The sequence below is a fragment of the Aliidiomarina sp. genome (genome assembly GCF_047920995.1).
Taxonomy (GTDB): domain Bacteria; phylum Pseudomonadota; class Gammaproteobacteria; order Enterobacterales; family Alteromonadaceae; genus Aliidiomarina.
In genome coordinates, this window is record NZ_JBLRWZ010000002.1 from 1 (window position 1) to 57,671 (window position 57,671).

The 57,671-nt window shown below is 45.3% G+C and carries 48 protein-coding genes, 4 tRNA genes and 1 pseudogene (1 of these 53 running past the window's edge); 18 read left to right on the plus strand and 35 right to left on the minus strand.

Annotated elements, in window-relative coordinates:
• On the minus strand, positions 1–358 hold a 358-nt coding region (locus ACNA7P_RS00725), incomplete at its 3' end, for a cbb3-type cytochrome c oxidase subunit II (RefSeq protein WP_416256688.1).
• 14 nt (positions 359–372) lie between these two features.
• A complete protein-coding gene (gene ccoN, locus ACNA7P_RS00730) occupies positions 373–1,809 on the minus strand; it encodes a cytochrome-c oxidase, cbb3-type subunit I (RefSeq protein ID WP_416256689.1) in 1,437 nt (478 codons plus the stop codon).
• 175 nt (positions 1,810–1,984) lie between these two features.
• Here ccoN and ACNA7P_RS00735 point away from each other — a divergent pair, with 175 nt between their 5' ends.
• The 5 genes from ACNA7P_RS00735 (at position 1,985) to ACNA7P_RS00755 (ending at position 5,925) form a co-directional block, all read left to right on the plus strand.
• Positions 1,985–2,497, plus strand: a complete 513-nt coding sequence (locus ACNA7P_RS00735; RefSeq protein WP_416256690.1) for a hypothetical protein — start codon at positions 1,985–1,987, stop codon at positions 2,495–2,497.
• Between the two features lie 5 nt (positions 2,498–2,502).
• A complete protein-coding gene (locus tag ACNA7P_RS00740) occupies positions 2,503–3,414 on the plus strand; it encodes a substrate-binding periplasmic protein (protein ID WP_416256691.1) in 912 nt (303 codons plus the stop codon).
• Positions 3,415–3,517: 103 nt separating this feature from the next.
• Positions 3,518–4,426 (plus strand): MaoC/PaaZ C-terminal domain-containing protein, encoded by a 909-nt coding sequence (locus ACNA7P_RS00745; RefSeq protein WP_416256692.1) that lies wholly within the window; start codon positions 3,518–3,520, stop codon positions 4,424–4,426.
• Positions 4,427–4,494: 68 nt separating this feature from the next.
• Positions 4,495–4,944 (plus strand): NfeD family protein, encoded by a 450-nt coding sequence (locus ACNA7P_RS00750; RefSeq protein WP_416256693.1) that lies wholly within the window; start codon positions 4,495–4,497, stop codon positions 4,942–4,944.
• Positions 4,945–4,986: 42 nt separating this feature from the next.
• Positions 4,987–5,925 carry an SPFH domain-containing protein gene (locus ACNA7P_RS00755; RefSeq protein ID WP_416256694.1) on the plus strand — a complete coding sequence of 313 codons (939 nt, stop codon included), beginning with the start codon at positions 4,987–4,989 and terminating at the stop codon, positions 5,923–5,925.
• A 97-nt stretch (positions 5,926–6,022) separates the two neighbouring features.
• On the opposite strand, the gene ACNA7P_RS00760 is transcribed toward ACNA7P_RS00755, so the two are convergent.
• On the minus strand, positions 6,023–6,589 hold the full coding sequence (locus ACNA7P_RS00760; protein ID WP_416256695.1) for a hypothetical protein: 567 nt from the start codon (positions 6,587–6,589) through the stop codon (positions 6,023–6,025).
• A 263-nt stretch (positions 6,590–6,852) separates the two neighbouring features.
• Between ACNA7P_RS00760 and ACNA7P_RS00765 the strand changes: the two genes are divergently transcribed.
• The gene (locus ACNA7P_RS00765; protein WP_416256696.1) at positions 6,853–7,371 is read left to right on the plus strand and encodes a hypothetical protein; all 519 of its coding nucleotides are present in this window, start codon (positions 6,853–6,855) and stop codon (positions 7,369–7,371) included.
• Positions 7,372–7,440: 69 nt separating this feature from the next.
• On the opposite strand, the gene ACNA7P_RS00770 is transcribed toward ACNA7P_RS00765, so the two are convergent.
• Positions 7,441–8,292 (minus strand): MipA/OmpV family protein, encoded by an 852-nt coding sequence (locus ACNA7P_RS00770; RefSeq protein ID WP_416256697.1) that lies wholly within the window; start codon positions 8,290–8,292, stop codon positions 7,441–7,443.
• 137 nt (positions 8,293–8,429) lie between these two features.
• Between ACNA7P_RS00770 and ACNA7P_RS00775 the strand changes: the two genes are divergently transcribed.
• From ACNA7P_RS00775 to merA, 4 genes and pseudogenes are all read left to right on the plus strand, one after another.
• Positions 8,430–10,442, plus strand: coding sequence for an AAA family ATPase (locus ACNA7P_RS00775; RefSeq protein ID WP_416256698.1), 2,013 nt, complete (start codon positions 8,430–8,432; stop codon positions 10,440–10,442).
• A 118-nt stretch (positions 10,443–10,560) separates the two neighbouring features.
• Positions 10,561–11,070, plus strand: coding sequence for a 3-hydroxyacyl-[acyl-carrier-protein] dehydratase FabA (gene fabA / locus ACNA7P_RS00780; RefSeq protein ID WP_416256699.1), 510 nt, complete (start codon positions 10,561–10,563; stop codon positions 11,068–11,070).
• Between the two features lie 32 nt (positions 11,071–11,102).
• Positions 11,103–11,204, plus strand: a pseudogene (locus ACNA7P_RS00785) (MerR family DNA-binding transcriptional regulator); the annotation flags it as partial.
• Positions 11,205–11,423: 219 nt separating this feature from the next.
• Entirely contained in the window at positions 11,424–13,097 is a 1,674-nt protein-coding gene (gene merA, locus ACNA7P_RS00790; protein WP_416256700.1) for a mercury(II) reductase, read from the plus strand.
• 142 nt (positions 13,098–13,239) lie between these two features.
• On the opposite strand, the gene rmf is transcribed toward merA, so the two are convergent.
• From rmf to rlmKL, 5 genes are all read right to left on the minus strand, one after another.
• Positions 13,240–13,416 carry a ribosome modulation factor gene (gene rmf / locus ACNA7P_RS00795; protein WP_416256701.1) on the minus strand — a complete coding sequence of 59 codons (177 nt, stop codon included), beginning with the start codon at positions 13,414–13,416 and terminating at the stop codon, positions 13,240–13,242.
• Positions 13,417–13,653: 237 nt separating this feature from the next.
• Positions 13,654–15,354, minus strand: a complete 1,701-nt coding sequence (locus tag ACNA7P_RS00800) for a DUF3466 family protein (protein ID WP_416256702.1) — start codon at positions 15,352–15,354, stop codon at positions 13,654–13,656.
• On the minus strand, positions 15,355–17,286 hold the full coding sequence (locus tag ACNA7P_RS00805) for an ATP-binding cassette domain-containing protein (protein ID WP_416256703.1): 1,932 nt from the start codon (positions 17,284–17,286) through the stop codon (positions 15,355–15,357).
• Positions 17,283–17,522, minus strand: a complete 240-nt coding sequence (locus tag ACNA7P_RS00810; RefSeq protein ID WP_416256704.1) for a glutaredoxin family protein — start codon at positions 17,520–17,522, stop codon at positions 17,283–17,285. The genes ACNA7P_RS00805 and ACNA7P_RS00810 overlap by 4 nt, the downstream gene beginning before the upstream one ends.
• The gene (gene rlmKL, locus ACNA7P_RS00815) at positions 17,515–19,671 is read right to left on the minus strand and encodes a bifunctional 23S rRNA (guanine(2069)-N(7))-methyltransferase RlmK/23S rRNA (guanine(2445)-N(2))-methyltransferase RlmL (protein ID WP_416256705.1); all 2,157 of its coding nucleotides are present in this window, start codon (positions 19,669–19,671) and stop codon (positions 17,515–17,517) included. The genes ACNA7P_RS00810 and rlmKL overlap by 8 nt, the downstream gene beginning before the upstream one ends.
• Positions 19,672–19,904: 233 nt before the next feature.
• On the opposite strand from rlmKL, the gene ACNA7P_RS00820 reads away from it, so the two are divergent.
• Positions 19,905–19,981 (plus strand) — tRNA-Met (locus ACNA7P_RS00820).
• Between the two features lie 216 nt (positions 19,982–20,197).
• The gene (gene cls / locus ACNA7P_RS00825) at positions 20,198–21,628 is read left to right on the plus strand and encodes a cardiolipin synthase (RefSeq protein WP_416256706.1); all 1,431 of its coding nucleotides are present in this window, start codon (positions 20,198–20,200) and stop codon (positions 21,626–21,628) included.
• 59 nt (positions 21,629–21,687) lie between these two features.
• Here the strand turns inward: cls and ACNA7P_RS00830 are convergent, their stop codons facing one another.
• The 12 genes from ACNA7P_RS00830 to ACNA7P_RS00885 all read right to left on the minus strand — a co-directional run bounded on the left by ACNA7P_RS00830 (position 21,688) and on the right by ACNA7P_RS00885 (position 38,380).
• Entirely contained in the window at positions 21,688–22,236 is a 549-nt protein-coding gene (locus ACNA7P_RS00830) for a cell division protein ZapC domain-containing protein (RefSeq protein ID WP_416256707.1), read from the minus strand.
• A gap of 58 nt (positions 22,237–22,294) precedes the next feature.
• Positions 22,295–23,308 carry a quinone-dependent dihydroorotate dehydrogenase gene (locus ACNA7P_RS00835; protein ID WP_416256708.1) on the minus strand — a complete coding sequence of 338 codons (1,014 nt, stop codon included), beginning with the start codon at positions 23,306–23,308 and terminating at the stop codon, positions 22,295–22,297.
• Positions 23,308–28,152 (minus strand): NAD-glutamate dehydrogenase, encoded by a 4,845-nt coding sequence (locus tag ACNA7P_RS00840; protein WP_416256709.1) that lies wholly within the window; start codon positions 28,150–28,152, stop codon positions 23,308–23,310. Before ACNA7P_RS00840 ends, ACNA7P_RS00835 begins: the two co-directional genes overlap by 1 nt.
• Before the next feature lie 129 nt (positions 28,153–28,281).
• Complete coding sequence (gene pepN / locus ACNA7P_RS00845) at positions 28,282–30,933, minus strand: aminopeptidase N (protein ID WP_416256710.1); 2,652 nt, start codon at positions 30,931–30,933, stop codon at positions 28,282–28,284.
• A gap of 8 nt (positions 30,934–30,941) precedes the next feature.
• Positions 30,942–32,414, minus strand: coding sequence for a Na+/H+ antiporter NhaC (gene nhaC, locus ACNA7P_RS00850; RefSeq protein WP_416256711.1), 1,473 nt, complete (start codon positions 32,412–32,414; stop codon positions 30,942–30,944).
• 48 nt (positions 32,415–32,462) lie between these two features.
• Entirely contained in the window at positions 32,463–33,845 is a 1,383-nt protein-coding gene (locus tag ACNA7P_RS00855; RefSeq protein WP_416256712.1) for a sodium-dependent transporter, read from the minus strand.
• 228 nt (positions 33,846–34,073) lie between these two features.
• Positions 34,074–36,146: a carboxy terminal-processing peptidase gene (gene prc, locus ACNA7P_RS00860; RefSeq protein WP_416256713.1), complete on the minus strand. Its 2,073-nt coding sequence runs from the start codon at positions 36,144–36,146 to the stop codon at positions 34,074–34,076.
• A gap of 11 nt (positions 36,147–36,157) precedes the next feature.
• Entirely contained in the window at positions 36,158–36,868 is a 711-nt protein-coding gene (gene proQ / locus ACNA7P_RS00865) for an RNA chaperone ProQ (RefSeq protein WP_416256714.1), read from the minus strand.
• Between the two features lie 10 nt (positions 36,869–36,878).
• Positions 36,879–37,178 (minus strand): hypothetical protein, encoded by a 300-nt coding sequence (locus ACNA7P_RS00870; protein ID WP_416256715.1) that lies wholly within the window; start codon positions 37,176–37,178, stop codon positions 36,879–36,881.
• A 32-nt stretch (positions 37,179–37,210) separates the two neighbouring features.
• On the minus strand, positions 37,211–37,645 hold the full coding sequence (locus ACNA7P_RS00875) for a GAF domain-containing protein (protein ID WP_416256782.1): 435 nt from the start codon (positions 37,643–37,645) through the stop codon (positions 37,211–37,213).
• 53 nt (positions 37,646–37,698) lie between these two features.
• Positions 37,699–38,046, minus strand: a complete 348-nt coding sequence (locus ACNA7P_RS00880) for a YeaC family protein (RefSeq protein WP_416256716.1) — start codon at positions 38,044–38,046, stop codon at positions 37,699–37,701.
• Position 38,047: 1 nt separating this feature from the next.
• Positions 38,048–38,380 carry a hypothetical protein gene (locus ACNA7P_RS00885; protein ID WP_416256717.1) on the minus strand — a complete coding sequence of 111 codons (333 nt, stop codon included), beginning with the start codon at positions 38,378–38,380 and terminating at the stop codon, positions 38,048–38,050.
• 224 nt (positions 38,381–38,604) lie between these two features.
• Here ACNA7P_RS00885 and ACNA7P_RS00890 point away from each other — a divergent pair, with 224 nt between their 5' ends.
• On the plus strand, positions 38,605–40,158 hold the full coding sequence (locus tag ACNA7P_RS00890; RefSeq protein ID WP_416256718.1) for an alanine/glycine:cation symporter family protein: 1,554 nt from the start codon (positions 38,605–38,607) through the stop codon (positions 40,156–40,158).
• 75 nt (positions 40,159–40,233) lie between these two features.
• On the opposite strand, the gene ACNA7P_RS00895 is transcribed toward ACNA7P_RS00890, so the two are convergent.
• The 3 genes from ACNA7P_RS00895 to msrB all read right to left on the minus strand — a co-directional run bounded on the left by ACNA7P_RS00895 (position 40,234) and on the right by msrB (position 43,441).
• Complete coding sequence (locus tag ACNA7P_RS00895) at positions 40,234–41,361, minus strand: M14-type cytosolic carboxypeptidase (RefSeq protein WP_416256719.1); 1,128 nt, start codon at positions 41,359–41,361, stop codon at positions 40,234–40,236.
• A gap of 98 nt (positions 41,362–41,459) precedes the next feature.
• Positions 41,460–42,908, minus strand: a complete 1,449-nt coding sequence (locus ACNA7P_RS00900) for a glyceraldehyde-3-phosphate dehydrogenase (protein WP_416256720.1) — start codon at positions 42,906–42,908, stop codon at positions 41,460–41,462.
• A gap of 113 nt (positions 42,909–43,021) precedes the next feature.
• Positions 43,022–43,441: a peptide-methionine (R)-S-oxide reductase MsrB gene (gene msrB, locus ACNA7P_RS00905; protein WP_416256721.1), complete on the minus strand. Its 420-nt coding sequence runs from the start codon at positions 43,439–43,441 to the stop codon at positions 43,022–43,024.
• A 158-nt stretch (positions 43,442–43,599) separates the two neighbouring features.
• Here msrB and pyk point away from each other — a divergent pair, with 158 nt between their 5' ends.
• On the plus strand, positions 43,600–45,033 hold the full coding sequence (pyk, locus tag ACNA7P_RS00910) for a pyruvate kinase (protein WP_416256722.1): 1,434 nt from the start codon (positions 43,600–43,602) through the stop codon (positions 45,031–45,033).
• A 25-nt stretch (positions 45,034–45,058) separates the two neighbouring features.
• Here pyk and ACNA7P_RS00915 read toward each other — a convergent pair whose 3' ends face one another.
• The 3 genes from ACNA7P_RS00915 to ACNA7P_RS00925 form a co-directional block, all read right to left on the minus strand.
• Positions 45,059–45,913, minus strand: coding sequence for a DUF6279 family lipoprotein (locus ACNA7P_RS00915; protein WP_416256723.1), 855 nt, complete (start codon positions 45,911–45,913; stop codon positions 45,059–45,061).
• A gap of 98 nt (positions 45,914–46,011) precedes the next feature.
• The gene (locus tag ACNA7P_RS00920) at positions 46,012–46,839 is read right to left on the minus strand and encodes a LytR/AlgR family response regulator transcription factor (protein ID WP_416256724.1); all 828 of its coding nucleotides are present in this window, start codon (positions 46,837–46,839) and stop codon (positions 46,012–46,014) included.
• Between the two features lie 21 nt (positions 46,840–46,860).
• Positions 46,861–47,940: a sensor histidine kinase gene (locus ACNA7P_RS00925; protein ID WP_416256725.1), complete on the minus strand. Its 1,080-nt coding sequence runs from the start codon at positions 47,938–47,940 to the stop codon at positions 46,861–46,863.
• Between the two features lie 202 nt (positions 47,941–48,142).
• Between ACNA7P_RS00925 and ACNA7P_RS00930 the strand changes: the two genes are divergently transcribed.
• Positions 48,143–49,948, plus strand: coding sequence for a M61 family metallopeptidase (locus ACNA7P_RS00930; protein ID WP_416256726.1), 1,806 nt, complete (start codon positions 48,143–48,145; stop codon positions 49,946–49,948).
• Between the two features lie 40 nt (positions 49,949–49,988).
• Here the strand turns inward: ACNA7P_RS00930 and ACNA7P_RS00935 are convergent, their stop codons facing one another.
• The 3 genes from ACNA7P_RS00935 to ACNA7P_RS00945 are packed head-to-tail and all read right to left on the minus strand — an operon-like array spanning position 49,989 to position 52,488.
• A complete protein-coding gene (locus ACNA7P_RS00935; RefSeq protein ID WP_416256727.1) occupies positions 49,989–50,834 on the minus strand; it encodes a M23 family metallopeptidase in 846 nt (281 codons plus the stop codon).
• Positions 50,827–51,735: a 6-carboxytetrahydropterin synthase gene (locus ACNA7P_RS00940; protein WP_416256728.1), complete on the minus strand. Its 909-nt coding sequence runs from the start codon at positions 51,733–51,735 to the stop codon at positions 50,827–50,829. The genes ACNA7P_RS00935 and ACNA7P_RS00940 overlap by 8 nt, the downstream gene beginning before the upstream one ends.
• 54 nt (positions 51,736–51,789) lie before the next feature.
• Positions 51,790–52,488, minus strand: coding sequence for a LysE family translocator (locus ACNA7P_RS00945; RefSeq protein WP_416256729.1), 699 nt, complete (start codon positions 52,486–52,488; stop codon positions 51,790–51,792).
• Positions 52,489–52,650: 162 nt separating this feature from the next.
• Here ACNA7P_RS00945 and ACNA7P_RS00950 point away from each other — a divergent pair, with 162 nt between their 5' ends.
• The 3 genes from ACNA7P_RS00950 (at position 52,651) to ACNA7P_RS00960 (ending at position 55,440) form a co-directional block, all read left to right on the plus strand.
• Positions 52,651–53,559 (plus strand): LysR family transcriptional regulator, encoded by a 909-nt coding sequence (locus tag ACNA7P_RS00950; RefSeq protein ID WP_416256730.1) that lies wholly within the window; start codon positions 52,651–52,653, stop codon positions 53,557–53,559.
• Positions 53,560–53,611: 52 nt separating this feature from the next.
• On the plus strand, positions 53,612–54,769 hold the full coding sequence (locus tag ACNA7P_RS00955) for a methyltransferase (RefSeq protein WP_416256731.1): 1,158 nt from the start codon (positions 53,612–53,614) through the stop codon (positions 54,767–54,769).
• A gap of 80 nt (positions 54,770–54,849) precedes the next feature.
• The gene (locus ACNA7P_RS00960; protein ID WP_416256732.1) at positions 54,850–55,440 is read left to right on the plus strand and encodes an outer membrane beta-barrel protein; all 591 of its coding nucleotides are present in this window, start codon (positions 54,850–54,852) and stop codon (positions 55,438–55,440) included.
• Between the two features lie 63 nt (positions 55,441–55,503).
• Here ACNA7P_RS00960 and ACNA7P_RS00965 read toward each other — a convergent pair.
• From ACNA7P_RS00965 to uvrC, 5 genes are all read right to left on the minus strand, one after another.
• Positions 55,504–55,590, minus strand: a tRNA-Leu gene (locus ACNA7P_RS00965).
• A 93-nt stretch (positions 55,591–55,683) separates the two neighbouring features.
• A tRNA-Cys gene (locus ACNA7P_RS00970) sits at positions 55,684–55,757 on the minus strand.
• A 17-nt stretch (positions 55,758–55,774) separates the two neighbouring features.
• A tRNA-Gly gene (locus ACNA7P_RS00975) sits at positions 55,775–55,849 on the minus strand.
• Between the two features lie 134 nt (positions 55,850–55,983).
• The gene (gene pgsA / locus ACNA7P_RS00980) at positions 55,984–56,532 is read right to left on the minus strand and encodes a CDP-diacylglycerol--glycerol-3-phosphate 3-phosphatidyltransferase (RefSeq protein WP_416256733.1); all 549 of its coding nucleotides are present in this window, start codon (positions 56,530–56,532) and stop codon (positions 55,984–55,986) included.
• Between the two features lie 34 nt (positions 56,533–56,566).
• On the minus strand, positions 56,567–57,671 hold the 3' portion of the coding sequence (gene uvrC / locus ACNA7P_RS00985; protein ID WP_416256734.1) for an excinuclease ABC subunit UvrC. The gene runs 722 nt beyond the window's last position; only the last 1,105 of its 1,827 coding nucleotides appear in the window; its start codon lies beyond the right edge, outside the window; its stop codon occupies positions 56,567–56,569.

Consider the following 57,671-nt stretch of genomic DNA (forward strand, 5'->3'; position numbering starts at 1 on the left):
CGCTATACCGGCCACCAACGCGAGCAAGATCTGGGCCGGTGCGCTTAGAACCCCATAGGAACGGATGCTCCCATACAGATTCACCCGCTACCGAATAGTGGCCATAACGCTCTGTTTCCGCTCGGAACGGACGAATCATTTGACTATGACAGCCCACACAACCTTCGCGGATGTAGATGTCACGCCCTTCCAATTCTAATGCTGTATAAGGCCGTAAATTTTTCACCGGTTCCTGAACCTGCTTTTGGAACAGTAGAGGGGTGATTTCTACTAAGCCACCAATGGAAATCGCGATAATCGCGAATACTGCGAACCAGCCGACGTGCTTCTCGACTTTCTCATGTTTATTTTTACTCATGATTTAGCCTCCTTTTACGCCGGTTGTGCGACAGCCAATGGCTCGTCTTTGCGTAGTTTATTTGAACGAATAGTTTTCCAAACGTTGTAGCACATGATGAGCATACCAGCGACAACGAATACCCCACCAACGAAGCGAACAAAGTAGAACGGATATGATGCTTCTAAGCTTTCAACGAAGCTGTAGGTAAGGGTGCCATCTGAGTTTACTGCACGCCACATCAAACCTTGCATTACGCCAGATATCCACATGGCTACGATATATAATACAACACCAATAGTATGTAACCAGAAGTGTGTGTTAATCAGTTTCACACTGTACATACGATCGCGGTCGAACAGTATTGGAATCAAGTGGTATATAGCGCCAATAGAGATCATCGCTACCCAACCTAGCGCACCTGAATGTACGTGGCCAATGGTCCAATCAGTGTAATGTGATAGTGCATTTACTGATTTAATCGCCATCATCGGGCCTTCAAAGGTAGACATACCATAGAAGGAGAGCGACACAATTAAGAAGCGTAAGATTGGGTCCGTACGCAGCTTATGCCAAGCCCCGGAAAGGGTCATAATACCGTTTATCATTCCGCCCCAAGAAGGTACGAATAGAATTACCGACATCACCATCCCTACCGATTGCGCCCAATCAGGCAGCGCAGTGTAGTGAAGATGGTGGGGGCCTGCCCAGATATAAATGGTGATCAGTGCCCAAAAATGTACGATCGATAACCGATACGAATATACCGGACGTTCCGCTTGTTTTGGCACGAAGTAGTACATCATTCCCAAGAAGCCAGCGGTAAGCAAGAAGCCTACGGCATTATGCCCATACCACCACTGCATCATTGCATCCACTGCACCTGAATAAATTGAGTAGGATTTAGTGAATGAAACTGGAATGGCAAGGTTATTACCAATATGCAGCATGGCAATTGCAATAATAAATGCACCGTAGAACCAGTTTGCCACATAAATATGTGAAGTACGGCGAATTGCCAAGGTACCGAAGAATACAATAATAAAGGCTACCCAAACGATAGCGATAAGTATTGAAATCGGCCATTCTAATTCGGCGTATTCTTTACTAGTAGTGATGCCCAGTGGCAGTGTAATCACCGCACTTACAATAATGGCTTGCCAGCCCCAGAATGTGAATGCGGCCAAACGGTCGGAAAATAACCGTGTTTGACAGGTTTTTTGCACTACATAATATGCGGTGGCAAATAGGGCACTGGTACCAAACGCAAATACAACTGCATTAGTATGCAGCGGCCGCAATCGCGAGTAGGTGAGCCAAGGCGTATCAAAGTTGAGCGCAGGCCACACCAGTTGAGCTGCGATCAATACGCCTACGAGCATCCCGATGGTACCCCAAATAATGGTCATAACAGCGAACTGTTTTACCACTTTTAGGTTATAGTCGATAGGTTGATTCGAGGTTGTGTTCATTATTATTAAATCCGCTGTAGTTTGCAGAACAGAGATTGATTTGTAAGCGCCGCGGCGAAACGACACTTACAATCCGAAACCGTGTTGATTGTAGTGCTTTTAACTATGAAAATACAGAGTAAAGGCCATTACGAAACATGATGAAGATCAAACTAATCACTAATAGGTAGCGCTTTTGTTGCAACATTTTCTAGTACTCTTAACAGATGTTAAGCTAATCGTTTACTATTTCACCAAGCGCTTATTGCGCGCAGTGTGTTTATTGCCGGTGCTGTATTTGTTAGGTTGTGGTGAACGTGATATTCCAGAGCATTTACAAGAATTTTGTACGCTTGATGTTGCGCAGGTGAATTGTAGTTATGATACGAGTTTTGGCCCCCTAAAGATCTACAGTAATCACCCAGAAATGCCAGTAGAAACACCGCTCCAATTAACCGCCTTGTTGCCGCCAAGCGATGAGCTAAACTCTTTGCGCATTGTAGCAAGCGAAATTACTGGCATTAGTATGTACATGGGCCGGATCCCCATACAATGGCAAGAAGTAACAGTGAACACTTGGCAAGCAGACATTTTACTTGGTGCGTGCACCAACCCCAACATGGTTTGGGAGTTAACTATCATCATTGAGGCCACGGGTGGCGACAGTAACCGCAACAGAATTCAAATTCCATTTCAATCAACTTGGTAATAATAATGTATAAGAACTCAATTCGATTTCTCGCCCTTACAAGTATTTTCTGGCTCTTTGGTATTAGCGGTTGCAGCCCAAACGTAGAGAATACCACTCAAGGCTATGCAGATACTGGGAGTACGCGTGCAGAAGCACGTGCTACAGGCAAAGCTACACTAACCGTACTGTATGTAGCAGCAGATGGTTTCGCATATCGTAATGAAGATCATGAGTTAGATGGCTTAACGATTGATATTATGCGCGATTTTGTAAGTTGGTTTGAGCGTTATCATGCTACCCAAGTAGAGCTTAATTTCGTTGCCGAAGAAAACTGGCAAACCTTTTACCAACGCATTGTGAATGCCCAAGGTGGTGTGTTTGGCTTAGGTAATGTAACTATTACCGAAGCGCGCAAAGCCGAGCTGCAGTTTTCTCCGCCGTATCTTGATAATGTTGCGGTGCTGATTACTAACGCGGATACCGCTGAACTGGCAAGCTGGGAAGAATTCCCGGAAACTTTTGCGGGTTTACGGCCTTTAGCCTTTGCTGGAACATTGCACGAGCAACGCATACAACGATTACGGGATGAATATCAGCCAAGTGCTGATATTGAATTAGTAACGAGTAACCCAGATATTTTAAGCTTAGTGGCCAATGATGGCTACTTCAGCTACATTGATGCCTACAATTATTGGCGTGCGGTAGAACAGGGTGTTGCATTGCAGCATCACCCGATCGCCAACGAGATTGGTGAAACCTTTGGCATTATTATGCCGCACAATAATGATTGGTCGGTGTTACTTACCGCGTTTTTTGCTGCTGAAAGTGGTTACCGCAATACGGAACGCTATCAAGCTTTATTAAAGCATCATTTAGGTGCTGAGCTCGCAGCAACCTTAGAGGAAGCCCGGCGCCAGAATAGCGCGGCGGAATAGCCTCTAAGGTGTTCCTGTAACAACTGTTAACGAAATAGTTACACGGGAAATAGCAAAAGTTGGTATTATTAGACCCTGATGTTAAGAAGAATGGAGTTGCGTTATGACATCGTTAAAGCAGGATGTTCGTTGCGATGGCATGGATTTGCCGGCGCTGCCTACAATGTTATTGCGCTCAGTTCCTACCATGCTATTTCGGAAAGGGCCAGAACAAGAGCCGGTTGATATCGAGCTGAATTTTCAAGCTCCCGCTATTGATCGTGTTCACCTGGCTAAATATTGCCAAGCATTTGCTCATTTCAAAAGCCCAGTACCCCTTACTTATTTCTATTTGTTAGCACAAAGAGCTCACTTGGCCGCGATGTTAAGCCCTGAGTTTCCGTGGCCGATTCTTGGCATGGTTCATGTTGCCAACACCATGGAGTATCACCAAGCGCCAGAGTTTGGCAAACCGTTGGAACTGCGGGTGCAAATTGAAATGCCGGAACGAGCGGCTACACGTAAGCGTGTACGCCCAGTATATCGCGTTAGTTTCTATCAGGCTCAGCAGCTGTTAGTAGAATGCATAAGTACCTACCAAGTAGGAGCAGGGGAGCCGCCGGTAAGAGGGCGCCGCCGTGAAGTTCCTGCACCTGAGTTAGCAGGTTTCTCGCGCACTGACCTATGGCAACTTGATAGCCAGCTTGGGCGCAGTTATGCGCATCTTTCTGGTGATTATAATCCAATTCATTTGCATCCTTGGTTATCTCGTTGGTTTGGCTTTAGTAGGCCTATCATTCATGGCATGTATTCGGTAGCACGGGCACAAGCTGATATAGAGATGGTTTTGCAAGCACCGGTGACCGCGATCGACATTGCTTTCCGTAGGCCTCTTATACTGCCTGCGGATGCGAGTTGTTATTATCGCCTTGATGCCAATAGCGAAGGAAAACTCGTGGTTACAGACCCGAAAGCCACCAAAGCTTACTTAGACGGCAGCTTTAAAGTTGCAAGTGATTTTGATTTTAAGTAATTATAATATTACTTTTTATTGCACATGCATTACGCAAGTGCATGAATTATAAATAAAAGGAGAAACCGATGAGTGCTGCCTTAGTGTGGATTATCATTGGAGTGGTATTAATTATTACTGAACTAATGGCCACCAGCATTATTGCCGTATTTTTGGGCATTGGTGCCATCGTAACTGGCTTGGCATTGCAAGCAGGTATTATTGAATCAACTTCTGCACAGTATTTAGTGTTTGGTATTGTGAGTTTAACTATGTTGCTCACCGCCCGTGGGAAAATGAAACGCTGGTTTCATGGTTTTACGGCAGATAGAGGCGAGCATGGTACCGTGTTTACCAAGGATCTTGGCGAACGGGTTACCGTACATTCAGATTTCCAGCAAGGCGCGGGCAGGGTGATTTTAAACGGCGTGCAATGGGATGCTCGCTCTGACGAAAATTTAAAAAAAGGTGATGTGGCGTATGTGGTGAAGAATGAAGGTATTCACCTTACCGTTGCAAGCCGAAAACCAATTGTATAAAGCTAATAAAATCATATAAATACGATTATAAGGAAGAGAATAATGGAAGAGTTAAACGTTGGCACAGTACTTTCAATAGGCTTTGCCATTGCCGTAATTATAACCATCATCAAAACAGCACGCATTGTTCCACAGCGTTCAAATTTCGTAATTGAGCGGCTAGGTAAGTATAGCCGTACGTTAGATTCAGGTTTTCACCTATTAATACCGTTTGTGGATAAAGTGGCGTATATACAATCTTTGAAAGAAGAAGTGATTGATGTTGAGCGCCAAGCCTGTGTTACCAAAGACAACATTCAGGTGGGTATCAATGGCGTGTTATACATTCAAGTAATTGATGCTTATAAAGCAAGTTACGGTATCAATGATTATCGTTATGCAGCTTCTCAGTTGGCACAAACAACAATGCGTTCAGTTATCGGCCAAACCGATTTGGATAAAACCTTTGAAGAACGTGCTGCAATTAATGAAGAAGTAGTAAAAGCTTTAGATGAAGCGGCTTCTCCTTGGGGTATTAAAGTACTACGTTACGAGATTTCTGATATTGAACTGCCTGTGTCGATTAAAGATGCGCTTGAGCAGCAAATGCGAGCTGAACGTGAGCGTAGAGCTGCGATCGCCAAATCTGAGGGTGAACGGCAGGCGATGATCAATGTTTCTGAAGGTCAGAAACAAGAAGTAATTAACCTTTCTGAAGGTGAAAAAATGAAGCAGATTAACGAAGCAGAAGGTAGAGCACGAGAAATCGAGCTTATTGCTATCGCTACTGCGGAAGGTTTAAGTAAAATCGCCATTGCTATCAGCGAGCCAGGCGGTAGAGATGCGGTTAACTTGCGGGTTGCAGAACAGTATGTGAAAGAGTTCGGGAAACTAGCGAAAACCAATAACACCATGATTATTCCAGCTGAACTTGCCAACATTGGCGGCGCAGTTGCAGGCATTACGGAAGTGTTAAAGCAAACTACCGGCCGCACGAGTTAAAAGCCTTCGTTAGCATGAGCTAACGGCATGTTGCATGGTAATAAAAAACCGCGAATAGTATGCTATTCGCGGTTTTTCTTTGCGCTCAGGGTACTAATTAATCTTCGTAACCCCAAGGCGTTGGCGGTGTTTCAACGGGCGTGCTTAAATCAAAATCCACACGTAACTCACGGCCTTCGCGGGTTAAACGATAGCTAAAGAACTCGCCTGGATAAATGTACATATGCCACGTATTCCAAATAGATTGCGGGATTTGGCGGCGAATGAAATCTTCTTTTGAGTACTGGTCTGCGGGAAATGATTGTGCGTTCGCCCAGCCAGCATCTACTGTTTGGCCGCCATACATGGTGCCATCATCATCACTACCATCTGGATTACGATGATCGTGCTTCAATGTAATACCAGAGCCGGTTTTTGTTAGAATCCAAGTACGGCTGTGGTTATCACCAATATGGAAAGGGATGCGTAGTTCGTTTTCGCTGCATTCCCGAACATGCATTACGAGGCGGTTCTCTGTGAAGGTTTCAACACCTTTAAAGTTATCTTCAACCACTTGGCCCTCAAAAGATTGGCCACAGTATTGGCGAATGTTATCGAAGAATGCATCATGAGTAGGGATTGATACAGTACTCACCAGTAATAAGGCAGCAGTTACGCTCATCATAGTTGTCCTTGTTATATGGGTTTACTTATAATTTAACATAATATACATTATGCGAAGTTAAATTAATATGCTATATTAGTATCGCTTAGCGGTTGCTTTTAAGGCATATTTTCCGCATTTACGTGCTCTTTACGCGATTTACAATTGTAAAGATGGTGCTCGAGCACTATGATCTTTCTCGGAATATGCTTTTAGCGAAACCAATTAGCCTGTAATACTTTAAGCAATATGTATTACTCGCTCAACAACGAAGGGACTATATTATGAAAATGAAATCAATCAAGCGTATATTAGCAGTTGCTGCCTTAGGCAGTTCATTAACAGTAGCTGCAAATGCCTCAGCTGCAGATTGGAACTATGTTGGCGGTGGATTTTATGATTTCAGCGACACTGGTTTTTATCTTGAAGGTTCAACCTTTATTGCGGATCGTCTCGTATTAAATGCAGAAATTGGTGATACATACGACACAGTATTTCGCGGTGGCCTTAGTTTCTTAACAGATTTGTCGCTTGGCCAAGCCCCTGTATTCGTAAGCGGTGGTTACTCTGATTATTCTTTCGATGATGGCATCTATTTTGGTGCTGGCGTTACCTTGGCAATAGATGAAGGCGTGAATACGAAGTTTGAATTACTGCATGATACAGCTGGCGATGGTTTTATGCGTTTCCGTAGTGGCATCACCTTCGCTATTAGCGACAAACTGAATCTAGCTGGTAGCTACAGCTTGAACAATCGTCGTTTCAGCAATGAACTACGTTTAGGTGTTCAGTACAAATTCTAAGTTGAACTGATAGCTACAGAGAGCCCACTTTACTAGTGGGCTTTTTTCTTTTGCAGTTGCTTACCTATTTTAGAACTGATAGCTGATCGCAACAAATAAGCTGCGCGCGCTGCGGCCTTTAATCATCGGGCTATCGGTAATCGCACTAGCACTGCGAGTTAACCGCAAATTCCCAACTGCACTCAACTTATCGGTGAATGCATAGTATCCGCCAAGGCCAATTGCTGGGCTAAATGCATGCCCACCTGAATAGCTTGGCAAGCCACTACGCAATGATTCTTCTGCCGACACACCAAAATAATAACGAATATAATCTTTACTGGTGTAATTTAAGCGGATTTCTGGTGCCAACTGCCAGCGTTGGCCGGGACGATTTAAGGGTAAGCTATAACTGATATTCGCCCGTTGGCCGTTGTGGCGTTTGGTGATTTCCGTATTTATATCTGCCGAAATACTGCCAAAGCGAGTATTGTATTGGTAATTAACCCCTACACTAGCGCCAAACTCACGTTTATCTAGCTGTTGCATAGCAGGATTGCTAGATTCTTTGGGACGAAAACGAAACGGCTCTATGTTAACCGATAAAGATAATTGCTCTGCTCGTGTTTTTGTTATATGCCGGCCTACGCTTAATCCTCGAAAATAGTAGCGCTCTCCCTCATAACCAATAACGGGCACCGCGATCGTATCGGATTTTAAGCCGACATAACTAGGGTTTGATGATAATACCGCAACACCCGCACTTAACCCCATCGGCGGCCCTCCAGGTGCTTGTTGTTCCGCATCACGCGCCATCGCTTTGTTGAATAATACTTGGCTAGCACACAGCAAGCACAGTGCCAGCGTTATAACCATATTATATGATGATGCGCTATTTTTCTTGTGCATCGCGTGTAATTGCTTCGCCAATAAATAATTCATAAACACTATCCTTACGCCATATTTCTTATGTTGAACTACCTATCCGCTTTACTATACGCATGATTGCTTCACCGAGACCACTTGATCACGTATGATTGCAGGATATCTCAAATATAAAAGCGTAGCATCGGAACCTTATGGAAAAATCTCCTAAAGCTGAGCAAACCACCGCTGGTGGTCATGCTGAGAACCTACAATTAACGGTAAAGCAATTGATCGCCGTAACAGAACCATGGCTTAACGAGGAGCCTCAGCATGTAACTGCGAGTGCTCTAGTAGGCCAACAGCGCGCAGTTACCGCTATTGAGCGTGGGCAACGCATTCGTTCTACATTTTCACATATTTATATGGCTGCACCGCACGGTATTATCGTTGCCGATGTTATTCAACAAATGTGTGCCGAACAGCATTGGTCGAGCGCAGAAATGCGTGATTGGGTGTATGTGGCCAATCCAGAAGACGAACGCGCACCAATCTGCATTAGTTTACCGCAAGGTACAGCGGAAAATGCGCTCATTGGCCTCTGGGAATACTTAGAAAAGTTACCGGCTGATCGGCAACCCATCTTTGATCGATTGGTAAACACCTACCCCTCGGTAGAATTTCGCCAATACCTTACATTGGTAGCAGACAAACTTTTTGATGATATTCCAGGTACTGAGCTAGCCACTATTGTAGTAAGCCATACTGAGCCAAAAGCGTGGTATTTTTGTGATCGTGTATCACAAGCAAGCTTATTCGGTGATATTCGTTTGCAAAGTGTTGAAGGTACGATTAGCTCTGAATTGCATTTAATTCGCCCAGGCGCTCTATTGAAAGCTAATGGCGGCACCCTCGTTGTGCATGCCATGCAACTTCTCACCCAGCCCGAGCTGTGGAAACAATTAAAGCATATCCTGCGAACAGGCCGTTATGAATGGGAACAACCGGTAAATACGCAAACGGCAATTCATTACGAACCAGACCCTATTCCGGTTGATATTAAGGTTATCCTCGCAGGCGGCCGTGAATTGTATAGCCAATTGCAGGATTATGATCCTGATTTCGCGAATATTTTCCCCTACTTCGCAGAGCTAAACTCATTTTACCCAACCCAGAACCAAGCGGTTGCGCCCTACTTCGATTATCTTGCTTATATTGAAAATAAAGCCCGTTGTCGCCCCTTGAATAAGGGTGCGAAAGCCGCACTGCTAGAATTCTCAGCTCAGTTAACTGAGCATCAAAAGGAGCTAAGCCTAGATTCTGTAGCTTTAATTCAACTGCTAGAAGAAGCCGAAGTGCTCGCTAGCATGACCGGCGTACCCGAGATCTCGGCAAATGCTATCAAGAATGCGCAATTAGAGGCGCAAGGCCGAGATCGTTTACTTGCTGAGCTGAATTGGCAATCAATTTTAGAACAACAAGTGCAAATAGATACCTCTGGCGATGTTGTAGGCCAAATTAACGGCCTTACTGTGGTTGGTATTGGCGGCGTAGAATTCGGCGAACCCTCACGAATAACCGCAACAGTGCATTATGGTGATGGCGATATCATCGATATTGAGCGTAAAGCCGAATTAAGTGGCAATATCCATACCAAGGGCATCATGATCCTTACTGCGTATTTGGCTAATTTGTTCGCCAAACAAGAGCCAATGCCTTTATCTGCCACTTTGGTTTTTGAACAGTCATACCATGAGGTGGATGGTGATAGTGCTTCATTAGCGGAACTCTGTTGTTTAATTTCCGCGTTAAGCGAAAGCCCTATTAATCAAGCAGTAGCTGTTACTGGTGCAATTGATCAGTTTGGTAATGTGCAGGCTATCGGTGGTATCAATGAAAAAATTCATGGCTACTTTGAAATTTGCCAACGTCGGGGGTTAACAGGTGAGCATGCGGTAATAGTACCGAAATCAAATGTTGTGAACATCCATTTAAACGCTCAGGTACGCGAAGCCGTAGCCGCCGGATTATTCAAAGTATTTGCGGTTTCCCACACTACAGAAGCTTTTGAGCTGCTGATGAATGTGCCATGTGGTAGTGCGGATAACACCAACAAAGATACTCTATTTGGGCGTATTCAATTACGTTTACAGAATGCCAATGCTTCCCAACATAGCAATGAAACCCCTTGGTGGCGGCGAATTTTTACGCGTACCTCGAGTGATTAAAAGCCTGCTATAAACTGTTCGGACTTGTTTAGCGTACAGGCGTTCGCTAAGATGCTTGCACTTTTTCATAACCTGCACCCTAACTTGGTGCAGGTTCTACTTTCAGGGTACTCTGAATATGCAATCAAGTTATACAAGAGAAGAGCTTTTAGCATGCAGCCGTGGCGAAATGTTCGGCCCAGGCAATAGCCAATTACCGGCTCCGAATATGCTGATGATGGATCGAATTACTATTATGGACCCAGAAGGTGGCGAGCACGGATTAGGTTATATTGAAGCTGAACTCGATATCCATCCAGACCTTTGGTTTTTTGCCTGTCATTTTCCTGGTGATCCAGTAATGCCTGGATGCTTAGGTTTGGATGCTTTATGGCAAACCCTTGGATTCTTCTTAGCCTGTTCAGGTGGTTTAGGCCGCGGCCGAGCCCTTGGTGTAGGTGAAGTGAAGTTTACTGGCCAAATATTACCAACCGCGAAAAAAGTAACCTATAAAATCAACATGAAGCGATTAGTAAAACGCCGGTTGTTTGTAGGAATTGGCGATGGAACGGTAGAAGTTGATGGTCGTACAATTTATGAAGCGAACGATCTTAAAGTAGGTTTATTTACCGACACATCCTCTTTTTAGGCCGCACGTTTATACACTGGGTGGTGATGAATATGATCAGAACTATCAGTAAAGTAGCTAACGAATTGGCAATCAGTATAGAAACTGTTCGCTTCTATGAGCGTCGTCAATTAATTGAGCAACCAGTTAAACCTGAATAAAAATAGCCGCTCTTCAGCGGCTCCAACACTCACTCAAGGCGCTACTGAAGCAATGTCAGAGTAATAACAATCACCACCATTGCCCTATTATTGGCGGCGTTTTCCCAGCTATTGCCGCGGGTATTGCTGCGCCTATAACAGTTACCTTATAAATTCCCGCCACTAACGCGGGTTATCCGTCTAGGGTTAAGTAATAACATCAGAGGACCGATAATGATCTTACTATCGATACAAGGGATGACGTGTCAAAGCTGCGTAGTCCATATTAAAGATGTGCTTGATGCGATTGAAGGCGTTAACAAGGTTGAAGTTTCTTATGAAACCGCTAGCGCAGCGATCGCTGTGAATGAAGATGTCAACGTTACAGAGCTCATCGAAGCGATTCATAAACTCGGTTATATCGCGAAAGAATCCGCCGCTATGACAAAAGAAAATCATTCACCGAACGTTTTTTATAACGAAAAAAACAAGAGCAACACAGAAACCAGCAGTACTCAGCAAGTAATCATCATTGGCAGTGGTTCTGCCGCCTTTGCATGCGCCATCAAGGCCACTAAAGGCGGAGCTAAAGTAACCCTTATTGAAGGATCTAACGTTATTGGCGGTTGTTGCGTAAATGTAGGTTGTGTACCGTCTAAAATATTGATCCGCGCGGCGCAACTGGCGGAGCACCAGCGTAATAATCCTTTTGCTGGATTGGAAAATCATGCGCCGCAACTAAGTCGATCCCTGTTATCGAAACAGCAAACAGTGCTTGTTGAAGAATTGCGAGTAGCCAAATACCAGAATATTCTAGACGCCAATCCCGCGATCTGTTTGGTTAAAGGTTGGGCTCAATTTAAGAATGCGAACACGCTGATTGTGCGGAAGATTGACGGTACAGAACAGGAAATTCAAGCCGATAAAATCCTCATTTCAACGGGCTCGATACCAACGATACCGCCCATCGAAGGGCTCAAAAACACACCTTACTGGACATCTGAAGAGTCGCTGTTTGCTACAGAGCTACCAAAACATCTGATGGTGATCGGCTCGTCAGTTGTGGCACTGGAAATTGCTCAGGCTTATCGCCGCTTAGGCAGTGAAGTAACCGTGTTAGCAAGGCATACATTACTTTATCGGGAAGAACCTTTATTGGGCAAAAAGCTCACCAGATGTTTTGTAAAAGAAGGGATTCGTGTTCTAGAGAATACACAAGCCACTAGGGTAATTCACGATGGAAATCAATTTATATTAAAAACCAACGCGGGCGATCTTCGTTGTGATCGCTTACTTGTGAGTACAGGACGACACGCCAATACTAGCCAGCTGAATCTAACTGCGGCGGGTGTTTCAACCAATACTAATAGTGAAATTGTTGTTAATGAGCGTATGGAAACCAATGTGTTCGGTATTTATGCGGCCGGCGACTGCAGCAACATGCCTCAGTATGTGTATGTTGCTGCTGCCGCTGGCAGTCGTGCTGGCATCAATATGACAGGTGGCGATGCCAAACTGGATCTATCAACCATGCCCGCGGTAATCTTTACTGATCCTCAGGTGGCTACAGTTGGATTAACAGAAGAGCAAGCTAACAATCAAGGGATTGAAACCGATAGTCGTGTATTGGAGATGGAAAATATTCCGCGTGCCTTGGTTAATTTCGCAACTGATGGTTTTATTAAGCTGGTGGTTGAAAAGGCTAGCGGCCGATTGATTGGGGCGCAAGTTTTAGCTCTCGAAGGCGGTGAAGTGATTCAGAGTGCCGCTTTGGCTATCCGCAATCGCATGACGGTTACGGAATTAGCTGATCAGCTTTTCCCTTACCTCACCATGGTGGAAGGTTTAAAACTCTGCGCGCAAACCTTTACCCAAGACGTTAAGGAACTATCCTGCTGCGCAGGCTAAATTGAAATACATTAGATAACGAATTAAAAAATGAAACGGTCCAAAACTAGGACCGTTTGTACGTTAAAAATTTAATAACCAAAACGTTTGAAACTGATCGTTGTTAACCCTTACGATTTGTTTATTAAAGAAATAATTACTTTTATAACCGGAAGAGCCCATCGGTACGAGCTTCAATGGCATCTCGCCAGCCCCCGAGCCATTGTGAGCGAACATCATTGCTTTGATAAGGACACGTTTCTTTTGAGCGCCCTGATACACCAGCTTTAAACCCTTGAGAATGGGCACGTTCCATGCGATCACGTTTTTGTCTTCTCATTACACTTTCCTCTCTTCATCACATAATTGCTCAACCACTGTTTACAATGCGCTGCCGGAAACAGTGAGGGAGAGATCTTCACAGGTGTGTTCAACAACATTCTGCAACGAGTTTTTACCTCGTACTACTATGGATAGTTACAAATAGGTGAAAGTTCAATGAAGAAACCCGATTATCAAAGCCTATTTTGATTAAGGCGCTGACAATCGGGCTGTTTTTATTTTAGATTAAAAACGCCTAAGCTTTCGGTTTTCTACGCCGTATCGAAATAACTGCAACAAGCGAAAGAACACCTAACAAAATTGGGTGAATTGCTGCGCCTTTGCGGGTTAATTGATCATCTTCTTGTTGGCAACGTTCCGCTGCAGAATCGGGTGTTAGAATGAGTGAACGTAAACGCGCCACTTCCTGAACTTCACCGTCTTCAATAAAATCGGAAATCTCCACAGCAAGTGCAGCAATTTCGCCCGCATCGTTAATATCCATTGCATCGATAATTTGGTATTCGCTATTGCACGGTAGATAGGTATTTAAATCAACAATGATGTCGGTATTGATGTCATACAAAAATGCAGTTGAGCGGCGCTGCCCACCTTGCGTGGCATCATTTTCTCCAGTTCCTACTATTTGCCCTAGATTATTAATACCACGAGGTTGCCAGCTTGAATCACTGAAAAAGCCGCGAGGATATACCGGCTCGCTAACGCCATTTGTTACGTCCATATAAAATAAGCGGCGGCGCAGCGCGCCATTAATGAAAGTATTACTAAAGCCAACGGCTATATTTGCATCATTGATCGCAATCGCCAGGGAATTATTCGATGAGTTATTCCCTGGTAGCATTTCTACCGCACCATCTTCGGTAAATAATGTAGGCCGTGTAAACGTGCCCCCTGCTACTTGGCGTTGCGATACCCCCACGGCAATACCATGGGCATTAACGTCATTTGCTACACTGCGATAACGAAAAGTATCTAAATCATCTTCTTCATCGGCTTCTTTATCAAACGCCAACCCTAAGCGTGCTTGTTCCAAAACATTACCTTGATCGTCGAAAACCCAGCGGTACGCCTCTTCTTCCATTAATGGCGCTGAAGCACCAGTTAAGCCACTGCGCTCATACCAATAACGATGTAAACAGGCAGCAATAGGGTTTACTTTAACCGGATTACCTTCTTCATCCTCATCACCATCGCGAATACACACATTCTCGAAAAAGGTAGTTAATGAAGAGCCGTTTGCTACAGCGGCAAACCCAACGGCAACATTGCTATCATTGATCGCCATGATACTTGAGGTACCGTTGCCAATTAAGCTTTCGTCACCGGGTACTAAGGTATAATTAACGCCATCCGACCAAGCAGCACGAGGAAATCCATCGCGAATATGGAAGCGTGCAAGCTCGCCTTGGTTGTCGGTATCTTCAATCCAATAGTATGGTTCACTTGATTGCCCTACTACGGTACCGTGGTTATTCATCCCGATCACACGAAAGTTAACACTATCTGAGCGCTGTCCCGTTTCGGCATCGTTCGCCTCAAAGCCGTCTAGTTCAGAAATGTTGGTACCATCAAAGAAATAGCCTAACTCGAAAGCTAGGTTTTGGAACTTGGCATCAACACCCACAGTAAATGTTAAGTAATCACGAATTGCGCGGTGTTGGCGCTCTGTTGGGTTAAGAATATCCTCAACCGAAGGGAAATCTTCTGGATCAAGCAAATCAAAGCGAATGTTTTGGCCACGTAAATCCGCTAACTGCCCAGCAACCTGGCCACTATTATTAATTGCGCGTGGCGACGTATGAAGTGCACCGGTTACTTCACCCACGCTGGTTATCCGATAACCCGCTGGTTCTGATGCTCCACTCACTGCAGCGGTAGCTGCGAGTGTTGAACCGATCAATGTTGCTACTACGAGAGATACCTTAGATTTGCGCATTCAATTACCTTGTAAGTTTTCTAAATAATCCCATCGCTCTAATGCTTCCATTAACTCTTTTTCTAGCGATGCGAGCTGTTCAGTTACTGGAAGTGTAACTTCTGCCGATTGGCGGAAAAACTCTGGATCATTTAATTGTTGTTGTATTGCGTTTAATTGCTGCTCTATTGATTCTATATGGGCAGGAAGCAGTTCCAGCTCACGTTTTAACTTGTATGATAACTTGTTCGCCTTGTTAGCTAAAGGCTGTTGCTGCTCTGAGTGATCTTTTAATGCAGAAGTTCCCGAGCTTGTTGCCTTTACTTGCGGTTTATCTTGCACTGTAGCCTGCGCTTGTTGGTAAAAAGCCACTTCATTAAACCCACCGAAGATCTCAGTAACAATGCCCTGCCCCTCAAACAGCAATACAGAGGTAGCGGTGTTATCAATAAACTCACGGTCGTGGCTTACCACAAGAACCGTGCCTGGGTAATCTACCACTACTTGCTCTAGTAACTCTAGGGTATCGATGTCCAAATCATTGGTTGGCTCATCAAGAATCAAGAGATTACTATCGGCTAACAAAATCTTCGCTAACATTACCCGATTTTTTTCACCACCCGATAATGCACTCACTGGCATTTGCGATTGTTGTGGGGTAAACAGGAAATCTTGCAAATAACTGAAAATATGCCGAGTACGGCCACGATGAGTAACTTCTTTCTTCCCTTCCGCAACGTTATCAGCGATGGAAGCGTTAATATCTAATAACTGACGATGCTGATCAAAGTAAGCCACTTTTAGGTTAGTACCAAGCCGCACAACACCGCTGGTAGGCGGTATATCACCAAGAATCAATTGAATAAGTGAACTTTTACCACAACCATTCGGCCCTACTAACGCAAGCTTATCACCACGTTGGATAGTTAAGTTTAGTTCCTCGATCAGGGTTTTCTCGCCCCGCGTTAAACCGCTATCAGTTGCTTCAAAAACAAGCTTACCAGAGCGCTCACCGTTACCTAGGGCAATTTTCACTGAGCCTTGTAAATTACGGCGTTGCGCACGTTCGTTACGTAATGCTTGCAACGCGCGTACTCGCCCCTCGTTCCGCGTGCGCCGAGCTTTCACTCCTTGGCGCACCCAAGCTTCTTCTTGGGCTAGTTTTTTATCAAATTCTGCGTTTTGGCTCGCTTCAACTTCCAGCAACCGCTGTTTCTCTTCTAGAAAGGCTGCATAATTACCGGGGAATGAGGTGAGTATGCCCCGATCAAGATCCACAATCCGCGTAGCTAGGCTGCGAATAAAAGCGCGATCATGGCTAATGAAAACAATAGCTCCGGAAAACTCCAGTAACATTTTTTCTAGCCATTGTACTGTAGCAACATCAAGGTGGTTGGTAGGCTCATCAAGTAATAGCACATCAGGTTGTGAGGCCAACGCCTTCGCCAGTGCCGCTCGCCGCAACCAACCGCCAGAAAGCGTATTCATTGCGGCATTACCATCGAGGTTCAAACGGCTAAGTACTTGCTCTATGCGTGTTTGTAACTGCCAACCATCGGCAGCCTCAAGTTTGGTTTGCACCCGCATCATTTGCTCTAACAACTGGTTATTACTGGCATCCTCACTTAGCGCTTCGCTCATTTCATGATAGCGGCTTAATAAAGCGCCAACATCGGCAAAAGCTCCCGCAACGTAATCAAATACAGTGCCCGGCGTACGCTCAGGAGGATCTTGCGGTAGCATTGCTACGCGTGTTTCACCCACAATATGCAGTTGGCCATCATCAAGGAGGATATTTTCGTTCAGAACTTTCAGTAAACTTGATTTACCCGCGCCGTTACGGCCGGTAATACAAAGCCGTTCGCTTGATTCTACAATGAGTTCTGCATTGTTGAGTACAGGGGCAGTACCGAATGCTAATCGGGCGTTACTTAATCTCAGTACAACACTCATAAACTGAGGAATTCCTTTAATTTATCGTTACTAAATGGCCATTTAAGTTCTGCGTCATCAACACTGCGTACTAATACGGGTACTAAAGTTGCATACTCTTTAATTAGCGCTGCATCACTGGCGATATCAACCACATTCAGTTGAATCGGTTGTTCTAATTGCTGCGCATAGATTTGCTTTATTGCCTCACTACATAATGGGCAATGTTCTTTCATTAATAGGTAAAACTCAGGCATGGGTTAGGTACCAGCAAAAATGTACTGCACGTTGTTTCGCAAAATCCACTGGAATACTGGCACGGGTTTGATCATCTGCGTGCAAGCCTAGTTCTTTTACGGCTGCTTCATCGAGCTTAAAGCCTCGCTTGTTAGTGGTGAAAATAATCACCCCATTTTTCGCAAGTAGCTGCTTAGCATTAACTAATATATTTAAATAATCGCGCTGCACATCAAACACGCCATCCATACGCTTTGAATTCGAGAAGGTAGGTGGGTCAATAAATATCAGATCCCATTGCCGGCAATTATCTGCTGCGGTGTCTGCTAGCCACTTCAAGCAATCAGCTTGAATAAACTCATGCCGATTTATAGTTAGTTGATTTAAACGGAAGTTATCTTTGGCCCAGTTCAAATAGGTTTTTGATAAATCTACCGTAGTAATCTCAGTGGCGCCGCCCAAACCTGCATGCACAGATGCACTGCCAGTATAGGCAAATAAGTTCAATACCCGTTGCCCTGCAGAGCGAGCTTGAATGTCTTTCCGCACCAAACGATGGTCTAGAAATAACCCAGTATCCAAGTAATCGGTAAGGTTAATTAAGAACTTAGCGTTATATTCGTGCACCTCAAGCGTTTCACTTACATCTGAGAAACGCGTGTACTGCTGCTCGCCCTTCTGCCGTTGCCGCTGTCGAGTAAAGATGCGGTCGGGGTTAACCGGTAAACTATCCATCACCGCTTCCAACACCTGCCACCAGCGCCGTTCACTAATGTGCTCTGGTATATCCTTCGGCGCCGCATACTCTTGCACTACTAACGACCCAGCATAGAAATCGATTGCTGCGTTAAACTCTGGAATATCCGCATCGTATACGCGAAAACAATCTACGCCCTCTTGAGTGGCCCATTTTTCCCGTTGCTGCCAATTTTTCTGCAACCGATTCGATAATGCCTGTACTTCCGGGCGGGCAAACTCTTCCTGCGCATCAGTTAGATTCATAATCGCAAGCAATACAGGAATACCGCCGTTGTTCAACTTGTATTTCTTTTCAGTGCGCATGCGCATTGCTTTAATCATACTCTCGTCGGGCGCTAGAATCGCTGCACGCCAACCTGCAATACCTTGCCTCAATTGCCGGCCAAAATTCCGATAAAATAACCAAGCACCCAGTTCACTACCTAACCGTGCACCATAGGGTGGGTTGCTAAGCAATAAGCCGCTAGCGGCCCGTTTGTAGCGCTGAATAAGCCAGCTATCACTGGCATCGCCCAATTCAACTTTAATCAAATCAGTAAAGCCCAACGCGCGAATATTCTCATTCGCCGCTGCAACTACTTCAGAGTTGTTATCAACACCGTGAAATTGGCTCTTACACGCCGCCATACCAGCCACAAAACGTTGTTTCGCTTCTGCTTTAATATCATTCCAAACCGCAGCGCGATGGCCACGCCAAGCATTGAAACCCCATTGGGTGCGGTTCAATCCTGGCGCTCGATCTGTTGCTAGCATCGCAGCTTCTATTAATAATGTACCCGAACCACAAGTTGGATCGGCTACTAATGCAGGCCATTGCTCTGCAGCTGTTACGCAGTTCAACGATAAGCCGGCACGCACAATAAGCGCGGCAGCAAGGGTTTCGCGAATCGGAGCTGCGCCTTTCGCTTGCCGATAGCCACGTTCATGCAAGCCATTGCCTGCTAAATCGAGATATAAAGTAGCAATTCCTTTGTGCAGGTACCCTTGAATGTTGATTTCCGCATGTTTCGGTTCTACCACCGGGCGGTTGGCCCCAATACGGCGAAATGCTTCAACTACACCGTCTTTTACTACTTGCGCTGAAAACTGCGTGTTTCTGAGTGTTTCACTGGTGCCGTTAAAACGAACCGCAAAGGTATTACGTTCATTAAATACATCTGGCCACGGATAATCCGCAGCTGCTTTTTCTAAACCATAGCGGTCATGCACTTCTGTTTCCGAAAGCTTTAATAACACGCGGCTACCGAGCCTACTCCACATACATAGGTTGTAGCCAAGCTGCAGATCACCTTGGCAGGTTACACCTGAATTTGTGAGCACGATGCTGTTGCCGCCCAACTCAGCTACTTCTGCAGCAAGCAGTTCTTCGAGCCCTCGCCCACATGGGAGAAAAAATTGTAGATTCTTCATTAACGCTTTCAGTTCCAATATCGATGGTTATTGCAATAATGCGCTGATTATATCGTATCCACCGGTGAGTGTCTGTGTTCTTTATCCGTTGTGTTGGCCTTGCAGTGCACATGAATTACTGTGATTACGGATAAATAACCGCCGAATTGCTGCATATGTGAGCGGTTAAACAATTTATCGTATTCAGTGCTTGCATTCGTAACGTTCACTGGTAATATACGCCCTCAATCGGACGCGGGGTGGAGCAGTCTGGTAGCTCGTCGGGCTCATAACCCGAAGGTCGTAGGTTCAAATCCTGCCCCCGCAACCAATCCGATAATATAAAAAACAACTTCAGCGTTCCGCCTCTCACAGTTCTATCACTCGCTTCTTCATCCTTATAAACACCCATACAAAATTAATAAAGCCGCTATTTGCGTATCCGTTTACCAACTTAAATTGCATTCTAGTATTTGCACCATTATATTGATTTGCTACCTCGTGCGAAATCGTAGCAATAAATCTGTCCCTAGCTAAAGGATGGCATGTGCAAATAAATGATTTTTTTGTTGTTTTCTACTGGATCGTAACGGCAACTGTTTTTCTCCGTATTATCTTTAAACGCCGCCCGGTAGCCTCTTCGTTAGCTTGGGTGCTAATTATTATTGTATTTCCTATTCTGGGCGTATTGGTGTATCTGTTTTTCGGCGAAATTCAGCTTGGTAAACGCCGAGCTGAACGAGCTCGAGCGCTTCGTACACCATTTTTAGAAAACTATACAAAGTATTTGCAAAATCATACCTCACAATCACCTACGAGCCACGCCGGCAAAGCCATTTATCAGTTGCTTATGCAGCGTGATGGTATTGGTAGCCTCGGCTACAGCAATCTCAGCGTATTATCTAAACCTGATGATATTTTCGATGCGTGGATTGCAGATATCAACAGCGCTCAGCGCGATATCCGCATGGAGTTTTATATTTGGCATCCGCATGGGCGAGTGATAGATGTAACCAACGCATTAATCGCAGCGGTAGATCGTGGGGTAAGTGTGGAAATATTGGTAGACCATGCCGGTAGCTGGCCATTTTTTATGTTTAGTAAAGATGTAAAGCGCATGCGCGAAAAGGGCATCAAACTATTACCCGCCCTACCCGTAAACCTGATTCGGAATCTATTTCGCCGGGCAGATTTGCGCCTGCACCGCAAACTCTTGGTGATCGACCACCTCGTTTGTTATAGCGGCTCCATGAATATGGCTGACCCGCGTTACTTTAACTCTCGCAAATCATTTGGGCCATGGATTGATATGATGTTGCGATTTGATGGCGCAGCTGCTTTTGGGGTATCCAAGGTTTTCTCTTGGGATTGGGAGTTAGAAAGCGGTGAACGTAATTTCCCGCAAATTAAGGATAAGATTCCTGAAAGCATTAATCACTTATCTATTATCCCGTCTGGCCCAGGCCAAGGCGAAGGGGTAATTCATCAAATCATGCTGTCTATTTTGCATCGGGCCAATGAGAGTATTACCATTACAAGCCCCTACTTCGTTCCCTCAGAAGCAATTTTCGCAGCGCTATGCCATGCCGCCCGTCGCGGAGTAAATGTATGTATCGTGTTGCCACGAGCAAGTGATTCCAGAATGGCAAGCTTCGCAAGCCAATCCTTTTATGATGGCTTACTTAGTGCCGGCGTAGAAATCCGTTTATTTAGCAGGGGCTTACTCCACTCAAAAGCGGTAATTGTAGATGAAGAGCTCGCATTAGTAGGAAGTATGAATATTGATATGCGCAGTTTGCAGCTTAACTTTGAGCTTTCGTTTGCGCTCTATAATCCGAACGATTGTAAGCAAGTATGCGGCTTAATGCAGGAGTACTATCAAGAGAGTACAGCGATTGATGCCAAAGCTTGGGCGCAGCGGCCACGCTACAGAAGAGTAGCAGAACGCTTTATGTCGTTCTTAAGCCCACTACTGTAAACCTTCAGTAGCAACTCTAGGAATTGGCGTTAGCAAAAGTGAGGTGTAACGGCTACGAGTTAAGCCCAACGCTGTGTTGTGAAATAATCATTCTTAGGAATAGGATGGCGCTGGGATTCTTGTAAGCGATCATTTAAAACGCGGGTTACTTCAAATTGCTTCATGGTTTTAAAACCACCCACTTCGAACGATTCATCTATTAACATACATAACGAACAGCGTTCATCTTGCTCAATAATAAGAAAATCTGCATGTTGGTTGTTTGAAGTTAAGGCACAGAAAAGATGGTTTTGCGGCCATGATTTTTCATTGTTATAAGGGCCAAACTTGAAATACCAACTTTGCGGCAACATGAGCTTTCCGAACCGAACTAGTGCGGTAGCGTGCAGCGCAATGCTAAATTGTTCTGTAGAAGAGAGAACGCTGTGGGTATCGAGGTAATCAGAAAAATTCTGCAACGCTTCCGCATCATCCATTGAAAAAGAAACATCTTCAGGTAAACGATCACGCAAAAAACTTCGTTTAAAGGAAAGCTCTTGGGTAATATTTTTGCCTAAATCTATTACGAGTGTTTCATCATTAAGCACTCGCCATTGCCAGTGTTGCATCGAATTATCCATTTTTCCCACAATACATTGGCAGCATAATAAGGGTTTACCCCTATATTTACAAGCTTTTAACAATCTCTTTGATCAAAGCTGGCCCGCGATAGATAAATCCTGTGTATACCTGCAGCAAATTCGCACCCGCCGCTAAACGCGCTTGTGCATGCTCCGCCGAGCTAATGCCACCTACACCAATAATTGGATAATCTGCCGGCAATACCGCTCGTAGCCAACGAATAATCGTTTCACTTTTATCCGTTAGTGGTTGCCCGCTTAACCCACCAGCTTCATCGGCGTGCTCACAACCTACAACTAACTCTCGTTCTAGTGTGGTGTTGGTTGCAATAATGCCATCTAAACCGAACTCCTGCATTGCACGCGCGAAACCATGCACTTGTTCTTCACTCATATCGGGCGCAATTTTAACCAAAATGGGTACATAGCGCTGATGCAGAGCATGCAATTGCCCCTGCTTTTGTTTTAATGCGCTGAGTAAGCTACTAAGATGTGTTCCATGTTGAAACTCACGCAACCCCGGCGTGTTCGGCGATGAAATATTTACTGCCACATAGCTCGCATAGGGATACACTTTTTCTAAGCAGTATAGGTAATCATCATTCCCTTCACTGTCGGGCGTATCTTTGTTTTTACCAATATTGATGCCGAGTATGCCGTTGAATTGGGCTTCCTTAACGCGCTCAACTAACGCATCTACACCATCATTGTTAAAGCCCATGCGGTTTATTAATGCTTCGCGCTCGCGAATTCGAAACATACGCGGCTTAGCATTTCCAGCTTGCGAACGCGGAGTAACGGTACCAACTTCAATGAAACCAAAGCCAAGCGCTGATAAGGCTTGAATGCACGTACCATTTTTATCTAAGCCCGCAGCTAGCCCAACTGGATTACGAAATGTTAGCCCTAACAAGGTTACCGGTTTAGCCGGTAGCCTTTGTTGAATTAAGTGCCGTAATGGGGCGTAATTAAACTTGGCTAAAGTACGTAAAGTAACGTCATGGCTCCATTCAGCATCCTTGCTGAACAGAGCCTTCCGGAATAATGGATATACATTCATTATTGCGCGTTACCACATTTTTGGCCAAGTAACGTCAGTTCACGTAACGCTACGCTGAACTTCGCAAACTCATGGCTTTTCGTAGTTTTGAAATCAGCCAATGTTTGCTTCCAGCGATCTACATAACTTGCATTTGCGGCTAGCCAATTCTCCAACATCGTCTCTACATCAGTACCCTTCTCTGCATACTTAAGTACCGTGCCAGTGAGTAATCGTTGCTGCCAATCAAGCTCTTCGCGGAATGCTGCTCGGGCAAGTGCTTGCCAATGGTTGGCTACTGGCTGTTTGTTCACTTGGTCTAAGAACCAATGGATTTGAATCTCACCACCTAAACGGAAATATGTTTCCGCTACCAAAGAGATCTTCTCACCCGTTTGGGCTGCAACCTCAGCGATATCCATTGCTGAGAATACCGTGCTTAGTATCGCCACTTGCTGAGCTAACTTAGCTGGAACACCCTGCTCTTTCAGCTTCTCAATATTCGCTTCCATTCCAGCCTTTTCACTAGCCGTCATATAATTAAGCGCGTTTTTCTGCAGATCCGTGAACGCTTTCTGATAGAAATCGATATGTTCTTGAATCGATGTAAACTTCGGATTCCGATGCCGCAAGAACCAACGCGTTGCTCGGCGCACCATACGGCGCACTTGGAATAAAATTTGGTTCTGCACATCAGCCGGTATTTTATTATTCAATTTCTCAACTTCTGCCCAAATTGAACGGCTGGCGAACACTTCCCGCGCAATAATATAAGCTGCAGCGATTTCTGGTACCGTAGCACCTGTTGCTTCTTGTTTGCGATAAACAAAATTAGGGCCCATATCGTTGACAATATTGTTCGCTAGCTTGGTAGCAATAATCTGCCCTTTCAAAGGGTGATCATTCATTTCTTCTTGGAACTGCTCTTGTAACTCACGAGGAAAAGCCGCTACAAGCTCTTTCGCGTGGTAAGGGTCATTGGTAATCTCATCTACTACTAATTCGTCTTTCAGCCCCATTTTTCCATAGGCATTTAATACGGCCAATTCTGGCCGCGTTAAACCTTTGCCCGAAGCTGTGCGCTCGGCGAGTGCCTCATCATCTGGCAAGAACTCCATCGCCCGATCTAGCAAGCCTTCTTTCTCAAGCTGGTGAATAAAGCGCTGCATCTCTTTAATCTGATCTGCGCCACGAAGCAATGTTACTGAAATAGATTGTGTTTGCCGATTACAATCGTGCAGAACGATTTCGCTTACTTGCTCGGTCATGTCATACAGGAGCTGATCGCGTTGGGCTTTCGTAAGCTTACCTGCATTTACTAAGCCGTTGAGTAAGATCTTGATATTCACCTCGTTATCCGAGCAATCAACACCACCCACGTTATCAATGAAATCGGTATTAATTCGGCCGCCACGCATAGCATATTCAATCCGCCCTAACTGCGTGAACCCAAGGTTTCCACCCTCGCCTACTACTTTACAACGCAACTCTTTGCCGTTAATGCGCAATACATCGTTCGCGCGATCGCCAACATCAGCATCAGTTTCTTTACTGCCTTTCACGTAAGTACCGATACCGCCGTTCCACACCAAATCTACTTCGGCCATCAGTAACGCTTTAATCAATTCGCTTGGCGCCATACTGCGTTTTTGGGTACCAATTAAGCGTTTCATTTGTGTAGTAAGCTCAATTGATTTCGCACTGCGTGAGAAAATCCCGCCGCCTTCGCTAATCAATTTCTTATCGTAATCTTCCCAGCTTGAACGGGGTAAATTGAATAAGCGCTCACGTTCTTTAAAGGATTTCTTCGCATCTGGTTCTGGGTCGATAAAGATATGCATATGGTTAAAAGCCGCCACTAAACGGGTTTTCTCTGATAACAACATACCGTTACCAAATACATCACCAGCCATATCACCAATACCAATGGCGGTAAACTCAGTTGTTTGGCAATCAATTCCCATTTCCCGGAAATGGCGCTTCACTGATTCCCAACCACCACGCGCTGTGATACCCATCTTCTTATGGTCGTAACCTACTGAACCACCTGATGCAAAGGCATCACCAAGCCAATGGTTATATTCTGCAGAAATACCGTTGGCAATATCAGAGAAGGTTGCGGTACCTTTATCTGCTGCAACTACTAAGTAAGCGTCTTCATCATCATGGCGAACCACATTTTCTGGATGAACAATTTCACCTTCAACAATGTTATCGGTTATATCCAACAAGGCGCGAATAAAGGTTCGATAACAAGCCTTCCCTTCTTCGAACATTGCCTCACGTTCTTCCGGTAGCTGTTTACAAACAAAGCCACCTTTAGCGCCTACTGGCACAATTACTGTGTTCTTAACTTGCTGTGCTTTTACTAAGCCAAGTACCTCTGTTCGGAAATCTTCTCTACGATCCGACCAACGTAAACCACCACGAGCAACCTTACCACCGCGTAAATGCACACCCTCTACCCGCGGCGAGTACACGAAAATCTCGTACTTCGGCAACGGCAATGGCATATCGGTAATAAGCTCTGGTAAAAACTTAATTGAAACATAAGGTTTTTCAACACCATCAGCGTCTACTTGGAAGAAGTTAGTGCGCAGTGCTGCTTGAATAAGATCCAAGTAACGACAAATAATCCGATCATCATCAAGGCTAGAAACGTGCTCCAGCTCTTCTTGTACCTTACTTACCAGCGCATCAACTTTCTTCTGTACATTCTTTACGCCAGGTTCAAAACGGGTGTAAAACAATTTCACCAATAATTTGGCAATTTTTGGATACCGGGTGAACGTATTTTCGATATAGGCTTGGCTGAAGGTTACGCCAATCTGGCGCATGTATTTCGCGAACATTCGGAGAATAACCACATGCCGACCAGACATGCCAGCACCTAAAACTAAACGGTTAAAGCCATCATCTTCGTATTCACTGCGCCATACTTTCGCAAACGCATCTTGAAAGTTGTCGCGGCTACCTTCTAAATCCAGCTTGCCAGCGGTATGTAACATGAAGAAATCGAGCACCCAAAACACATGGCCATCACTGTTTTTAATTTGATACGGACTTTCGTTTATCACCCGTAAACCAAAGTTTTCCAACATCGGCAGCACATCAGAAAGATGAATTGGCTCATCTCGGTGAAATAACTTTAGTTTTACGCGGTTTGAATCGTCTTGCACCTCTTGGGCACGATAGAACAACATCCCTAAGCGATGGTCATCATCAAGAGCTTCGAGCTGATCAATATCGGCAAGCGCTACAGACGGCAGCACATCCTCTTTATAAGCCCGTGGGAAGCCGTTGGCATACCTCTTCATAAGCTGACGAGCCGCGGCCTCGCCCTTACTGGTTATCAAAAGGTTTTCTAAGTTATCTTCCCAGCTACGTGATGCTTCCGTTAGGTTTTGTTCTAGTTCTTTCACGTTAATGTCCTGTCCGCTATCGTTCACTCTAACCGTGTATTGAGTTCTCGCTAATGCTGATTCAGAGAAGTAAGTTGTAAAATCAACTTCTTCGTTACTACCAAGCGTTCGCGCTAAAATACTTTGTGTTTGCATCCGCAGTGCTGTGTTATAGCGTTCTTTGGGCACGTACACCATAGCGGTAATAAACCGGCCAAAGATATCGCGGCGCAAAAATATGCGGGTAATATCGCGTTCTTGAATTTGCAGTACGCCGAGAGCCGTATTGAGTAGGTCTTCATCACTACTTTGCACAATTTCATCACGCGGAAACGTTTGCATGATATTCAGTAGCGCTTTACTGGCGTGCGTACCCCGCGCATAACGCGAATTAGTGAGCACTCTAAAAACTTTGTCACTTACCAGTGGAATATCCATCACGCTATCGTTATAAAATGAAGCAGCGTACAAACCAACGAAGCGATCTTCGCCAATTACTTGGCCTTTATCATTAAAGCGTTTAATGCCGATATAATCAGTATGAGCCGGGCGATGAACGCGTGAGCGCGCATTAGTTTTGGTAAGTAACAGCAACTCATCACACGATAAAGCCGTATTCTTTGCCAACTTGCTCATATTCGATAGCTTAAGCGGCGCCTTGCCTTCCGAGCTTTTTAACAAGCCAAGACTACTGCCTTGCACTTGGCTTAATTCAAAATCACCCTCCACCGCATCTACTTGGTAACTACGGTACCCCATCAGGGTAAAGTTATCATTCGCTAGCCAACTCAAAAAACGCTTGGCTTGGGCAAGTTTCTCTTTGTCCCCTGGGAATTTACAGGCAGCAAGATTGTTAGCAATATCTTCTAACTTCTTCCGCATCGGTTGCCAATCACTAACTGCTAATGCAACCTCATTCATTACCGAAGTAAGTTCTTGTTTCAGTGCTTTTATATCTTCTTTGCTACTCTGGCGATCTACTTCAACCAAAAATACCGTATCTGTTTGTGCTTTATCGTCAGTTTCACCAGAAGGCAAAATCTCGGCTACCCGACCATCTTTGCCTCGACGATGTACTAATGGTGCATGCAATAATAACTGTGAATTGATACCTAGCCGATTGAGGGCCATGCGTACAGAATCAACCATAAATGGCATGTCGGTTTGGATAATCTCGATAATGGTATGGGGTGATTCCCAGCCGTATTTGCTTACCTCGGGGTTATATACCTTAATCGTTGCTTTGGTGTTGGATTCATATTCATTAAAACTATGCCAAAGCCCTACAATTGCGCCGTAAATATTGCTGTAATCACGCCCCGCCAAATCGTCGCGAGAAACGTTACGATAGAGGCGTTGAGTGAATTCATTTACTAGGGGGGCGCTTTCAGCGGGGAGCTTCTGACGAATCGTGTCAGATACTTTTTCGAGGATAACCGGTGGTTGATTATGAACCGATGCCATGGTGATTGATCCTTGTCTGCAGGCCAAAAAAGATGAGGCATACCCTAACGCTATTCGTTAGGGTGTAAACCTTTATATTGTCGGCCTTTAAGAAAGGAAAAGCAACGTCTATACGGCTGGTGTGAGCAGTTAATTTTCCGTTAACGTTTGGTTAACTTTTTCATACAAATCAGGAGCTAAGTTTTCTAATTTGCTTAGTTTCTCAAGCTCTGCTCTTAATAACTCACGATGTTTGTGCGGTAACTTCCGCCAAATCAGTAGTGGCGATAATAAACGTGACGCTACCTGCGGGTTTACATTGTTTAATCGAGTAATGGCTTGGCCAATAAATTGGTAACCAAGGCCACTCTCGCAATGCAACTGGGCAAAATTGTGAGTGAAACTAGCCAGCAGTGCGTAAATCCGATTTGGATTGCCCCAATTAAAGGCAGAATGTTGCGTTAATGCTTGTATGTTCGCCACGGTTCCAGATATTGGCGCTGTAGATTGCACCGCTAACCACTTATCCATCACCAATGTGTTCCCCTGCCATTGTTGCGCAAAGCGTTCCAGTAATGTATCCGCTATGGGGTGATGCGCATGCACAGCAGCTTGCAGCGCGCCGAACTGTACGGTCATGTTGTTGTGCACAGCGAATTGCGCACAAAGCCCTTCGGTTACCGATTCAGCTATTGTTTTATCTAGTTTATCTACCGGCAGCACATTGCTCTGCAAATGAGCTAAGTAACTTAACGCTGTATTTGCCAACATGCGTTCACTAATTGCTGCTGAGCTAAGAACATTGGTAGTTAAGTCTATTTTCTGCCACACCGTGAAAAGCGCTGATTGTAATGCCACAGCAAGTGCAAGCCGCAGCTCTGCAATCGCTTTTGCAACTGCTGCCACAGGTATCACGTTAAACTCTTGGCTGAGTGCCTCCTCATTAGGAATTTGCAACAACAAGGCCGTAAGAGCAGGGTTTTTGGTGTGCAATAGCTCATTCTCTAATACACTCACGAGCGCAGTGGATAATACTACCGGCTCGTTGCCCGCTATCGCCGTATGCAAGGCCTGTAGGTATAGCTGTTGTACTGTATCCCAGCGTAAATAGGCATCTTCACTGCCGGCAATGATGGCAAGTGAATCGTTTTCGTTACGCGGCATATGCAAACGCACTGGTGCGGAAAAATCCGCAAGCACTCCGATTATCGGCCGTTGTGTAACATTCTCAAACACAAAGTGTTGTTCAACTTCACGCAACTCTAATAGGTGTTTAGCACTATGCCGCTTACTGTCTTGCTGGGTGATAGGCAGCAAAGCACCCTGCTCACTTACAAACTCCACGCGCACTGGGATATGAAACGGATGTTTTTCCGGTTGTCCTGGTGTTGCTGGAGTATGTTGTTGCAAGGTTAACGAATAGCGCTGTGCTCGATGTTCATAATGCTCAGTTACTGTAACCTTGGGGGTACCGGCTTGGGCGTACCAATTGCGGAATTGCTTCAAATTCAGCTCGTTTGCATCTTCCATGGCCGCCACAAAATCTTCACAGGTAACGGCTTGGCCATCGTGGCGTTCAACATATAGCTGCATCCCTCTCTGAAAGTTCGCTTCGCCGAGCAAGGTGTGCAACATGCGAATTACTTCCGCACCCTTGTTATACACCGTAACGGTGTAAAAGTTATTCATTTCTACTACCCGATCAGGGCGGATCGGATGCGCCATTGGGCTGGCATCCTCAGCAAACTGATGGGTTCGCATAATACGTGCGTCTTGAATGCGATTTACCGCTCGCATGCCTAGATCGGAACTAAACTCTTGATCCCGAAATACGGTAAGGCCCTCTTTCAGGCTCAGTTGGAACCAATCACGGCAGGTAATTCGATTGCCGGTCCAGTTATGAAAATATTCATGGCCGATCACCGATTCTACGTTTAGGAAATCCTGATCAGTTGCTGTTGCCGCATCAGCAAGAACATACTTCGAATTAAAGATGTTTAGTCCTTTATTCTCCATAGCGCCCATATTGAAGAAATCAACGGCCACAATCATATAAATATCAAGATCGTAAACTAAATTAAAACGTTCCTCATCCCACTGCATGGCCTTCTTTAAAGATTCCATGGCATGTGCGGAACGATTCAGGTTGCCCTTATCTACAAACACTTGCAGTAGAACCTCGCGGCCATCACGAGTAACAAAGGTATCTTCCAGAACATCAAAATCCCCAGCTACCAGCGCAAATAAATAAGCAGGTTTTGGGTGCGGATCATGCCATGTTATAATATGACGATCGCCTTTTTGCTGTTCAGAGATAGGATTACCGTTGGCGAGTAAAAACGGAAAGTTCTTTTTAGGGGCGGCAATCGTAGTGGTAAAAACCGATAATACATCAGGGCGATCAAGATAATAAGTGATGCGCCGAAAGCCCTCTGCCTCGCATTGCGTACAGTAAGTTCCTGCAGACATATACAAGCCTTCCAGCGCCGAATTACTTTGTGGGTTAAGTAATGTTTCAATAACCAACTCAAAGCGTTTCGGTACATTATGTAAAATTAACTGCTGGTTTGTTACGCTGTATTGTTCTGGATTTAGCGGCTGATTATCAATAGCCACCCCAACCAACTGCAAATTATCTCCATCTAGCACCAACGTTGAGCTTCCGGCAATCGCCTCAACATCCATACGATTGCGTACTTCGGTGTTTTGGCTATCGAGCAAAAATTGCAGCTCGGTAGTATGGATCTTAAATTCCGGTGCTTGATAATCCTGACGATATTTTGCAGTAGGTGTTTTGCTCATAAATTTCCTTAAGTTGTTGCGGTACTATTTTCTTGTGCAGCAGTTTTTGGCAATTTTAAAATTTTAAAATCAGCAAAGGCGTACGCTATAGTTAGCGTAGGAACGAGCAACAGGAAAAATGCGAATGGTGCGTAATGTAATGGGTACACACCAAGCACTGAGAACATATACGCACCACAGGTATTCCAAGGAATTAAAGCCGAAGTAATGGTACCGCTTGATTCTAACGTACGTGAAAGAACACGTGGGTCTAACCCTTGATCCGCATAGGCTTCACGGAACATTCGCCCTGGCAGTACAATAGCCATGTATTGATCAGCGGTAAGAACGTTAGCACCAAAACAGGTAAATACTGTAGCAGTTACTAGAGAACCAGTGGATTTCACTAGTTTTAAGATACCGCGAATCAGCTTTTGCAAAGCGCCTGTTGTTTCCATAACGGCGCCAAATGTCATTGCAGTAATAATTAGCCAAACGGTGTTGATCATGCTTTCCATGCCACCACCGCTAATAAGCGAGGTAATTTCGGCACTCGTTGCTTGAATTTGCACGCCACTGGCAAGCGCTAACCATACAACTTCTAACGCGCCTACCAAAAGAAATGGCCGCTCGGCCGCTAAACTTGCTACTAACTCACCTTGAAATAGCAGTGCCCATAAGCCACCAACTAGCGCGCCTACCAAAATAGACGGTAATGCCGGTTTTTTCGCTACCGCAAGCGCAAACAATACTAAAAGCGGAATAAGCATGTGCAAGCCAATATTGAAAATACCTTGTAATTCCTCTTGCATGGCAACAAGTGAACTCAAATTCGCATCGTTCGTTGCACGGAAACCGAGAATTAGGAATAACACAATCGAGATCGCTAAGGCAGGAAATGCCGTTAAGCTCATGTAACGAATGTGGCCAAATAATTCAGTGCCCGCAACAGCCGGCGCCAAATTGGTGGTATCGGATAACGGCGACATTTTATCACCGAAATAAGCACCAGAAACTACGGCTCCAGCAGTAATCGCTAGGGAGAGCTCCATACCCGTAGCTACACCGATTAAGGCTACACCGATGGTTGCGGCTGTGGTCCATGAGCTACCAATAGACAGCGCTACAATCGCGCAAATTACACAGGCTGCTGCGTAAAACCAACTAGGGCTGAGTAATTCTAAACCATAGTAGATCATGGTGGGCACGATACCGGCTAATAACCAAGTGCCAATTAAAGAACCAACCATCAAAATAATCAATATTGCCCCTAAGGCAACAGAAATGCCTGAGGTAATACCCGCTTCAATAGATTCCCAACGATGGCCATTTTTGAAAGCAATAACCGTTGCGATGGCAGCGGCAATCAATAAGGCGATTTGGTTCGGGCCATATGATGAATCTTCACCAAATAAATATACCGAACTACTCAGCATCGCAATTAACGCAAGCAATGGTACGAGAGCCTGCAAATAAGAAGGACGTTTTGTGGTAACCGTCATAGGTTTGCTTTCCTATTTAATTCAATAACAATGGATTCCGCAGCTCGATTAAAACTGCAAAATCCCTAATAACTGCAAGAAGATTACGATAATCGCAATGGGAGCTAAGAAGCGAACACAGAACAACCATATTTGATAGCCGCGCTTGCTCATATTTAACTCTTCTTCGGTAAATTTACGCTTCATTACCCAGCCGGTAAATACTGCAGCCATAAAGCCACCGAGTGGTAATAGTATGTTGGAAGCAAGATGATCTATTGCTGCAAAAATGCTATCCAATTCCTTGCCGAAGAAGTTCCATTCTAGTTGTGCCCAACCTGCCCCACTTAGCGAGAATACGGTGCCCAGGCTGAGTATCCACAAAAGTAGGCCAGAGCTAATAGCTGCCTGCCAACGCTTAACCCGCAATCGCTCTTCCGCAAACGCTACCGAGGCTTCAATCATAGCGATGGCGGAGGTAAAAGCTGCTAACACTAACATCACGAAAAACACCGTGGCAATTAATGTGGTAAATGGCATATTTGCGAATGCTAGCGGTAATGTTTGGAAAATTAATCCAGGCCCCTCGCCGGGAGTAAGGCCAAAACCAAACACAATGGGGAAAATCGCTAAGCCCGCAATAAGCGCAACTAAGGTGTCTGCAATCGCAATCCAGATTGATGTACGAACAATCGAAGTACCTTTAGGCAAGTAAGCACCGTAAATAATCATTACACCCGAAGCTAGGCTCAAGGTGAAGAAAGCATGCCCTAGCGCAATTAAGGCGCCCTGCCCGGTTAATGCGGAGAAATCTGGGTAGAACATAAACCTAACTGCGGCACCAAAATCACCAATGTGTGCGGCGTATAAAGCAATAATCACTAACAAACCGAGCAATAAGGGCATTAAGTAAGTTACCGCGCGTTCCAAACCCTTCTTAAAGCCTTTGCCTACCACTAATACCGTTGCGATTATCAGTAGGGTTGTAAAGAAGAGCAGTTCAGGAGCAGAGCTCACCATGCCGCCGAAAGTGGCTGCAACTGATTCGGTAGTAGCACCTACAAAGGTGCCGCTCGCGCTTTTGAATACATAGGAAAGTGCCCAACCGGCAATTACTGCATAAAAGGTAAGGATAATATAACCAGCGCTAAGGCCCATCCAGCCGGTAATTTGCCACGCGGGGCTAACGCCAGACTCTCGCGCTAGCTTCGCTGCTGCGTAACCTGGTGAGGTACGCCCTCGTCTACCAATTAGAACTTCCGACATTAATACCGGTACACCGATTAGGAATATAAACAGCAAGTACAGCAACACAAATGCGCCACCGCCGTTCTCACCCATAATGTATGGAAATTTCCAGATATTACCGAGGCCTACAGCTGCTGCTGTAGCCGCTAGCACGAATGAAAAGTTACTCGACCAGCGATTGTTTGTTGCGCGTTCAGTTGTCATAAAGCGGTACCGTTATTGTTATGATTTTCGGTAATTGTTTTTTTAGAGTGCTAACTTACAAATAAGGGCTTGCAACCACAAGCCCTTATTTCATTTTATATTGTTTTCGCGTAGTTTTTTTCGCTAGGCTTAAGTTAACTATATGCTGTGGTTAACCAACTGTAGTGCAGCGTAGCCTTGCTGCTGCACCTAACTCACCACAGCATGCTTAAAGTTATCGAAGATACCTTAATCTCGGCTCGCATTGCGAGCACTGCCACTCATGCTGTTGATGTAATCAGCCGCTATCTCGATGGTCTCCTGCAAGAATACATCGGGCGAGCGGAATTTTTCGTCTACACCATCAACAGATTCCACAGGCTCTAAACCTGCGCGAGCTCGGCGTTCGTTAACTCGCTGCAACAAGCGTTGCTGATCTGCTTCTGAATCCGCTTCACGTTCAGCGCGCACTAGCGATATCGCAGTACGATCACGCATCGCTCGATAGCGGGTTACATCTTCGCTTAGGTATGCAAACTCTGGATTTGCCTCAATACGCAAGCGATGCTCGGTATTAAGTTTGGCAATTAAATCATCGTTCACGAAATTAAATGCTCGGAATTGCACAGGGTCTATCTGATCCCAGGGTAATGCATTGTCTGCACGGCTTTCGCCAAATTCCTCTGGGTCTACCAAGCTTGGGAATTGAATGTCTGGTACTACACCCTTGTGTTGGGTGCTACCACCGTTAATGCGGTAGAACTTAGCCATGGTGTACTGCACACTGCCCATTGGATTATTCCCCAAATCAAACCGGCGCTGTAAACCACGATGCTGTTGCACTGTTCCTTTACCAAAGGTGTTTTCACCCACCACTAAAGCGCGGCGATAATCTTGCAAAGCAGCGGCAAATATCTCCGAAGCAGAGGCACTAAAGCGATCAACCATCACTACCATCGGACCATCGTACGCAATACTTGGATCTGGGTCGCCACTTACATCTATACGGCCGCTACTCTCGCGAACTTGCACCACGGGGCCAGAAGGAATGAAGAGCCCAGTAAGGGTGATAGATTCATTAAGTGCACCACCACCGTTACCACGTAAATCAACCACTAAACCTTCTACATCATCGTTCTCTTTTAACTCCAGCAACAAGGTACGCACATCGTCGGTGAGTTTATTGTAAAAACCAGGAATGGTAATTACTGCAAAACGTTCACCGGTAGCACTGGTTTCATAGGTGATTTTCGCTTCCCGATCTTCTAGGCGCACTTGTTCACGCACAATTTCAACCGTTTGTGGTGCCGCACCAGAGCCATCGCTTTCTTTTAAGATTTGCAACCGCACTACGCTGCCTTTCGGCCCTGTAATGAGCTCTACAACATCATCTAAACGCCAGCCAATTACATCAACAAAATCTTGATCGCCTTGTGCCACGGCTATAATCCGATCATTTGGATTGAGCTCGCCAGATTTCTCCGCTGGGCCGCCAGGCACCAATGAACGAATAACTGTGTAATCGTACTCGGCTTGTAATACTGCACCAATCCCTTCCAACGAAAGATTCATATTCTGTTGGAAGCGTTCTGCATTGCGTGGGGACAGATAACTGGTATGCGCATCAACACTTCGCGCGAAGGCATTCATTACCGATTGAAAGGCATCTTCACTCTTGCTTTGGGTAATTTGTTGCATTGCAGAACGGTAACGGCGCTGCAGATTATCAATAATTTCACTATCTTCGCGGCCAGCAAGGGCTAAGTTAAGCGCATCATTGCGCACGCGCAGCTGCCAAATACTGTTGAGTTCATCTTTCGAAGTAGCCCATTCTGATTCCGTGCGATCAAATGGAAAGCTCGCTCCCTCTTCCGTAAAATCGAACTCTTCAACGTTAGCGAGCAGCTCTAAAGCATACTGGAAACGCTCAAAGCGACGTTGCAGGTTCAGCTGATGAATCGCGTAGGCTACGCCCAGATCCCCGTCAATGAGGGCTACATGAAACTTATCGCGATGAGGGCGGAATTGCTCAATATCTTCAGCGAGCATAAACATGCGGTTATAATCGAGTTGCTCAAAGTAGCGATCGAATATTTGCTGAGACATCTCAGTATCAAGCTCTACATTGCTGTAGTGGTAGCGCGTAAAATACGCTGCAATCCGGCGGCTTGCAGCTTTGTGCTGAGCTTCCGGCTGTAACTTTGGTATATCACTTGCGTTGTAACTTGTATCACTCTGTGCAATCGCTGGAACAGCCAATAATGCCGCCGCAGCGATTAGTGATAGAACAAAACCTGTGCGTTTAGCTACCTGCTTGATCATGCATTCTCCTATTATGCGCGAAACAGTTCTGAACGCGGAACGCGAACTAACATACCCGAGGGTAACTGCACCTGCACATCATGTTTATCAAGGTCGGTTATCGTGCCAGCAACTGGGTAACTTCCTACTTGCACACGAACTTCCGCCCCTACTTCGATGTTATCTTGCGCAATCGCTTCTAGTGGAGCGTTTGCCTTGGTAGTTTCCTGCTTTGCAGTTGGTTTACTACCAAATGTTTTTGTCTTACGTTCATTTGTATACGGCGCTTTCTTCCCTTTTGGTTTTCTCGCGCCTTCCTTTCTGACACCATCTTGCGCGTCTTTGTTCACTGCTGCACGGGCTTTCGCCGCAGCCGCTTTACTTTCTGCCGCACGTTCTTGGCGTTTTGCCTTTGCGCGCTCTTGTGATTCTTGCAGTTGTTCTAGAGCATGGCTTTCATGTTCGGCTTCCACTAAGCCCGCATCCACCCCATCAAGATCTACACGTTGCACACCTGCTTTTACTCCACGCAAATAACGCCAAGCGCCGGTATACTGGCGCAGCGCTGAGCGTAAGCGAGTTTTACTCACTCGTTCATCGTCTGCTAGCCGTGTTGCTAAATCATCAAAGATGCCAATTTTTAAAGGGCGCGCGTCTCCCTCTAATGTGAAGCATGTAGGGAATTTCTCAACCAAATATGCAATCACTTCCTTGCTATTAGAGAGTTTTGCCGTGTTTTCCATTGCTATAACCTTAATCGAGCTGTTCATTGTGGTCATCATCTTGTTCAATTCGATGTACCAAGTGAGTGATATAATCTTCTAGTTCGTCTACTTCTGATTCAAGCAACCCGGGTTCGCGGAGCCACATATCAGTAATTTCTACCACGAGTTGCGCAATATTTTCGCTCTGCCAATAATCACTACCTGCTGTTTCATTACTGATAGCGTAGAGCATTGCATTTAAGTTGTCTGCTGCTTGTTCTGCTTCTTCTTCAAAGAAATCCATATCCTGAATCGATACAAGATACGGCCGCACATCAAAAGAATCCATAGTTTCACCGCCCATAAACCGAAGCTTGTTTGTTAAGCCCAGTTTAAAGTTTCCAGTAACGGCAGTAATTCTGCCAAGCCCTGCTCATCTGTGGCACTAAATCTGCCAATTATCGGACTATCAATATCGAGCACAGCCACGGTTTTACCATCAACTACGATCGGTAACACAATTTCTGAATTACTCGCCGAATCACAAGCTATGTGGCCAGCGAACGCGTGTACATCAGCAACGCGCTGAATTTCTTGGCTGCTTGCCGCAGCACCACATACTCCTTTAGTGAAAGGGATGCGCACACAAGCAACCTGCCCTTGAAATGGGCCGAGTACAAGCTCGTTATCGCGAACAATATAAAAACCAAGCCAGTTTAAATCATCTAGCTGGTCATATAAAAACGCACTGATGTTGGCGAGATTAGCAATTAAATCCGGTTCACCACTAACTAAAGCAGTAAGTTGCTGCTGCATGCTTCGATAATGCTCTGCATTACCACGTTCAGAAATAGTATCAGCTTCAAACACTAGTTTGGTTTCTCCTGCGAATCGTTCGAGGGGGGAATTTCACTATCACTACCATCGATGCTCGGCTCATTTACTTGAAAACGAGCAATGTCAGCACCTGCACGCAACCGCAGTTCAGCGCGCAAATCGCCTTTTGTTTTCATTACCAGTTCACCAGTAGGTGCGATGGAGAAGTGATCATCTTGCTGCAAACGCTTTGCTTGATACACCATTACAAGTTCCATGGCATTTTCGAGCTGCGCGGGGGTAAGCTTTTGGCCATCAGGCCAACGGCCAGTTTCTACCGCATCTTTCATACGTGCATAAATTTCTGGGGTCATTGCCCTAAGTACATCATCGTACTGCATACTATCGTTGTCGCTTTAAAATATAAATACGGGCACGAGTTACCAAGTACCAAACAAAACTCAAAATCGCCACAGCAATGGATACATGAGGCATAAATTGCCACCCCTGCACCTGTTGCCAATCATAAAATGTTCCGCCGATTCCCGCAATGAACAATAGAATCGCCAACATTTGGTGGCTCACTAATTGATTCAACCGCATAGAACGTTTAGCACTCGCCTTTCGGGCTAAACTATCAGCATCATGGGCGCCCAGCATAAAACCACACGAATCACATACTGCTGCTTTATCAGAAACCTTTTTGCTACAACCAGGGCAACTAATAATCGCCATATTTAAAACACTCTTTTTACCATGAATTGCGGCTTATCATATCAGCGTGGGCGCTATTGGTCATCCTTCGATTCTTAAACAGCCCAACAATTACGCTATATTCACTCGAATTTTCGATCAAGTGCACAATTCACGAGGTTTAGCCGCCGGATTTAGCGTAGAGCTTTACGCCAAATTATGGCAAAGTATAGTTAACACAACAATAACAATCCCCGGGGGACCCCATGGAAAGTGTGGTTAACACAATAAATAATATCATTTGGAGCCCGGCGCTGGTGTTTTTATGCCTTGCCGCAGGCTTATTTTATTCAATTCTTACGCGTTTTGCGCAGGTTCGCCATTTCCGGGAGATGGTGAAACTACTACTTAGCCCAAACGAATCAAGTAAGGGTATTTCATCATTTCAAGCGCTTGCCGTTACCTTATCAGGCCGAGTTGGTGTAGGTAATATTGCTGGTGTAGCAGCCGCCATTGGTTTTGGTGGTCCTGGCGCAGTATTTTGGATGTGGGTAGTAGCCTTTCTGGGCGCGAGTACGGCCTATGCAGAATCCACCTTAGGGCAAATTTATAAAGTAGAAGAGAACGGCCAGTACCGTGGTGGCCCAGCGTATTACTTCGAGAAAGCCCTTGGCCAAAAATGGCTAGCGATAGTATTCGCGGTCTCAGCCATTATCGCCTGTGGTATCTTCTTGCCAGGCATTCAGGCTAATGCTGTGGGCAACGCAGTTACGCATGTGTTTGGCGATGGTAATTTAGTAAGCACTGATTATGGCGAAGTTGGCAGCCATAAATTAATTGCGTTAGCCGTAATCTTAATTGTTTTAGGCTTCATTATTTTTGGCGGCATTAAACGCATCGCGAACTTCACTCAAATCGTGGTTCCTTTTATGGCGCTCGCCTACATTATTATGGCGTTAGTGATCGTGTTCCTGAACTTAAACCAAGTTCCAGGAATCTTTGCCATGATTGTATCCGATGCGTTTACTGCGCAAGCGGGCTTTGGTGCTGCAATTGGTTGGGGTGTGAAGCGCGGTATCTACTCCAATGAAGCGGGCCAAGGTACTGGCCCTCACGCATCTTCAGCAGCGGAAGTAGACCACCCTTCGCAACAAGGCTTGGTGCAAGCGTTTTCGGTGTATGTAGATACTTTGTTCGTATGCACTGCAACTGCATTAATGATTCTAATTACCCAGCAGTACAACATTGTAAATGAAGTAACCGGTGGTTTAATTCTGCAAAATATACCAGCTGCTACTGAAGTTGCATCACCAGCATTCACCCAACTGGCCCTCTCCAGTGTGTTTGGCAACTTTGGCCAAGGGTTTGTGGGGGTGGCTATATTCTTCTTCGCCTTCACCACTATTCTGGCTTATTACTACATCGCAGAAACCAATGTGGCGTACTTAAACCGCTATATAAAAAACCGGTTCTCCTTGTTTGTGGTGAAAATGGTGATCATGTTTATGGTGGCTTACGGCATGGTGAATAGTTCTGGTTATATCTGGAACTTAGGTGATATCGGTGTTGGCTTAATGGCTTGGATTAACATCCTCGGTATTCTCGCCATCTTCTTTGTCGCGAAACCTGCCATCATGTGTTTACGTGATTATGAGGCGCAGAAAAAAGCGGGCGGCCCCATCATCTTTGATCCAATTAAATTGGGAATTACAAAAGCCTATTTTTGGGAGAAGCGCCTAGCCAAGCAACGCGCCGAAGGTACAGTGCCACCAGCAGAAGAAGCTGATGCTGTTACGCCACCGCCAAATAAAGCAGAGTAATAAAATTTAGCGAGTAAAAAGCCGAACATCAAAAATGTTCGGCTTTTTTATTCGGCACACAATCATTGCTATGTTTTAACGCAACTGCCCTACTACATCTAAAATTGCCTTCAAGGTATCGCGACCAAACTTCCGCGAGCGAACATCGTTCCACTGTTGATATGGCTCAGGTAAGTTGTTGTTATCCTTGAAGGGCATTTCAATAGTGAACGCCAAGCATTTAAACCGCTCCGCTACAGCACTGCTAGCCACTGTTAAATTAGCTTGCCCCGGCGCTTCTTTTTCGTAGCCGAATTTAGTTTGAAACTCTGCAGTTGCCGCTAGATAAGCGTTACGGAAGCTATCTTCTAACTGGGCCATACGATCATCATAGGAAGGAACACCTTCCGCGCCGGCTACGAAATTGTAGGGTAAATTCTCATCGCCATGCACATCGAGGTGCATATCCACGCCAATAGCATCCATTTCGTTAAGCACGTGAAACACCTCTGGGCTGCGTTCTAACGAAGGCTCGGCCCATTCGCGGTTAAGGTTTACACCAATTGCATTGGTGCGCAGGTGTCCGCGTACGCTGCCATCTGGATTCATATTGGGCACAATGTAAAACACTGCATTATCTAGTAACTGCCGAGAAATATGCTCATCTTCATCAAGTAGATGCTCAAGCAAACCCTCTACAAACCACTCTGCCATTGTTTCGCCTGGGTGCTGCCGCGCGGTAATCCAGATATTACGTTTATGCTCAGCCGGCTCGCCAATAATTAACATATTCATTTCGCGGCCATCTAGCGTTGTACCTAATACAGTTTGCTCTACCCACGAAGATTGCTGCGCCCATTGCAGTAGATCAAGATGCCGATCCCAGCTGTATGGCACAAAGTAGGCATAGAATACGGTTTCTTGTTCAGGAGTATGGGTTATTGTGAGTTTTTCACCATCAAAGCTAGTAGGCACACGAAACCAGTGTTCACGATCATAACTTGCCATTGCTTGATAGTTTTCCCATCCTTTCGGATACGCTGAGCCACCGGCATTTTCAATGATCATGTTGTGTTCAACATCTATTGCTGCGAACAGCTTAAAATGAAACCACTGATAGAATTCAGATTGGTTGTCTTTACGAATACGCAAACGAATGTTCTCTGCGCTATCGGCATTTATTACTTCAATGTTGCCGCTATCGAATGCTGTTGAAATAAACATACTCACCTCTTTGTCGTACTTGAAAACTGTTCATATTGAAAGAAGCGCCTAAAGGCGCTTCTTAACGATTCGTGCTATGTGGTATCAGCGCGCATTATTTAAGCCGGAATGTTCGGAACAACCAAACCAGCCATATCCTGCACAACGCGTAATACCTGGCAGCTATAGCCAAATTCGTTGTCGTACCAAACGTAAAGCACTGCGCGATCACCGTCCACAATAGTTGCTTGCGAATCAACTATGCCCGCATAACGGCTACCTACTAAATCAGAAGAAACGATTTCGGTAGATGATGTGTAATCAATTTGATTCTGCAAATCAGAATTCAGTGCAGTTTGGCGCATATACTCATTCAGAGCTTCTTTATCGGTAGCTTCATTTAAGTTCAAGTTCATGATAGCCATCGATACATTCGGCGTTGGTACCCGAATTGCGTTGCCCGTAAGCTTGCCAGTAAGCTCTGGTAAAGCTTTTGACACAGCTTTTGCAGCGCCAGTTTCTGTAATTACCATATTCAACGGCGCAGAGCGGCCACGACGCTCAGCTTTGTGGTAATTATCAATTAAGTTTTGATCATTGGTATACGCATGCACGGTTTCAACATGGCCATTTTTGATACCAAACCGATCATTAATCGCTTTTAGTACCGGCGTAATTGCATTGGTGGTGCAGCTAGCAGCTGAAACAATTAAATCATTCTCCAACACGTCTGCATGGTTTACACCATGCACGATATTTTTGATGTTGCCTTTCGCTGGTGCTGTTAATAGAACCTTTGCAGCACCTTTCGATTTCAGGTGCAAGCCAAGGCCAGCTTCATCCTTCCACACACCCGTGTTATCAACAATAATCGCGTTATCAATGCCATATTGGGTGTAATCAATTGCATCCGGAGAGCTGGAATAAATCACTTGAATGCGCGTACCATTCGCTTTAATGGAGCTAGTGGATTCATCAACAGTAATAGAACCATTAAACGGCCCATGAACAGAATCACGACGCAATAAACTGGCGCGTTTTTCCAAATCGCCAGGCCCACCACCACGAACCACAATGGCCTTCAAGCGTAACTTATTGGTGCGGCCGTTCTTCTCGATTAGTAAACGCGCTAACAACCGGCCAATTCGGCCAAATCCATAAAGCACTACATCGCGCGGTTCAACATCATCAGCCTTGCCAACAACGTCTACTAGCACGCGGTTTACGTAATCTTCTATACTTTCATCACCCTCGCGTTTGTCACCGAAGTGATAACCAAACGCCAACTTACCCACATCAATGCGAGCTGGAGCGATATCTATCTCAGAAATTACTTTTAAAAACGGGTAGCTTTCGCGCAAGCGCAGCTTGTGCCCTTCATGCTGACGCACTAAACGATGAGTTTTAATGATGTCGATGGTTGATCCATTCAGCAAACTCCGGCCATACACCAGAATCTCCACTCCTTTGGTACGGTACAAACGGCCAATTAATGGCTGCATTAGCTCCGCAAATTCTTGCCGTTCTTCCCAGCTTTTCAACGTTGTATCGTTATGCGCGTCAGTCATTGGTAAACCTTTTTAAGAAGTACAAATGTAACGAGGGTCAATCTGATTTAATATCCATTAAATCAGCCTTAAATTCGGCCGCTATTGTACGCAAAATGCGAGCAAACTACTACTCACTCCTGTTTAAAAGCTGTAAAATTTAGTGCTAATGAGTTTACACAATAACGTTGTCCGTTTGGTGCAGGCCCATCGGCAAACACATGGCCAAGATGCCCATCACAATGTGCACAACGAATCTCCGTACGCACCATACCATGCGAATGGTCACTAATATAACGCACGTTACCTTTCTCGGCGGCACTGAAACTTGGCCAACCACAGCCAGCATCAAATTTGGTATCTGCCTTGAATAACAATGCACCGCAACCAGCACAATGGTATTCACCCGGCCTTTCTTCGTGCAAATATTCGCCGGTAAATGGACGTTCCGTACCACACTCCCGCAGAACATAATATTGCTCTGGTCGCAGCGTTTGTCGCCATTCTTGGTTAGTTTTCGGCAAATTCTGCGCTGCTGCTTTTGGCTTACTCATTTATTTCACCTTTTCGGTAGATTCACCCGTACATTGGTAATATAGATTATGTTAATATCACGTGTATATCGCCTAATAAAATAAGCGGCCTCGCTCTTTATGCGAATCATCAAGCCCATAAACCATCAAGCTCACACAGCAATAAGGTTAAGTTTATCATGTTACGACGTACTAAAATTGTTACTACTTTAGGCCCGGCTACCGATAGCCCTGGTGTACTCGAAGCGCTCATTAAAGCAGGTGCAAACGTTGTTCGTTTAAATTTTTCCCATGGCAACGCGGAAGACCATATTCAGCGTGCTAAAGCTGTGCGTGAAATCGCTGAGCGGCTTGGCCATCACGTAGCAATACTTGGCGATTTGCAGGGCCCAAAGATTCGGGTAGCTCGTTTTATAAACAGCAAAGTAGAGCTGCGAAAAGGTGCAACCTTTATACTGGATGCTGCCTTTGATGGTACTCAAGGTGATGTAGATCGTGTTGGTCTTGATTATAAAGATCTACCAAAAGATGTTGCAAATGGCGATATCTTACTACTTGATGATGGCCGTATTCGCTTGGAAGTAACCAACGTAGTGGGTACTGAAGTGCACACCATCGTTACTGTTGGTGGTGCTTTATCCAATAATAAAGGCATTAATCGCATGGGCGGCGGCCTTTCGGCGGCAGCGCTTACTGATAAAGACTATCGCGATATTGAAACAGCTGCAGAAATCGATGTGGATATTTTAGCAGTATCCTTTCCACGCCACGGCGCAGATTTACAACTTGCGCGCGCCCTATTGAATAAAGCTGGCTGTGATGGCGCCATTTGCGCAAAAATTGAGCGCGCTGAAACCGTTGCTACTGACGCAGCACTTGATGATCTGATTATCAATTCCGATGTGGTAATGGTAGCCCGCGGCGATTTGGGTGTGGAAATTGGTGATGCGCAGTTAGTGGGTAAACAAAAGCGTATTATTCAACGCGCCCGTGAATTGAATCGCGTAGCTATAACCGCCACCCAAATGATGGAATCGATGATCGATAACTCCATGCCTACTCGCGCTGAAGTTATGGACGTTGCCAATGCCGTACTTGATGGCACCGATGCGGTAATGTTAAGCGCAGAAACTGCGGCAGGGAAATATCCAGTAGAAACGGTGCAAGCGATGGCAGAAATATGCCGCGGAGCAGAAGAGTATCCTGCATTACGGTTAACTCGCGATCAATCTGATGAGCAAGTTGATTCGGTATCTCAAGCCACTGCGTTAGCGGCAATGTACACGGCGAACCATCTTACTGGCGTAACCGCCATTATTGCGCTTACCGAATCTGGCAATACCGCGAAACTGATGTCGCGTATTCATACAGATTTACCAATTTTCGCCCTTTCACGGCATGCGCAATCACTGAATAAAGCGAATCTTTATCGCGGTGTTTACCCAATGTTCTTCGATTCTACGTTATCCAAGCCGCAAGATGTATTGCGCGATGCTGTAAGCATGATCGAAAAACGTGGCCATATTAAGAAAGGTGAAATGGTAATCATTACCCATGGCGATGTGATGGAAACCGTAGGTAAAACTAACACTAGTAAGATTTTACAGGTATAACCACGATAGCAGGCTAACGTTACTGTTAAAGCTCTACATCACGCTGTTTTGCCATGGCCGCAAGATCACGTTGTAATCGCGTTATCCGTTGCCACACGCGAGTAGTTTGCCGGTTACTTAAACTGTTATGTAGTTCAATTAACATTGCTTTACTGGCTTGGTTGGAATCCTCTAAGGTTGCTGCCATAGCAGCGCCTCGAAATTGTTCTGGGTGTAAAAATAAATCGCTCAGCTGTTTTGCAAAGTCTGTGCTATGGCGTGCTGCTAACGCCTCGGTGAATGCATCTTGCCAACGCCCTTGATAGGCAATCCAATCGGTTTGCACATCCGGGGTTTCTGCATGCCAAGTGGCTACAATCTGTTGTTGCTCTGCACTTGGCCTGCCGGCATAACGGCGTAACGAACGTAAAACTCGCTCCTGGCGCTGATCCTTGTTTGTCGCCTCAACAGCTTCTTCAGCCCGTTCTTCCCTGTTCTCAGTCAGTTTAGTTAATAATTGCGCTACTTGCTCATCATCAAGCATCGATAATAGCCGTACGGAGGGCGCTATCAGCTGCTGGCGAATTTCTAACCAGTACCCTTCCATATGCTTTTGAAAATAATCGATTCGTTCTGGAGAGATCGTAGTAGCACGAATATCGGTTGCTAATTCACTCAGTAGCTGGTGGTAGTGCGGCATATGTTGCTCTGCGTGCCACTGTAAAAAGAGATTGGTTTCTTCGCGTAATACAGCATCTTGCTCATCGGTTAAATCAACAAAGCGGCCCGCCTGCCAACTAATCAATGTTTCCGCATAGCGGTAACCAAGCTGGCGGCTGCTGCAACTGGTAACGGAAAGTACTAAGAAGATAAGGAAAACAACTGAAATCACTGCGCGCATGTATTCTCAACCCTAAAAATAGTTACGATATTCCCTGCAAAACAAAATATACGTGAACAAAACGGGCTTTGATCAAGTTCTATCTGTGCAAATACTCGTTAATTACCCAGCACCAGCTGTTTAATGCGGTCTTTATAACTTCTACTTACTTTCAGCTCTTGGCCGTTCTGCAAAATTAAGTGATACTCGCCATTTTGGCGGCTACACAGCTTTTCTACTTGCGCAAGGTTCACAATGGCCGAGCGATGAATACGCTGAAACATACGTGGATTAAGCTCTTGCTCTAATTCCTTCATGGTACGTCTTAATATATGAGTTTGGTTTGCTGCATGAATACACATGTAATCACCAGCAGCATCAATCCACTCGATCGAATTTATCGCTACGCGGGTAATTTCACCGCTGTCTTTTATCGCGATATGCTCTGGGTAATGATCAATAGTGGGTGATTTACCTTCGGCTAATTGCTGCAAAATCTCTTCAACATCACCACCGGTAATATCAGCTACTAATTGCACTAACCGTTGCTGATACTCAGTACCACGCTCAGTACGCAACTCACCGCTGATACGCTCCATCGCTACAGCTAAGCGCTCTTCATCTACTGGTTTTAAAAGGTAATCCAACGCCCGCACTTCAAACGCTCGAATTGCATAATGATCATATGCGGTAACAAACACCACAGCGGGCATCTGGTCTGCTTTTTCGCGAATTAAACGTAATACATCAAACCCGCTAAGGCCGGGCATTTGAATATCTAGAAATACCAAATCTGGCTTTTCATTAACAATTAACTCTACCGCTTCTCGCCCACTACCTGCTTCCGCCACAACATCAATATGCGGAAACGAGTTCAAGCGAATACGCAAACCTTGGCGGGCTAACGGCTCATCATCAACAATTACAGCTCGGATTACTTGATTCATATGTGTATTCGTACTCGCTAGTTACTTAGAGTTTTCAGTGCCAGAATGCCATGGGAACCGCATTGAAGCAATACAGCCGCTTGGAGTATTTGCACTAAGCGTAAACAAGAACTCCTTGCCATACAACGCTTTAAGCCGCTCACGAATATTCATTAAACCAACTCCTGAGCCACGAATTTTTATTTTATCAGGATCAAATGGCTCAGGCCCATTATCGGTAATAGTTACCTGTAAATCATCATCGATACGAATCGCTTTGATATGAATCGAACCCGTATGTTCCGTTTTTGCAACGGCATACTTAATCGCGTTCTCAATTAGCGGCTGTAAAATTAGGCTTGGAACCAACGCTTGTTTGGCCTCTGCCGATACCTCTACTACTACATTTAAACGTTCCCCAAACCGCACTTTCTCAATATCGAGATATAGTTGCGCTGCAGACAGCTCTTGTTCCAAGGTAATTCGTTTAATCGGATCGTTATCTAATGAATAGCGTAAAAAACGGCTCAGCTTACTCATCATCTGATTCGCCGCTTTGTTTTCATTTACCAAAATTAACGTGGAAATAGCATTTAAGGTATTAAACAAAAAATGTGGATTTAACTGGTAACGCAACATTTTTAACTGTGATTGGTGCGCCATAGATGCAGCAGCAAGAGATTTTTGCTGAGCATCCTGCAAGAGCTGATAGTATTTAATTACAAAATACAAACCACTCCAAGAGAGCATAATGTAGAACTTGGCAATGCTATGTTGGAAGTAAAAGAGCAAATTCGTTGGCCGGAAACCGAATTTATAAATTTCCCAGTTAGTGAGATTATCAATTACCGCCCATATTGCGGCCGCCAAATAGGAGCAAAGCAGCACCACCACAACTTGCAACATCGGGTGAATGTGCCAAATGCGGCGATATAAATATCGCAAAGGAACCGTAAGTAAAAAGCCCGCATAGGCGCCCAATAATACGATCGCGATCCAAATCTCGCGCATCTCGTGCATTAACGAGCCCATATATTGTACTAATGCATAACCAAGCCAACCGGTTATCTGCAGTAGCCAAAACATTTTATTTCGGTCTTCTAGGTAAGCGCGCCAGTTCAAACCAACTCCTCGATTACAAAAAAATAACATTTACAGAGTAATATTACTCGAATATTCAGATTAGCTCAGGCTGTTGGTCGGTAATTCAGCGAGCTTGGTCGCATCAATGCAGCAACTTACATTACAAGCCCCTTCCCTTGGCAACAATTCCTAGCATGGTACAATTACACACCGTTACTTTTCGCAGGTTTAGGCAAAATTTATGCACACCACTCAGCAGCAGGGCCAGGATATGCAACAAAACACCGTGTACTATAAAGTAGCCCCTGCTGATCCCCATCACCATTATTTCGATGTGAGCTTGCAATTCTTTGTAGCAACGCCGCAAAGCGTTCTGCTGCGGATGCCTGCGTGGTTACCCGGAAGCTATATGATACGTGATTTCGGTAAGCATGTTATTAGCTTTTCGGCCATTGGAGCAGAGGTTGCGCTCGATTACATTCGCCCCGATAAGAGTAGTTGGTTGCTGGAGGAATGCTCTGGATGGGTAACCGTACACTATTGTGTATACGCATTTGATCTTTCGGTACGTACCGCGTGGCTGGATTCCGAATTTGGCTTCTTTAATCCGAGCGCCGTATGCCTAGAGGCGCCAGAGTTTAACGAGCTACCTCATGAATTGATGGTTCCTCCAATAGACAATAAAGATTGGCATCTTGCTACTGGGATGCCGTTAGTAGAAGCCGATAAATCTGGATTTGGCACCTATACAGCGTCCAGTTATGCAGAGCTAATCGATTACCCATTTCTGATGGGGCCACTAACAGAGGTAGCATTCACCGCGAAGAATATCCCTCATCGTTTGGTATTAGTAGGCCGCCATTTTGCCAATACAACGCAACTCGCGAATGATCTGCAGCGGATTTGCGAGCAACAAATTGAGTTTTGGAACCACGCGCCATTTACTGAATATTCTTTTCTTACCATGGTAGTTGGCGAAGGATTTGGTGGTTTAGAACACCGCAACTCTACAGCACTAATCTGCAGCAGGCACTCGCTAGAACCTGTGCTCAATAACAGTACCAACAACGATGATTACAATACCTTTTTAAGCCTTTGTAGCCACGAGTATTTGCATAGTTGGAATATTAAACAGTTACGGCCAAGCCTTTTTCATCCCTACAACCTAACCCAAGAGCAATATACTGAACAACTCTGGTTTTATGAGGGGGTTACCTCGTATTTAGATGATTACTTTCTCCAACAGAGTGGCGTGTTACCAGCACAGCAATACTTAGCTAGGGTTGGCCAAACTATGAGCCGAGCATTGCGTGGCAAAGGCCCGCAACGGCAATCTGTACTTACCTCTAGCCAACTGGCTTGGACCACGTTTTACCAGCAAAACGAAAATGCGCAAAACGCGATTAGCAGCTATTACAGCAAAGGTGCTGTAATTGCGATGCTGTTAGATTTAGCAACCCGTATGGCAAGCGATCAGCAACGCTCGTTGATGGATATTATGCGCTGCGTGTATGAACGTTACGCAGCTATAGGAACCAAACAAGAAAACCTGATTAAAGTGATAGCCGAAGTTGCCAATCCAGCAATAGCTGAACAAGTGCAAGATTGGCTTACCAGCACTCAGCCTTTACCCGTAGATGTGGTGTTGGAACGCTTTGGCATCCAGTTAGCTCCTACCTGTGCCGATGCATTTTCTATGCAGCCAAGCTTAACCGGCACCTCTGTAGGTTCTGTAAGCTTGGGCGCAGCCCTGCAGGAGCGTAATGGCAGCATTGTGATTAGCAGAGTGTTTGAAGATGGCGCGGCGGCGCTTGCTGAGCTCAGTGCTAATGATACGCTTGTGGCAATAGATTTTCTGCACGCAAATCGAGGCAACATCAACCGGGCGATAACCCGCTACCAGCCCGGTGAAACGGTGCAAGTGCATGTTTTGCGCGATGATCGCCTGCTCGAGAAGAGCCTAACCTGGCAAGCTCCCAAAGCCGATTGTTATCAATTGAGTATTAGTAATGCAGAGCTAGCACAACTGTGGCTAAAACTGCCCTAAGCAGCTCCTAACTCGGCGTTCGTTATTGATTAATTATTCGTTAGTTAAGCTGCGGTGGCTTTGGCGTAGGTACCAGTAACTGTGGATCTACGCGCACCCCACCCCAGTTCATCCGCCAATCTAGGTGTGGGCCTGTAGCCCGCCCGGTGGCGCCGATTTCACCGATCAAATCACCGGTATTAACAATTTGCCCTTCTTCAACGTGTATCGCATACAAATGCAAAAAGCTCGAGAAGATATTGTGGCCATGGTCGATAATAATAGTGCCACCGGATAACACCATATCCGGGGCTGTTAAGCGAACTTCACCACCTGCAGGTGCATACACTGGCGTACCGGTTGGAGCCGCGATATCAAGGCCCCAATGCGGTGCGCTTGGATTGCCATTAAGAATTCGTTGGCTACCATACACACCAGAAATACGCCCTGCAGCAGGCCAAATAAACCCTTCACTAAAATTCAACCGATCACTTACTACATTGCGGGCGGCACCAATTTTTACATTATCGGCCCGAATTAACGCCTGTACTTCTGGGTTTGGGGTAACCGTACGTTGCGGTAAACCATCTACGCGCTGAATATCGAACTCTCGCTCTGCAATAGCAAGTTCCTGCTGCCATTCTGCACCATCTGCATACTCAACACGAAGCAGCACCGCGCCAACATCATCTCTACTTATGCCGAATACAAAGTGGCCAGAATCACCCACTTGCAGTTCACTATCGTTTAGCCATACTCGAGCGCTTGCGGCAGCTTTGCCCACAATCATGGCACCTTGAACAACCTCACCTTGCAGTTCAGGAGCAGGCTCTGCCTGCACTGTGGCAACATACGTATGGCTAAGGAGCAGCATAGTTGCAGCCAAAGTAAGTATTCTTTTATGCATATCCAATCGCTCCTTTACCAACACCTTCGTAGGCAATTACCTTAACTGCCGCCGCTGATGCGGCACTGTTAGCTGCTGCAGATGCGCAGTTTTCTGCAGCAATCGTAGTGGCAATAAAATCAGCAATGCACTCTACAGTAGTATCAGTTGCCACCACTTCATTCTCACAACGCGGCAGCACTAGCTCAAATACGCCTTGCTCAGCAATATAAGAATAACAAATATGCGCTTCACCTACCGTTGCAGCCGCTGCAGCGCTTAGTTGTAATGCATTTTTATCCGCAACATCTTCTTGTGTACCGATGTAGATATCACGCCAGCGCTCAGCCCAACGCGCCTCTAAAGCCGTATTGCGTTCGTTATCAATAAAAATTTGCAGTGCGGAGCGATGGCCATGGGCGATACGCTGGCAGTTACCATCGTGCTTTTTTAGCCCGTGGGTATAGTGATAAAACGCGCCTTTTATCTCTTCACTGCGCAAAGTGAGGTGTAAGCCTTGTACGTTTGCCGGGAGTTCACGTTTAATTACCGCTTGTAAATAATCAATAGTAGATTCCATGGTAATGGTTTCAGCATCGATAAACGCATATGCATCGGCCGGGCAATATAAATGTATCGATTTGCCGGGGCGCATAAAATCAACCCAATAATGCGTGCCCTCATGTTCACGCGTTACACGGGTTAACGGATGTTCAGCTGGAATCAGTAACTTATGATCAACCGATTGGTCGATAATCGCTTTTACTTGCTTTTTAACCCTACCAAAATCCAACACCATTGATTGATCGTTCAAAGACCCATCTAAAATAATATCAACGATCCAACTCTCCCCCACTATGCCGCGCTGCGGACACAGATAAGAGAAATCAATTACGGTTAGATCATTTACAAATAACTGCATTCATAAGCCTCAAAGCAAGAAAGTGTATCGGGTAACGCAGGGATTATAACGGATTTAGGGCTGCAACCACCACTGCCAAAGTAAATGGAATGCTAAGAACCACAAAATTAATCCCATTGTGCGATCAAACCAATAGCCATGGCTTAGTAAGATATCGCGAATACGCGTTCGTCCTAACAAATACGAAAGCGTGGCGAACCAAGCAAAAGTGGCAATTGCCAAATACATTCCATAACCGGCTTTTACAGCCATAGGCGTTTGCGTTGAAATAATTGAAGTAAATAAGGCGAGAAAAAACATGGTGGCTTTAATGTTTAAGCCGTTGGTTAGAAAGCCAATAGCCACGGCTCTACGCACTGAAATTACCGAACCCGAAAGAATATTGGCATGTTGCTCGCCGTTTGGTTCAGCATACTGCTTTGCATTACCCAGCTGCTCTCGATTCGGCTGGCTTCTTAATGCACCATACCCTAACCAGAAGAAATAAGCGGCAGCCACCAATAGTAAAAGCTTATACAACCAAGGCGTTTGGTGAATGATTAACGCCAAACCCAAAACCGAATAGGTAACATGTACAAGGATACCCAAGCCAATACCTAAACTCACCCAAGTTGCGATGCGAGCACCGTGCCGCACGCTATAACGGCTAACTACGGCAAAATCTGGACCAGGGCTTGCTACGGCCACTGCGTGGGCAATAGCCATGGCGATAAATTCGGTTACATAACGCCCTGCCATAATATCTTCGAACATACTGTTTCCTATGAAATTACCACAACAGGATTAACTGTTAAAAAGCACGTTTGCGCTTAGATGAAATATTTACTATGATGATTTAAAATCAATGCGCTTTTACATATTTTCAAACTATGCACAAGGATGTAAAAGCAACAACCTATAGTGCGAAAAATAACGATGAAAAACAATAATTTTCCTTCTTTGAACGCGTTACGTGTTTTCGAAACCGTTGCCCGCTTAGGTAGTTTTAAAGCCGCCGCGGCTGAGCTTGCGGTAACCCAATCAGCTATCAGCCGACAAATTACTACGCTGGAAGAGCAGTTAGGTATTCGCTTAATTCAGCGCGACAATCGGGTACATGCACTAACTCCCGCGGGTGATGCACTCGCACCTGATTTATCGAAAGTTTTTCGACAAGTAGAACGCTTAGTAAAACGTACCATGCGAAATGGCGACCAAGCCCGCCGCACACTTACACTTGGCATTAGTAGCGAGCTCCTACGTTGGTGGCTTGGCCCTTTATTGGCAGAATTCAATCAGCTCTATCCACACTTAGAACTTCAGTGTGTGCAAGCGCCAGAATACTTAAGCCGACAAAACGAAGGCCCACTTACCCACGAGCTAATTCATGGGGAATTAGATGCCTTAATTACCTTCTCTGCCCCCGCACAAAAAGCCATTTCCAATTGGAAGTTAGCAAACAGCCAACTGCTATTAATGCGCCCTGCCGGTGCGCCATTGGCAACGGCCGATAACCTAGCTGATTTTAAATACGTTGCCGTAAACACTAATAAAGATTGGGATAGCTGGACCAAAGAGTACTATTCGAAAATAGCTCCTGAGCAAGTGCAACTGGTTAACAATACCAGCATGGCCGTGGAACTCGGGCAATTTACCAACCGTTTACTGTTGTTACCAGATTTCTATGCTCGGGCGGCAACTGATAGTGGGTTACAAGAAGTACCGGGCTTCCGCTTAGCCAGTAAACATGGATTACATATCTCGGTGCGTCGTGAGAGCCAGCGTGAAATGGCAATCGTAGCCCTCGTTAATTGGTTACAACACGTAATAAAGCAACAGCGGTAATGAGTTTAAGCATTACATTCAAGCCAAGTAGGCGCCACTGTATGGCGGCAAAATGAGCGCTACACAACCGTTAAGCGATGTTTTTGCGCAATATGACACTCTGCTCAATCGCTATCGAGAGTTTTGGCAGCTTGAGGCCTTCGCCCAAAGCGAATGGCCTTGGCCGCAAAGCGCCGCAGAGATTGACGCCCTTATCGCACCCGCACTAAGTAAGCTTGCAAATCCGGTTGCAGCAACTTCCGCAAAGCTAGAGCGGGAAAGCCCGTTTTGGCTTACTAATGGCATTCAGGGGCGCAAGCTTGCTCAAATTAATGGTTTCATTGCCGAATTCAGCAAACATGCGTCATGCCATACCACTGAAGATCCAATACACCAAGTAATTGAGTGGTGCGCGGGTAAAGGCCATTTAGGGCGTATTCTTAGCTTCCAGCAGCAGATACCTGTGCTTAGTGTAGAGTGGCAAGCGAATTTGTGTGAACAAGGCCAAGCACTGGCGTTCCAGCACTCGGTAGCGCAAGAGTTTCTGCATGCCAATGTAATGCACCTACCCCACAACTGGTTACCTACTAACAGCGCTATTGTGGCACTACACGCATGTGGTGATCTACATCGACAACTCTTAGAGCTGGCCTGCAGCCAAGGTAAGCGGGAATTGTTCGTAGCGCCCTGCTGTTATCATTTACAACAAGCAGAGCTCTACCAACCGCTTTCTCAACAAGCACAGCAGTCAGCGCTGAGTTTATCGCGCTCGCAATTGAAGCTAGCAGTACAAGAGCAGGTTACCGGCGGAAAACGGGTGGCCAAGCTGCGCGATATCGAACAATTATGGCGCTTGGTGTTTGATCTTTATCGAGCGCAGATTACCGGCATTACAACCTATCGCTCTCTGCCCTCAGTATCGAAGCATTGGTTTAGTGGTGAACTTAGCGCATTCATTCGTTGGGCCTGTGAACAACAGGCATTACCTGTGCTGGCCGATTCAGTAATCAATGCGCTTATACCAAAAGCACATGAGCGTTTGGCGCTAATACGTAGTATCGATAACATACGCCAGTTATTTCGCCGCCCTCTAGAACTTTGGTTACTGTTAGATCGTGCCTTATTTTTGCAAGAGCAAAACTATGCCGTGCGGTTACAGCAATTTTGCGCGCATCATGAAAGCCCAAGAAATACATTAATTATCGCAAAACACCAGGTTGTTAGTAGCTGAATCGCTAACTATACTGAGATATCAGCTATCTTGATTTGTGGAGCATAATGGAAATAGAAACAAACTAGAGGCCACTTCATATGAAAACACCAGCATTTTTAACTACCACTAGTGTCACGCTCTGGCTACTTTTCGCTTTACCAGCTGCACAGGCACAAAATTTCACCAACGAATGGTTAATCACTGCTCACACCGGTTATACCACCATTGATGCAACAACTAAGCGGACTACTAACAATAATCCCTGGTGGGGCGAGCACGATGATAGCAATATAAATTATGGGTTGTCTGTCACCTACTTTCCTTGGGGCAATCTTGGTGTGCGCGCCATATATGAAAGAGGTTCAAACTATCGCACCAGCAATCAATGCCCTGATGATAGTACTTGCACTGCCATCGCGATCACTGAATCTGGTAGCATGGAGCATTACGCGGTAACCCTCGCCCCTGAGTTTGATATTTATCAAAACATCTTCTCTTTTATCACTTTAGGTGCTTCGCGTACCGAAGTTGCCGCCGGGCCTTTTCTGCCGTCTTATCGTGAAACTGACTTAATTTACGGGATTGGTATTGGTATCCGCCTTGACTATGGTTTTTTCATATCTGCTGAATACCAAACCACTAATTCTGATTTTGAAACGCTTCGTTTATCAGCGGGTATGCGCTTTTAGTTGCAGAGGTATTTTAGGGGTAATCTACAAGAGAGGAATATTAGTGAATACTATGATTAGAAATGGTGCCCGGGGCCGGACTCGAACCGGCACGACCGTTAAGTCGAGGGATTTTAAATCCCTTGTGTCTACCAATTTCACCACCCGGGCTTATTCGTAGGCACTATTTCTAGTGTATTGCTATTTGTTACTTAGCTATTTATTACTTAGCTGTCTGAAACATAACCTATTGCAGGTTAAAACTGGAGGCGGGTCCCGGAGTCGAACCGAGATCCACGGATTTGCAATCCGCTGCATAGCCATTCTGCCAACCCGCCTGGGTTAAAATAAAGTTTGGAGCGGGAAACGAGATTCGAACTCGCGACCCCAACCTTGGCAAGGTTGTGCTCTACCACTGAGCTATTCCCGCTTAACTTTATTTCTCACCAGAGCGATGCCCCAGTGGCTGTGCATTCTACCTATCCAATAATTTCAGTCAACAAGAAATTTTGATTTTTGAACTGTTTGCCTATTTTTTGAATGAAATGGCCAAAATATAGCTTATTAACTGTCTTTTGTGAGGTCTGCCCAAGCAACAGTTAAGTAAATATACATCGACCATAGAGTGAGAATGGCAGCAACATAGAGCGCCATAACCCCTACCACGTAAACAAATGCATTAGCACTCCATAGCAAACCGGTAAGCGCAATCATTTGTGCAGTAGTTTTCACTTTACCAATAGTTGAAACGGCTACACTATCGCGTTTGCCAATTTCCGCCATCCATTCCCGTAACGCCGAAATAATCAGCTCTCGGCTAATAATCATTAATGCGGGTATAGTAATCCACAATGTTTGATGAAATTCCACAACTACAATCAATGCTGCGGCTACCATGATCTTATCAGCTACAGGATCCAAGAACGCGCCAAACTTGGTTTGCTGCTTTAATTTACGGGCGATGTAGCCATCTAAACCATCGGTGATTGCAGCAACTACAAAGATAATCGCAGCAAAAAAGTGTGCATTCTCAATTGGTAAGTAGAAAACTGCCAAGAAAACCGGAATAAGAAGGATCCGGAATGAGGTTAAAAGGTTAGGAATGCTCCACATAAATATTGGTTCTCACTTCAACACAAAAAATAAATTACTCATCACGCAAGGCGTAATAAATGGTTTCCGCTAGCGCTTTACTGATTCCAGGCACTGTTGCTAATTGATCTATACTAGCGCCTTTTACCTGCTGTAATCCACCAAGATACTTTAATAAATTTTGTCGGCGTTTACTGCCTACGGCTGGAATCTCTTCCAAAGTTGATGTTTTTCGTACTTTTGCCCGCCGTTGCCGATGGCCAGTAATGGCAAATCGGTGCGATTCGTCACGAATATGCTGAATTAAGTGCAACGCAGGATCATCGGCCGCAAGGTGCACCGTTTTTCGAGTAAAACCAAAAATCAAGGTTTCTAAGCCCGGCCTGCGGCTTTCTCCTTTTGCTACACCCAACAGTATAGGAGGCTGCGGCCAATCACGAAAGTAATCTTCTGCTTGAGTTAACTGCCCTTTACCACCGTCAATTAATAGCAAATCTGGTACATTTTCTTTTTCGATAGCATGTTTATAGCGGCGCTCCAGTGCTTGTGCCATCGCTGCATAATCATCGCCGCCGGTAATACCACTAATATTAAAGCGGCGATAATCTGATTTTCGCGGGCCATCCTGATCAAACACCACACAAGAGGCTACGGTTTGTTCGCCCATGGTGTGGGAAATATCAAAGCACTCCATGCGCTGAACGGGTTCATCGCGCTGCAGAAATTTATATAACGCACGGAATCGTGTTTGCATGGTAGATTGCAAACCAAGCTTACTTTGCACTGCATTCATCGCGTTTTTTGTAGCTAATGCCAAGTATTGTTGGCGCTCACCACGTTTTGGTTGCCGTAGTTTTGCTTTCACACCAAGTACATGATTCAGCTGCTCGCTAAGATCTACTAGGTTATTTAGCTGCTCGGGAACAATAATTTCCGCGGGCGCTCGCTGCCCATGGGTTTGATTTAAATAGTATTGCACTAAAAAGCTTTCAATTACTTCACTATCGGTAGTATGAGCTGGTACTTTTGGATAATAGCTGCGGCTTCCTTGCACTGAGTTCTGCCTTACCGATAACAAGTGTACACATGTAAAGCCCGATTCACGATATAGGCCAATAGCATCCAACTCATGTTGCTCACCACTTACCGAGTTCTTCTCT

Coding starts and splice junctions, on each gene's coding strand:
- nhaC (WP_416256711.1), bottom strand. CDS start 32,414: ATGACGGTTACCACAAAACGTCCTTCTTATTTGCAGGCTCTCGTACCA.
- ACNA7P_RS00920 (WP_416256724.1), bottom strand. CDS start 46,839: ATGAATCAAGTAATCCGAGCTGTAATTGTTGATGATGAGCCGTTAGCC.
- ACNA7P_RS00890 (WP_416256718.1), top strand. CDS start 38,605: ATGGAAAGTGTGGTTAACACAATAAATAATATCATTTGGAGCCCGGCG.
- ACNA7P_RS00810 (WP_416256704.1), bottom strand. CDS start 17,522: ATGCCTGAGTTTTACCTATTAATGAAAGAACATTGCCCATTATGTAGT.
- ACNA7P_RS00875 (WP_416256782.1), bottom strand. CDS start 37,645: ATGCAGCAGCAACTTACTGCTTTAGTTAGTGGTGAACCGGATTTAATT.
- fabA (WP_416256699.1), top strand. CDS start 10,561: ATGCAATCAAGTTATACAAGAGAAGAGCTTTTAGCATGCAGCCGTGGC.
- proQ (WP_416256714.1), bottom strand. CDS start 36,868: ATGGAAAACACGGCAAAACTCTCTAATAGCAAGGAAGTGATTGCATAT.
- ACNA7P_RS00855 (WP_416256712.1), bottom strand. CDS start 33,845: ATGACAACTGAACGCGCAACAAACAATCGCTGGTCGAGTAACTTTTCA.
- ACNA7P_RS00880 (WP_416256716.1), bottom strand. CDS start 38,046: ATGCAGTACGATGATGTACTTAGGGCAATGACCCCAGAAATTTATGCA.
- rmf (WP_416256701.1), bottom strand. CDS start 13,416: ATGAGAAGACAAAAACGTGATCGCATGGAACGTGCCCATTCTCAAGGG.
- ACNA7P_RS00895 (WP_416256719.1), bottom strand. CDS start 41,361: ATGTTTATTTCAACAGCATTCGATAGCGGCAACATTGAAGTAATAAAT.
- ACNA7P_RS00740 (WP_416256691.1), top strand. CDS start 2,503: ATGTATAAGAACTCAATTCGATTTCTCGCCCTTACAAGTATTTTCTGG.
- ACNA7P_RS00830 (WP_416256707.1), bottom strand. CDS start 22,236: ATGCAACACTGGCAATGGCGAGTGCTTAATGATGAAACACTCGTAATA.
- ACNA7P_RS00770 (WP_416256697.1), bottom strand. CDS start 8,292: ATGAATTATTTATTGGCGAAGCAATTACACGCGATGCACAAGAAAAAT.
- pyk (WP_416256722.1), top strand. CDS start 43,600: ATGTTACGACGTACTAAAATTGTTACTACTTTAGGCCCGGCTACCGAT.
- prc (WP_416256713.1), bottom strand. CDS start 36,146: ATGATCAAGCAGGTAGCTAAACGCACAGGTTTTGTTCTATCACTAATC.
- ACNA7P_RS00900 (WP_416256720.1), bottom strand. CDS start 42,908: ATGACTGACGCGCATAACGATACAACGTTGAAAAGCTGGGAAGAACGG.
- ACNA7P_RS00885 (WP_416256717.1), bottom strand. CDS start 38,380: ATGGCGATTATTAGTTGCCCTGGTTGTAGCAAAAAGGTTTCTGATAAA.
- ACNA7P_RS00840 (WP_416256709.1), bottom strand. CDS start 28,152: ATGGCATCGGTTCATAATCAACCACCGGTTATCCTCGAAAAAGTATCT.
- ACNA7P_RS00800 (WP_416256702.1), bottom strand. CDS start 15,354: ATGCGCAAATCTAAGGTATCTCTCGTAGTAGCAACATTGATCGGTTCA.
- ACNA7P_RS00930 (WP_416256726.1), top strand. CDS start 48,143: ATGCACACCACTCAGCAGCAGGGCCAGGATATGCAACAAAACACCGTG.
- ACNA7P_RS00915 (WP_416256723.1), bottom strand. CDS start 45,913: ATGCGCGCAGTGATTTCAGTTGTTTTCCTTATCTTCTTAGTACTTTCC.
- rlmKL (WP_416256705.1), bottom strand. CDS start 19,671: ATGAAGAATCTACAATTTTTTCTCCCATGTGGGCGAGGGCTCGAAGAA.
- ACNA7P_RS00760 (WP_416256695.1), bottom strand. CDS start 6,589: ATGATGAGCGTAACTGCTGCCTTATTACTGGTGAGTACTGTATCAATC.
- ACNA7P_RS00870 (WP_416256715.1), bottom strand. CDS start 37,178: ATGGATTCTTTTGATGTGCGGCCGTATCTTGTATCGATTCAGGATATG.
- msrB (WP_416256721.1), bottom strand. CDS start 43,441: ATGAGTAAGCCAAAAGCAGCAGCGCAGAATTTGCCGAAAACTAACCAA.
- ACNA7P_RS00950 (WP_416256730.1), top strand. CDS start 52,651: ATGAAAAACAATAATTTTCCTTCTTTGAACGCGTTACGTGTTTTCGAA.
- pepN (WP_416256710.1), bottom strand. CDS start 30,933: ATGAGCAAAACACCTACTGCAAAATATCGTCAGGATTATCAAGCACCG.
- merA (WP_416256700.1), top strand. CDS start 11,424: ATGATCTTACTATCGATACAAGGGATGACGTGTCAAAGCTGCGTAGTC.
- ACNA7P_RS00805 (WP_416256703.1), bottom strand. CDS start 17,286: ATGAGTGTTGTACTGAGATTAAGTAACGCCCGATTAGCATTCGGTACT.
- ACNA7P_RS00765 (WP_416256696.1), top strand. CDS start 6,853: ATGAAAATGAAATCAATCAAGCGTATATTAGCAGTTGCTGCCTTAGGC.
- ACNA7P_RS00945 (WP_416256729.1), bottom strand. CDS start 52,488: ATGTTCGAAGATATTATGGCAGGGCGTTATGTAACCGAATTTATCGCC.
- pgsA (WP_416256733.1), bottom strand. CDS start 56,532: ATGTGGAGCATTCCTAACCTTTTAACCTCATTCCGGATCCTTCTTATT.
- ACNA7P_RS00940 (WP_416256728.1), bottom strand. CDS start 51,735: ATGCAGTTATTTGTAAATGATCTAACCGTAATTGATTTCTCTTATCTG.
- ACNA7P_RS00835 (WP_416256708.1), bottom strand. CDS start 23,308: ATGAATGTATATCCATTATTCCGGAAGGCTCTGTTCAGCAAGGATGCT.
- ACNA7P_RS00960 (WP_416256732.1), top strand. CDS start 54,850: ATGAAAACACCAGCATTTTTAACTACCACTAGTGTCACGCTCTGGCTA.
- ACNA7P_RS00775 (WP_416256698.1), top strand. CDS start 8,430: ATGGAAAAATCTCCTAAAGCTGAGCAAACCACCGCTGGTGGTCATGCT.
- ACNA7P_RS00935 (WP_416256727.1), bottom strand. CDS start 50,834: ATGCATAAAAGAATACTTACTTTGGCTGCAACTATGCTGCTCCTTAGC.
- ccoN (WP_416256689.1), bottom strand. CDS start 1,809: ATGAACACAACCTCGAATCAACCTATCGACTATAACCTAAAAGTGGTA.
- ACNA7P_RS00745 (WP_416256692.1), top strand. CDS start 3,518: ATGACATCGTTAAAGCAGGATGTTCGTTGCGATGGCATGGATTTGCCG.
- ACNA7P_RS00755 (WP_416256694.1), top strand. CDS start 4,987: ATGGAAGAGTTAAACGTTGGCACAGTACTTTCAATAGGCTTTGCCATT.
- ACNA7P_RS00750 (WP_416256693.1), top strand. CDS start 4,495: ATGAGTGCTGCCTTAGTGTGGATTATCATTGGAGTGGTATTAATTATT.
- ACNA7P_RS00955 (WP_416256731.1), top strand. CDS start 53,612: ATGAGCGCTACACAACCGTTAAGCGATGTTTTTGCGCAATATGACACT.